Source organism: uncultured Ilumatobacter sp., from assembly GCF_963980585.1.
Lineage (GTDB): Bacteria > Actinomycetota > Acidimicrobiia > Acidimicrobiales > Ilumatobacteraceae > Ilumatobacter_A.
This window is the reverse complement of the sequence record NZ_CAXCAM010000010.1, coordinates 1-56,136: the sequence shown is the minus strand read 5'-3', so window position 1 is coordinate 56,136 and position 56,136 is coordinate 1. Positions and strand designations below refer to the sequence as shown.

Below are 56,136 nucleotides of genomic sequence, written 5' to 3'. Positions count from 1 at the left end.
CGATTCGATGGTCAGGTCCAGGTCTACGTGCCTCGGCCAAGCTCGATCGAACGGTACGAGCTGGCCCGTAACGAGGGCCGCGCCGCGATTCGTCAGTCCTACTGGACTCTCGTCGAAGATGCCTTCGCCTCGCTCGGCGGCCACCATGCCGAGTGGTACGCCCGAACACCGCCACCAGACATCCCGGTCGCTGACATCAGGCTCCACCCGCTCAACTGAACTCGCTCAGCTGGAATTGCTCAGCGCGCGCCGGGCTCCGCCGACGCGACATGCGGGAGTTCGACGACTGAGGACCAGAGCTCGTCCACCTGAGCCGCAAGGCTGTCGAAGGTGCCGGAGTTGTCGACGACATAGGTCGCCCGCGCAAGACGTTCTTCGCGACTGATCTGACTGTTGATCCGATTCTGCGCATCGTCTTCATCCATCCCGCGGTATTCCACAACGCGTTCGACGGCCAGCTCGTAGGGGATGTCGACGACGATCGTGGCGGCGAGCCCCTTGCGCGGGTTTTCGCCGAGCAGCGGGAAGTCGAGCACGACCACTCGGTCGGTGCCAGCGTTGAGATCGATCTGCCGCTGAATCTCGGCCTGCATCGCCGGGTGCACAATGCCATTCAAGTCGTCGAGGGCCGCCTTGTCGCTGAACACGATCGCGGCAACCGCGGCACGATCCAACGAGCCATCCTCATGAACGATCTGCGCCCCGAACCGCTCGGCCATTTGGTTGAGCACGGGGCTCCCGGGTGATTGCAGATCGCGAGCGATCTGATCGGCGTCGACAATCGCCGCTCCTCGCTCCGCCAACAGTTTCGACACGGTCGACTTGCCTGCTCCAATGCCCCCGGTGAGGCCCACAACGATCATGAAAACGAATACTGCCCGACTCCGAGGAGCCGGGCAGCATTCAGTTCATCAGAGCAGCGCCGAAGCGCCTGGTCTCACTCTGCTTCGGTTGCCTCTTCAGCAGCAGCTTCGGCAGGTGCCTCTTCAGCGGCGGGTGCCTCTTCGACTGCAGCTTCCGCCGGTGCCGCTTCAGGAGCAGCTTCGGCAGGTGCTTCTTCAGCGGCTGCTTCGGCAGGTGCTCCGTCGGCTGGCGCTTCGGTGCCTTCGCCTTCGCCGCCTTCGCCGTAGTACTCGGTCCATGCAGCTTCAGCCTCGGCCGATGCTTCACCCTGGACGTAGTTGCCCTCGGTGTCGACCTCGAAGTGCTCGCGGTACTCAGCAGCGAGCTCGCCACCTTCGGCGGCCTGCTTGATCGACAAGCTGATGCGACGACGTGCGAGGTCGAGATCGATGATCTTGACCCAGAGCTCTTCGCCTGGCGTGACGACCTGCTCGGGGCTGTCGACGTGGTGCGCCGACATCTCCGAGATGTGCACGAGGCCTTCGATGCCGTCGCCGACCTGAACGAACGCACCGAACTGCACAAGCTTGGTGACCCGACCGTAGACGAGCTGACCGACCTGGTGGCCTTCGGCGAATTCTTGCCACGGATCCTGCTGCGTTGCCTTCAGCGAGAGGCTGATGCGCTCGCGGCTGAAGTCGACGTCGAGCACCTGGACCTTGACCGGGTCGCCAACGGTGACGACGGAACCGGGGTGGTCGACATGCTTCCAGGAGAGCTCGGACACGTGAATGAGTCCGTCCATGCCGCCGAGGTCGACGAATGCACCGAACGACACGACCGAGGACACAGTGCCCTCGCGGACCTCGCCGACCTTGAGGTTCGTGAGGAACTGGTCGCGGGTCTCCTTCTGGTTCTCTTCGAGGTAGGCCCGACGAGAGAGGACGACGTTGTTGCGGTTCTTGTCGAGCTCGATGATCTTTGCGTGGACCTGCGTGCCGATATACGGCGCGAGGTCACGAACCCGACGGAGCTCGACGAGCGATGCGGGCAGGAAGCCACGCAGGCCGATGTCGACGATGAGCCCGCCCTTGACAACTTCGATGACCGGACCGGAGACGACTTCGTCGGCTTCCTTCTTGGCCTCGATGTCGCCCCAGGCACGCTCGTACTGAGCACGCTTCTTCGAAAGGAGGAGGCGACCCTCTTTGTCTTCCATCGTGAGCACGAGGGCTTCGACGATCTCGCCCATCGACACCACTTCGCCGGGATCGACGTCGTTGCGGATGCTGAGCTCACGGCTCGGAATGACACCCTCGCTCTTGTACCCGATGTCGAGCAGGACTTCGTCCTTGTCGATCTTGACGACGGTGCCGTTGACCATCATGCCGTCTTTGATCTCGACCATGGTGCCGTCGATCGCGTCGGCGAATGACATGCCGAGGTCGTCGGAGGTGATTTCGCGAGGTGTGTAATTGCCCTCGTCGTCGAAGGTTCCGAAGCCGGTATCGGCTGTGGCGGCCGGTGTGGCTTCAGGATTCTCTTCGATTGCCGGTTCGTCGGCAGGGGTGACGGGGGTGGTAGCTGTGTCGGACAAGGATTGCTCGTTTCGGATACGGATCTTGAGGTGAATGGATGAGTTGCAATAACGCGGGCAGGACCCCGAAATCGCAACTGTCAACGATACCAGCCCAGATTCCGTTCGCTCCCCGAACAGCCACCCATCTCCATGGGTCGCCAGACGACGTCGCGCTGCTCAGGGAGCCGTCGGATGCCTGGGGGCCGATGGGGGCGCGACCCGAGCGATGACCAGGAACTCCGGGGACTCAACCGTTGCAGGGCCGCTGCTGTAGGAACCAGGTTCGACGCTGCTGATCGAATCGATCGCGAAGCCATGAGCGGTGAGCAGCATGCGGAGCTCGCGGGGTGTGTAACAGCCGGTCCAGAGGTCGACGATTTTCCGTTCGCCCGACTCGGATCGGATCTCGGTGCGCTCGTGGCTGACGCCAGTTGCGGCATCGAAGTCAGCGTCTTCGTGGTACTTCACAGCGAAGTAGGCGTTGAACGCGCTCAGTGCCAGACGTCCATCCGGGCGGAGTGCCGCCGCCATCCCAGCGACCACAGCGGCATCCTCACCGTCGGCGGTCATCATCCCGAACGCTCCCTGGCACAGGCAGATCACTGCGTCGAACTCTTCGTGAAATCTCAGCATGCGGGCATCCCCCCGCTCGAACGTCGCGCCGTCCGGTGCGTTCGACTGCGCGATCTCGACGAACCGCTGGCTGATGTCGATGCCGTGTACGCCGATCCCACGCCGTGCCAGTTCATGGGCATGCCGTCCGGTGCCGCACCCTACGTCGAGCACGTGATCGCCCGACTGAAGCCCGAGCACTTCGATGACGTGATCGACCTCTTGCACCGTCCCCTTCGTGTGCGCGTACCGGTCGTACGCCGCCCCCATGTGCTCAGCCAGCGGCTCGAACCAGTGCCCGGTCACCTCGATATCCGGACGCGTGAGTGACGGCTCGCCCCGACCCCGACGTCACTCAGCCTTTCGCTGCGGCCCACGTGTCGCCCCAACTGACGTTGACTTCGAGTGGGACGTCGAGTTCGGCGGCATCGCGCATGATGTCGATGAGCAACGGGCCAACGGTGTCCTTTTCTTCGGGAGGGACCTCGACGAGAACTTCATCATGCACCTGCAGGATCAGCAGGCTGTTGTGCCCCTTCGACACCAACTCCTCGTCGATCCGCACGATGGCGACTTTGAAGATGTCGGCGGCGAGACCCTGGATGCCGGCGTTCATCGCCTGACGCTCCCCCGCCTGGCGCACGCGGAAGTTCGAGTTCATCAATTCAGGGATCGGACGACGACGACCGAACAAGGTCTCGGTGTACCCGCGCTCGCGTGCTTCGACGACCGTGCTGTCCATGTACGCCTTCACGTTCGGGAAGGCCACGAAATAGGCGTCGAGAATCGGCGCTGCCTCATCGACTGGAATGTTGAGGCGTTGTGCGAGGCCGTACGCCTCCATGCCGTAGGCGAGGCCGTACGACACCATCTTCGCCTTCGACCGCTGATCCACCGTCACCTCGGCTGGGTCGACGTCGAAGACTCGCGATGCCGTGGCGTTGTGGATGTCCTGGCCCGTCGTGAACGCCTCGATCAAACCCGGGTCAGCAGCAAGGTGGGCGATGCAGCGCAGCTCGATCTGGTTGTAGTCCGCGACGAGGAGCTCGGTGCCGGGCGATGGCACGAAGACCTTGCGGAACTGGCGCCCTTCCTCACTCCGGACCGGAATGTTGTGCAGATTCGGCTGGTCAGACGAGAGGCGGCCGGTACGTGCGACGGTCTGGTTGAACGTGGCGTGGATGCGGCCGTCGTCGGCCACCTCGTGCAGCAATCCCTCGCCGTAGGTGCCTCGCAGCTTGTCCACCTCGCGATGACGCATCAGCGGACCGAGGAACTCTGGCCACTCCGGCATCAACTTCTCAAGTGTTGACGCATCCGTCGATGGACCTGTCTTGTTCTTCTTGATCGGTGTCAGGCCCTTCTCGTCGTAGAGCAGTTCGCGCAGCTGCTTCGGCGAGTTGAGGTTGAGATCATCCTTGCCGGACACCTTGCGCAGCTCGACGACCAGCGACTCGACCTCTGCTTTCAGCTTGTCGTTCAACGCACGGAGTTCGTCGATGTCGACGCCGACACCGACATGCTCCATCTTCGCGAGCACGAGCACCAGCGGGTTCTCGATCGTGTCGTACAGCTCGGCCATGCCCTGCGCTTCGAGGCTGTCGTGGATCGGTCCCGCGAGGTGGTGGATGGCGAGCGCGTCTCGCCCCGCAACCTCAGCATCGCTCATCGACGTCCCATCGAGGTCGAGTTGGCCGGAGTTCGCGGCATCGGACGGGCGAGCGAACCGGGTGTACTTCTCGATGAGGTCAGGCAGGGCGTAGCGAGCCTCAGCCGGGTCGATCAAATATGCAGCGATTGCGGTGTCGAGCGTCAGACCCCGCATTTCGATGTCCAGCCCAAGCAACGAACGCATCAGCTCCTTGACATTGTGGCCGCGCACGCTCTGATGGGCGCCAAGCGCTTCACCGAGCGTTTCGTCGCCGAGCAGATCGGCCGGAATCCACGCGACCTCGGATGCTGACCCATCGGAGACGACCGCGACACCGGACAGGAATGAGCGTCCCGGTTCGCCGGTCCATGCAGCGTGGATATCAAGATGTTCCGCTGCAGCAACGAGACTCGCGGCATCGGCAGGAGACTCCAGCACGGTGATTTCCGCGACGATTTCCTGTCGCTCCTCTCCCGGCCCGAGATCGACGTCGCCACCGAGCGATGCCAGCGCGTCGGTGATGCGACCGCCGAGTGCCCGGAACTCCAAGAACTCGAACAGCCGCTTCATCTCGTCGGGGTTGGGTGATACACCAAGGCCAGTCGGCGTTGTCCGATCGTCGAAGTCGACATCGACCTGCTCGCCAGCGATTTCAGCTCGGAGCGGTGCATCGAAATGCAACAACATCAGGTCGAGGTTCTTGCGAGCTCGCTCTTCGTTCTCGATCAGATTCGACTTGAGTTTGGGCGTCTGCTCATCAACGTTGGCGAAGATGCCGTCGAGCCCGCCGTACTTGTTGATCAGTTTGGCTGCGGTCTTCTCCCCCACTCCGGGTACCCCGGGCAGGTTGTCGGAGTTGTCACCGCGTAACGCTGCGTACTGAACGTACATGTCGGGGGTGACGCCGGTCCGTTCCTCGATGCCCGCCTCGTCGTACAACGCGTAGTCGCTGACGCCCCGCTTGTTGTACATCACCTTGACGTGCGGGTCGCTGACGAGTTGGTAGCTGTCGCGGTCGCCGGTGACGATGATCACGTTCTCGCCACGATCGACCAGTGCCTTCGTCGCTGTGGCGATCAGGTCGTCGGCTTCCCAGCCCACCTCGTCGACGGTGGTGATGCCGAGTGCATCGAGCACTTCTCGGACCAGACCCATCTGTTGACGCAGGATGTCAGGTGCGGCCTCACGTTGCGCCTTGTATGCAGGCTCAGCCTTGTGCCGGAACGTCGGTTCAGGGCGGTCGAAGGCGACGAGAATCCCGTCAGGCTGCTGTTCCTTCAGGACGTACGCCAACATCGAGGTGAAACCGAAAACGGCGTTGGTGACCTGCCCGCTCGCCGTGGCCATGTCGGTGGGGAGCGCAAAGAACGCTCGGTACGTGAGTGAGTTCCCGTCGACGAGGAGTGTGGTTCCCATGGCGATTCTCCGTGTCGTTTCGTTGGCGTCGGATGCGGCGCTCGATGCGCCGTCAGTCGTCACTCGGACGGAGTGATCCGTCGAGAATGCGATCAGCGACATCGCGCATTCTGATTCGCTCGCTCATCGCGGTCTTCTGGATGAACTGGAACGCGTCGTTCTCGGTCATGCCGACCTCGTCGATCAGCACACCCTTGGCCCGCTCGATGAACTTGCGCGACTCGAGCTGTTCTCCGAGTGCATCAATCTCACCCGTGAGCGAGCGCAACTCGCGAAACCGCCCCATCGCCACTTCGATAGCCGGAACGAGGTCACTGCGTTGAAACGGCTTGACCAGGAACGCCAAAGCTCCGGCGTCGCGCGCTTGCTCAACGACTTCCTTCTGGCTGAATGCCGTCAACATCAACACGCCACAAATTTTCTCGCCATTGATGACCGCTGCAGCTTCAAGGCCGGTCATGCCCGGCATCTTGATATCGAGAATCGCCAGGTCAGGTTGCAGGTCACGAACCATGTCAATTGCTTGGTCGCCGCGACCGGTCTCGCCCACGACGTCGTACCCCTCTTCTTCGAGGGTTTCTCGGAGATCCATTCTGATGATGGCCTCGTCTTCGGCGATCACGACGCGCAACGGCATGAGATCAGTATGGACCACGCCGCGGCCAGAACCGAACTCAACCAATCATCTGGTCGAGGAGCTGGTCCTGGCGCTGTTCGAGGTCGACGATCTCCTCGACGACCTTTAGACGGTGCTTCGTCATGTTCGCAAAGTTGCCCTGCGCAGATCGGGCCTCGAACGACGATGACGCTGTCTCGGCGACCATAGCGCGGATCGCTTGGTCGTCAGCGTCCTCGCCGAGGTAGAGCAACTGTTCATCGATCAGCGCGAGCTCACTGCGCAACGTCTTGAGTCTTGATCCCACCTTGGAGAGTCGACGCTCGATCAGCCAGCTACCCATGCGAGGCCTGATCGTATGCCGCCGGTCGACCTCCCGCAGGGACACCGTCGCTGGCTCCGAACCGAGCAATCAGTCGTCACCGCGTCGCGGAAAACCGATCGCGGCCGCCATCGCCACGCTGGTCGGCCGGCACGCCGCACGCAGCTGAGCGCATGCATCCTCGCCGATTGCCGCGTAGGGCAGCACCGCTAGTTCGTCGGTGCGCTCCTCAATCCATTGACGACCGTCGCGACCCGCATCGGTGAAAGCGCCTTCAGCGTCAAGCCAGCCACGCGACCGAAGCGAGTCGTGCGCTGCTGCCCAATCGTCGTCGGTCCGCTGTCGCGAGCTCTTCAGCACATCGCCTGAGATCTCGCCTGCCGCAGCATGTGTGACCAGCGCTTCGCACCCGCTGAGTCCCTGTGCGGTGAGTGCGGCAATGTGGCCGTCACCCCGGAACTCGCGCAACAAGGTTTGCGCGTGCCAGAGCACGAGATGCGGTTCCTCCGGCCAGCCGAGCTGTGCGTGCCCCGCGAAGAGCGCCCGCCCCTCGGGACGTTCGCAAGCGGCTAACGCCGCAGTGCGTGCGATCGCCGCGGCAGGTTCGAGCGAGTCGATCATGTCGCCGGCCAAGCGGCGCATCATGCGATCGGCTGCGATCAATCGTGCTGCTGACAGCTGTTCCGGTGCGGCGGTCTCCCACGCTCCATCCATGCTTCGCTCGACGAATCCAGGATCGAAGTTGTAGAAGGTTGCCTTGACCACCTCGGCTCCGACGGCGCCCGACGCAGCGGCTCGCGACGCGAAATATCCCGAACCCCAGTCGTCGAAACCCAGCCGGGCGTATTCCTCGGCCGCTTCCGGAACGAAGTAAATCGCGCCATGAATCGGTTCCAGCGTACGCCACGTCCTGCGGCCAATCTGTGGGTCCATCGCCCACTCTCGCGAATCATCCGCAGGATCACGCGCTCGAAGTCGTTGAGCCGTGCAGACAAGTTGGGCGATGAACGGTTCAGTCCTTGCGGGTGTTCTCCTCGATTCGGAACAAGATGAGGTACACCTCCGAAAGCACACGGGCGAACAACACGTACACAAAGAACACCAACGGAGCAACCACGAGTCCCGCGACGACTGACCCGCCGCCCTGGCTTGCGAATGCCGCGAAGACGGCAAGCGACATGAGCGCGGCGATCACGATCCCAACAATGAAGATCAGCTTGATGATGCTCGGCGTGATGAACTCACTGAAGCTCAGGTCGAACAGGCGACCAAGAAATCCCTTTGACGATGACTGCGGCGAAGACGCCGGGGGTGGTGTTGGGGCTGTGGGCGGAAGTGGTGGTGGCTGGTTCATCCCCCAACCTTGTCACCTTGCGGGATGAGGGCCGTGGATCTGAAGGCGAGCCGGACGTTGCGTCTCGTCGCCCGACGACAGGTTGGTGGGCTGCCCGCTCTAAGTTTGGCTGATGCCCCTCGACGCGCTTCCCGCCGAATACATCGGTACCCTCTCCGCTCGCACGAATGACGTGGATCGGCCAATTGTCGCTGGCGGCCCGTTCGGCACGAAGGTCGTGGCGACAGTCTCCGGCGCCACGTTTGTCGGACCAAGGATCAACGCCGCCGCTCCCGCTGGCGTCGCCGCCGGCGATTGGCTCACCGTTCTTCCTGGCGGCGACTTCGCGCTCGATGTTCGCGCGTCCTTCCGCACAGACGACGGTGCAGACGTCTATGTCACCTACACCGGGTTCGGCACCCGCAATCCGGACGGCACGGCAAGCATCCGCACCGCCCCGCGTTTCGAGACCGGCGATGAGCGCTACGCCTGGCTCAACAATCTGTTCTGCGTTGCTGTCGGTTCGACGACGCCCGAGGGCGTCGAGTACGAGATCTACGCGGTCTGATCTGTCGCTGTTGTGAGACCGAATCCGTCAGCTGCTGATCTTGAGTGCAGACGCAGCGAGCTGACGTAACTTCGCCTTCTGCACCTTCGTTCCATTCGGACCGGGAGTCGTGGGGAATTCGTCGACGACAAGTACCCGAACCGGCACCTTGTATCGGGCGAGTTGATCCCGACAGCGTTCGATGGCAGCGGCTTCGTCGAAGTGTTCGGCACTGGTCGAGGCAGGGTCGTTATTCAGCACGACGAACGCGACGGGGCGTGCCCCACTCGGCATATCGACGGCAACCACTTGTGCAGCGACGACCTGGCTGTCATCCACGAGAACCGCCTCGATTTCCGTCGGGCTCACGAGAAACCCACCCAAGCGGAGCACGTCAGCCATGCGCGCGATGAATTCAAAGCCCCGGTCGCCGTTCGGCTCGGCGAGGTCGCCGGTTCGGAACCACCCGCTGTCTTGATGCTCGACCGTGAGGTCAACATCGACCCGCTCGCCGCCTTCGGCCAGATAGCCAGCGAACAGGCTCGGCCCGCGGAGTTGCAGTTCTCCGCCCACAATGCGGTACGAGGCGTCTGGCGATGCCATCGATCCGCCCGCTCGTGTGCGATCGGTGGCATCGCCGTTCGGGTCGCGCAACGTGAACAGGGCTTGTACTTCGCTCATGCCGTACAGGCCAGTGAGCGTCGCGCCGACCGCCGCAGCTCGTTCGACGATGCCGTCGAGACTGGTGTTAAAGCGGGCGTACCCACCGAGGCGGATCGACGACAGGTCAGCGCCATGTTCGAGGAGACGGTGGAACATGTCGTCGCTGCCGTTCACGCAGGTGACGGGTTCGGACTGAATCAACCCAGCGGTTCGGCCGAGTTCGAAATCAGTCACGATCACACGACTTCCTGCGGCCACTGCGGCCGTCAACGAACCGAGGCCGAACGTGCCGCACAACGGCATGACCGCCATCACCGTGTCGTCGGACCGATAACCCAACAGCGCTGCAGCATCAACCGCATGATCGGCAATTGAGTGCTGCCGATGGACCACCATCTTCGGGCGGCTTGTCGTGCCCGACGTCGTGAAGACGACAAACGCATCCTCGCGCCGACGTCTCCGTTGCATCGGCGCCGACCTGACCCAGAGGGAGTCGACGAAACCGTCCAGACCGAAGCCGTCGATCGTCTGAGCGCCAGAACGCTGCACGAGGTCAGTGACCTCGTCGTCGCTGTAACGAGTGTTGACCGACACGCCGAGGAAGCCACCCGCCGCACAGGCAAGCAGCAGCCGGATGTAGTCCGCGCTATTCGGCAATCGGAGCGCAACCCTGCTCCCAGGAGCCATACCTTGTTCGCCTAGCCACGTTGCCAGCCGGAGACCGTCGGCAGCAAGGTCCGGCGCCGAGACGCTGGTGCCGTCGTCGAAGTCCAGTCGAGAAGCTGAGCCTTCGAAGAGGGCGAGGACATCGCGTTCAGGGTCTGTCACATCGACCAGTGTCGCGCTGGTAAGAGGTGAGAGAGGAGGCGGGCAAAACGACGACGCCGATCTCTCGGTTCACTGGTGCCCCAGGCCGGACTCGAACCGACACTTGACGGTGTTTGAGAACGGGCCGAGGGTGTGCGTTGACCAGGGGAAACACTAAAACACCTGCTAGATAAGGGTGCGATTCAATCGTGTCGGGAGCTACGGGGGTCCGGTAGGGCGCTGAAAAGGGCGCAGCATCAAAACAGCCCCGCACCAGAACGGGACACGGACCAACCGAAGCCGAACGACGCCTCCTCAAACGGGACGGCAAACTCACGACCCGCTCAGAAATCATCATGTGGGACCGAGACACCAACGACGTTCTCGTCATCGCCCTCAAATCCGTACCCAAAAAAAGCGACCGCCCGCACAGGCGTCGATCAAGTCATAGAGAAGATCCTCAACCGAAGGAACGCCTACGGGCAATAAACGCCCACGCAGCGCCGAACGGGAAACCATGACGGCCTATTCCAAGAACGCAAGGAACAAGTTCACGGTGTCCTCATAATCCTGCGCCACTTCCGGGCACGCAGCCCAACGAGCGGTCTGCGTCGCCTCAATGCGTTCGACGTCTTCATCTGGGTCAAAGTCCTCGATCTGCTTCGCTACGAAGACCTCCCACTGGGCTTTGTCAGAGTCGAACTCGCAGCCGTGGCGCACAATGTCCTCGACGGCTTCTAGTTGATCGTCGTTGAGGTCTTCGCCAACGGAAAGTTCAGCTCGATACGCAGCGATGCCAGCATCGAGATCAGGTCCCGTGTCTGATCCGCAGGCTGCAAGAGTGGCAATGGCGAAAGTCCCTGACACGAGGCCAGCGAGCCGGGTCTTAGTCATGAGCATGATCCTGACGGCAGGTAGTACGTCACGATGCCGGTCAGTACCTCGGTTTGCGGACCAAGAAGGCACGCCCCATGGAATCCGCTGCCAGGTCCAGGAGGTGGCAAATCGGGCGGCAGCTCCTCACAGGCAACGCCAACATTGTCACGATCCAATCCTGCCACGTCTCCATAATACGGGAAGTAGAAGTCATGCCAGGCCCGGGCCTCGGGCTGGGTAGCGAAGTCCGAGCAGTTTCTTACGTCCCCCCGGGTTTAGGGGTGCCGTAGCTCCAGCAGACGGGACGACGCCGAAGACAACTGCCGCAACGAAGACCAGAAAGAAAGATCCCCAACGCCCACCGCTACTGCTCCGCACGCCGAGGACCGTGCCTCATCGTTGTCGGCAACCGGGCCACTTGTCAACCATCAGTCAGTACCTTTCCAGGCCAAGTAACAGAAGCCAAGCGTGATGACGACGAGCGTGAACCCCACCTGCTCCGCCATCATGGATAATCCATCACTCCTGAGTCCGTCCAGACTCAAAAACCGGCAGCCGACCCAAACATACCCCCGCCCCGACCAGTGCCAACGGGCCACCGGCGAGAACGGACAGAGTTCTCTCACGCCTCGTCGGCGGCGACGTTGGTGTCATCGTGTCGAGCCTGCGCCGTCAAGCTGGCGCTGGCTTCAACGTTCCCTGCAGGTTTGCTGAAAGTGCTCGAGGGAGTCCGGGGGCAGCGTTGTCAGTTGATAGATGTTTCGGACCCGAAGTGTTCGCAGTCTGCACCGTCTAACGGCCCTTGCCGTCATATCACTTTTTCGGATCGAAAAGGGCGCAGGGAGGGCGCAGAAGGTTTTCGTGTTCCGAGGGCTTTGCCCAGAAACCATGATCTAGCTGGTGTTTTTGGTGCCCCAGGTGGGACTCGAACCCACACTTGACGGTGTTTGAGACCGTTGCCTCTGCCAATTGGGCTACTAGGGCGTACTGTTGATCAGAGGATATCCGCACCGTCCGGCGAACCGTACGGCCGACCGACAGGTCGCGTCCCACTGAGCGAGTGGGAATTACTCCGCGGTAGCCGCACAAATCGTCGTCGCGCGTCTAACCTCGCCACAATGCTCGCCTTCACGTTCCCCGGTCAGGGGTCTCAACGCCCGGGGATGGGCCGCCCGTGGCAAGACCATGAGAGTTGGGAACTCGTCGACGAGGCTTCCGAAGTCGCCGGCCGCGACGTTGGCGCCTTGCTCTGCGACGCTGACGCCGACGAGCTCCGCGACACGCGCAATGCTCAGCTGACAACGTTCGTTTCGAGCTTGATGGTGCTCGATGCCACGGAGCGCCTCGGCTTGGAACCGAGCTTCTGTGCTGGCCACTCGCTCGGCGAGTACACCGCGCTGACTGCCACTGGCGCCCTCGGGTTCGACGATGGCGTTCGCCTTGTGACTGCTCGTGCCGCCGCAATGCACGACGCGGGGTTGGAACAGCCGGGCACGATGGCCGCCGTCCTCGGGCTTGATGATGACCATGTCGACGTGGCCTGCCGCCGCGCCGACTCTGACGTCTGGGTTGCCAACTACAACGCTCCAGGTCAGGTCGTCATCGCCGGGTCGCCTGCCGGCGTCGAGTCGGCGGGCGAGCATGCGAAAGAACTCGGTGCCAAACGCGTCATGGGGCTGCAGGTCTCGGGTGCGTTCCACACGCCGTTCATGACCGCAGCGCGTGATCGGTTGCGTGAAGCCCTCGCTGCAGCCCGTCCACGGGACACCGACGTGCCGGTGGTTGCCAACGTCGATGCCCTTGCCCACAACGAGGGATCCGTGTGGGCAAGCCTGCTGTCGGCGCAACTGTCGAGCCCCGTCCGCTGGAAGCAGAGTCTGCTCACTCTTTCCGGAGCTGGGGTCACCGACTTCGCTGAACTTGGCCCGGGCGGGGTCCTCACGGGGATGGCGAAACGCACCGTAAAAGATTCGCGGACCATCTCGGTTTCTACACCCGAGGATCTCGACAAACTGATCGAGTGGGTCGATGCTGGCTCCCCCACCGGTGCAGCGCAGCTCGACGGCGAGCACCTTTTTGCAACAGAACGCCTCGTGGTCAGCCCCGCGACCGGCGTCTTTCAGCCACTCGGAACCCTCGGTGAGGGATCACCGATCAACGTCGGCACCGTGATCGGGCACGTTGGCGAGCACGAAGTCCGATCCGCCTTCGCCGGCCTCCTCCAGAGCTACATCGCGGTCGACACCGAACGAGTGACCACTCGCCAGCCCATTGCCTGGCTCCGTACCAACTGAAGTCGCAGACACACTGAAAATTGGCCGGACACCCCCGGTCATCCCTGGAGGGATGAGATGCCACGAGTCAACCAAGGAGTACGAGGAGCGGTGATCACCGGCTGGGGTTCGGCGCTCCCACCAAAGGTCCTCACCAACCACGACCTTGAGGACATGTTTGAGACTGATCACGATTGGATCGTGGAACGGACCGGCATCCACGAACGACGTGTTGGCGGGATGACGTCGGACCTGTCGATCGAGTCCGGCCGTGCCGCCCTGGAGATGTCCGGCGTCGACCTTGATGCCATCGACGCGTTGATCCTCGCCACGACCACCCCAGATCGCTCCGTGCCCGCCACTGCCTCAACGGTGCAGGCTGCGCTGGGCCTCAACTGTGGCGCATTTGACGTGAACGCAGCGTGCTCCGGTTGGGTCTACGGACTCGTGACCGCCCACGGCCTCATTGCGATGGGCGCCGAAAAGGTCTTGCTGATTGGCACCGACACGTTGGCCCGCATTACCGATTGGACCGACCGCAACACCGCCATTCTCTTCGCAGACGGATCGGCCGCCACGGTGCTTGAGGCCGTCGACGGCCCCGGACAGATGCTCGGATGGGACCTCGACTCTGACGGCACGGCTGAACGACATCTGTACGCCGAAACGGGTGGAACCCTGCAGATGGAAGGCCGGGAAGTCTTCCGCAAAGCGGTACGCATCATGGTCGACTCAGCCACGAAGTCGATGGCCCACGCTGGCGTCTCGGCCGACGAGATCGCGCTCGTCGTTCCTCACCAAGCCAACATCCGCATTATCTCGGCATCCATTGATCGTCTGGGTATCCCGATGGAACGCACCTCAATCGTGCTCGACAAGACCGGTAACACGTCGTCTGCCTCGATCCCGCTTGCCCTCAATCGAGCACTCGAAGATGGTCGGGTCCGTGACGGCGATCTCGTCCTGTTCGTCGGATTTGGTGCCGGGATGTCGGCAGCGAGCGCCGTTGTTCGCTGGAACACGACCGATCCTGAACTGGTGCCCGAGAGTGGGGAGGCTTCCGCGTGACCGACTCGGCCACCACAACTTCCGGATCGGGCGAGCCGACCGGTCGGATCATCCTCATCACCGGCGGCTCGAGGGGCATCGGTCTCGCTTGCGCTCGGCGGTTCGCCGCCGATGGCGACCGCGTTGCGGTCACCTACAACTCTTCGCCGCCACCGGACGGGTTATTCGGCGTCAAGTGTGACGTCACGTCGACCGACGACGTCGACGCCGCTTTCTCAGCGGTCGAGGAGCACTTTGGCGGGACCGTCGAGGTGCTCGTCTCGAATGCTGGCGTCACCAAGGATGGCCTCCTCCTGCGGATGACCGAGGACGACTTCGCTTCGGTGCTTGATGCCAACCTCACCGCGTCGTACCGAGTCGCCAAGCGAGCCGCCAAGGGAATGCTCAAGGCGCGCTCCGGGCGCATCGTGCTCATGTCGTCAGTGGTCGGAATGCTCGGATCGGCTGGGCAATCGAACTACTCGGCGTCCAAGGCGGGACTTGTCGGGTTTGCCCGTTCGCTTGCGCGCGAGCTCGGGTCACGGTCGATCACCGTCAACGTTGTCGCTCCCGGCCCGGTCGCAACCGACATGACTGCCGCACTCACCGACGATCAACTCGCCAACATCACCAATGCGGTTCCACTCGGCCGCATGGCTGAACCCGAAGAAATTGCCGGCGCCGTCGCGTTCCTCACCGGTCCCGATGGCGCCTACATCACGGGCGCCGTCATCCCGGTCGACGGTGGCCTCGGCATGGGCCACTAGCGGCGAAGCCGCTGGTGGCCGACCTGTTCCCGTACAATCTCAATCAACACCCCAACAAACTGGAGACACTCCTGTGAATGAAGAACTGTTCGCCCGCTTCCGCAAGTGCGCCGTCGAGGTGCTCTCGGTCGAAGAATCCGCCGTCACCCTGGACGCCAAGTTCGGCGACGACCTCGACGCCGACAGTCTCGACCTCGTTGAGCTCGTGATGGCACTCGAAGAAGAATTCGACATCGCTGTGCCCGAGGAAGAACTCGAAGGCGTCGAGACCGTGCAGAACGCCTACGACCTCGTGGCTGGCAAGCTCTGATGTCGGGCGGCCGCAGGGTCGCCGTCACTGGCCTGGGTGTCGTCGCTCCGGCCGGCATCGGGGCCAGCAATTACTGGGACGGTCTGATCGGCCCGCCCGCTCCGGTTGGCCGGACCATCGTGTTCGACGATTGGGACGGCTCTCCCTACTTCGATGGGCCCAAGCAAGCTCGGCGAGCTGATCGCGTCGAGCAGTTCGCGCTCGCCGCAGCAGGCGAAGCTTTCGATCAGGTTGGCGGCGTTGACGCCGTCGCCGTCGACCCTGGGCGTTTCGGCACCATCTTCGCCACCGGCATCGGAGGGCTGCACACGCTCGAAGAGCAGATCGGCATTCACAACGAGAAGGGCCCGCGGCGAGTGTCGCCGTTCCTGGTGCCGATGATGATGGCCAACGCTCCGGGCGCGTCCATTTCGATGCGGTACGGGTTGCAGGGTCAAAGCGAAACCATTGTCACGGCCTGTGCTGCTGGCAGCCATGCGATCAACTACGCGGCGCGCCTCATCAAGTGGGGCATTCTCGATGCTGCTGTCACTGGTGGCTGCGAGTCGGCCGGAACCCCGACCGGGATCGCCGGCTTCGCGAACATGACGGCCCTGTCGTCCGCTGGTGTCAGCCGGCCGTTTGACGTCGACCGCGATGGCTTTGTCATGGGCGAGGGTGGCGCAGTGCTCATTCTCGAAGAATGGTCGGCGGCGGAAGCTCGTGGTGCAAACATTCTCGGCGAGATCCTCGGTGGCGCGAGCAATGCCGACGCGCATCACATCACCGCTCCGGCGCCCGGCGGCGTCGGTGCCATCAAATGTATTGAGCTGGCGCTTGCCGAATCAGGACTTGCCGCCGCCGACGTCAAGCAGGTCAATGCACACGGCACGTCCACTCCGCTGAACGACGCAGCCGAGGCTGCCGCAATCACCCAGGTCTTCGGCGCCCAGGCCGTTCCGGTCACATCGACCAAGGGCATCACCGGCCATGCGCTCGGCGCGGCGGGAGCGCTCGAGGCAGTCGCCGCGCTGCTATCGATTCAGAACGAGGCGATTCCCCCAACGGCGAACACCGTCAACGTCGACCCCGAGATGGACATCGATCTCGTGTTCGGCGCACCCCGCGCATGGGAACCAGGTCCGGTGGTCAGCACCAACTTCGGTTTTGGTGGCCACAATGGAGTCGTCGTCGTCGCTCCGGCCTAGACCCTTGACTGACGTGCGGCCTGCACAGGCGCTCAGCGGTCGGCAAAGACAAACATCAGGTCACAGCTGGTGGCCAGTTCGCCGTTGACCTTGGCTGTACCGGTGCCCTTGCCCGCACGGGCTGACATTCGACCAAGCTCGACCTCGATCACCAACTCGTCACCCGGCACGACCTGACGGCGGAATCGCGCCTTGTCGAGACCCCCGAAGAGCGGCAGCTTGGTAGTGAAGTCGGGGTGGGCCAGTACGGCGCACGCGCCGACCTGTGCAATCGACTCGCACATCAGCACGCCGGGCAGCGTCGGCCTGCCCGGAAAGTGCCCCGGGAAGAAGTACTCGTCTCCGGTTAATCGCCAGATCCCGGTCGCCGACACGCCCGGCTCCAAGGCAGTCAGCTCATCGACGAGCAGGAACGGCGGACGGTGCGGAAGCAGGTCGATCGGTGCAGGCAACGAACTCATCTGCGCATCTTGGCCCAGACGCGGAGCGCCGCCGGTGATCGAGCGGTAGCTCGACCACCGGCGGCGCCGTGTGGGATGTGTTGTTCTTCTCGAACCTCAGCTCAGGAGTGTGCTCGGATCAATGCTCGGCGGGACGAGCACGGCGTCGATCACGTGGATGACACCGTTGCTGGCCTCGACGTCGACGGCAATGACGTTGGCGCCGTTGACGGTCACACCGTTTTCGCCGGCGACGAGTTCGATCTCTTCGCCCTGCAGGGTGGCCACAGCGCCGGTAGCGACGTCGGACGACGGCACTTCGGCACCGAGGACGTGGTACGTCAGGACCGCCACGAGGGCGTCCTTATTCTCCGGCAGGAGCAGTGCGTCGACGAGGCCGGCGGGCAGTGCTGCGAAGGCCTCATCGGTCGGAGCGAAGACGGTGAACGGACCTTCGCCCGACAGCGTCTCGGCGAGCCCAGCGGCGGTAACTGCAGCGACGAGCGTGTTGAACGAGCCGGCCTCGACGGCGACGTCGACAATCGTGCCGACTTCCATCTCTTCTTCCATCGCCTCTGATTCCATCGCGTCAGCGACAAGCAGGGCAGTGGCGTCGATGCTCGGCGGGACGAGCACGCTGTCGATCACGTGGATGACACCGTTGCTGGCCTCGACGTCGACGGCAATGACGTTGGCGCCGTTGACGGTCACACCGTTTTCGCCGGCGACGAGTTCGATCTCTTCGCCCTGCAGGGTGGCCACAGCGCCGGTAGCGACGTCGGACGACGGCACTTCGGCACCGAGGACGTGGTACGTCAGGACCGCCACGAGGGCGTCCTTATTCTCCGGCAGGAGCAGTGCGTCGACGAGGCCGGCGGGCAGTGCTGCGAAGGCCTCATCGGTCGGAGCGAAGACGGTGAACGGACCTTCGCCCGACAGCGTCTCGGCGAGCCCAGCGGCGGAGACCGCAGCGACGAGGGTGTCAAACGTGCCAGCAGCGATAGCGACGTCGACGATCGTGCCGACTTCGGCTGCTTCGGCGGCTTCAGCTTCGGTGGTGGCGACGTCAGCGTCGTTGCCGTCGCTGCCGCAAGCCGTGAGTGCCAGAACACCGGCGACGAGGCCGGCTGCAAGGCGAGTAGTGGTGGTGCGCTTCATTGGGGGGACTCCTTGAGAGAGATGAATGCTGTTGTTCACGCCGCGTGTGCGACATTGATCTCTCTACGACGCCCGGCGAGTCCCGGATGAAGATTCTTCAAGAAACTTTGGATTCAGTCGTCGCCCGGGCGGCGGTCGACCTCGTTCGCCGGGTCCCCCGTCCAGCCCGGCGGGTAGGTCAGCGCCAACTCTGCCGGTGTCGGCGCGCGTTCCACTCGGGCCGCGTCGGGCAGTTCAGCCATGATCGCCTTCATGATGCGTTTGGTGTCGGCATCGACCGACTTGCCCTTCAATGCAACCGGCGCGCCGACGCTGACACGCACGATGGGCGGATCGGTGAGGTTCAGCATCTTCGGGCCGCGACTCGACCGCGGCCACACTTTCTCTGTGCCCCACAATCCGACCGGGATTACCGTGGCACCCGACATCTGGGCGAGCTGGGCAGCGCCCCAACGCCCGGTGAGCTTCGTCGTGAAGAATGCGGGGCCACGCGGAATGGTTCCCTCGGGCATCATCGCCACCATCTCGCCGCCTTCGAGCGCGTCGGCAGCTGCCTGAAGCGGCTCGTCCGAGCCCGTTCCCCGATCGACTCTGATGCCGCCCATTGCGGTCGCGATCTGTCCGACAACGGGAGCGTCGAAGACTTCCTTCTTGCCCAGGAATCGTGCGGTACGGCCACTCTTGCCGATGACGATCGACATCGCAGAGACGTCGAAGTAACTCCGGTGGTTGGCACACAGGATGACGGGCCCGTCTGCGGGGATGTTCTCGACGCCACTGATTTCGAACCGGGCGTAGGGGTACGCGGCCGGACGAGCCATTTGGAGCGCGAGCCGCTGCACCTCCAGGCCCACCACAGGGATCTTGACGACGCCGGGCGACACGTCAAGGTTCATCGTGGGCCATCGGCGAGCTGCAGCCATCAGCACCATGCGCGGATCAGGGTTGACGACCACCGGGTTGCCGACGGCGTCGAGCATCGGTGTGTCGTACACGCTGTCGGAGTAGGCGTAGCTGTGAGCGAGATCGATGCCATGTTCTTCGGCCCACGCCGTGATGGCTTCAAGCTTGCCTGCGGACCAGACGAAGGGTCCTTCCAGGGTCCCGTCGTAGTTTCCGTCTTCTCGCACGCGGTAACGCGTCGCGACCACATCGTCGAGTCCGAGTCGGTCGGCGAATGGTTTGACCAGGTCATAGGGCGTCGTGGTGGCGAGCACGATGGGCCGGCCAGCTGTGCGATGCATTTCGAAGGCCGCATCGGCAAACGGCTGCACCATGGCGACCAGACGGTCAGCTACCTGATCAGCGGCAGCGCTGACTGCCGCCTGGGAGTGGCCTTTGGCAAGCGTGACCGCCTGGCGTGCGAGCGCCATCGACGGCAACGTCTCGCCAATCGTGTTGAAGAGTCCGAACAGCAACTTTTCGCCGGGAAACGGCTTCGACGACAGTCCTGCCAAACGCATGGCGTCGGCGAAGACCTCCCCGGATGCTCCAGCGAGCAACGTGCGGTCGAGATCAAAGAACGCAGCGCCGTTGTGGGTCTCGACCGCACCGTCCGCTGGCTCGTGAAATGCAGTGCTGTTCGAGGATGCTGACACGCCGTCACTCTATGCTGGCGTGCAGATCAGGACCCGAAAAATGGGAAAGACCCGGATGGGGATCCGGGTCTCTCAACCTGGGAATGTCCGCTGTTGGGGGAACAGTTGTGGACTTCCCGACGAGTGGAACAATGGGGGGTGTTCTCACGTCGACTGTGTTACTTGTGAAAGTATGCACATGCGGAACGTGATCTGCCAAGAAGATAACTGAGATATCTGATATCTTTTTTTGCGATGGATGTCCGGCAGTTATCTACCTTGGTCGCTGTTGCTGACCATGGCACGTTCTCGGCGGCTGCGCGAGCGCTCTTCACCGTGCAATCCAACGTCTCCGCGCACATCGCTCGCCTCGAGAAGGAACTCGGGGTCACGCTGGTCGATCGACAACACGGCAAACTCACCGACGAGGGGGCTCGCGTTGTCGAACGCGCACGGCGCGTCCTCAACGAAGTTGATGACATTGTGGCCGACGTCGCGAGTCGCGACGCCGACATCTCCGGCCAGACGCGCCTCGGCGTCATCGGTACGACTGCGCGCTGGCTGGTGCCCCAGATGCTCGGTCGGCTCGGCACCGAGCACCCTGGCGTCCGCACCGTCATTCAAGAAGGCGCGACCTCGACGCTCATTCCCAACGTGCTGTCCGGTCACCTCAACGCAGCGCTCGTCCACCTCCCGATCGACGACCCAGAATTGGTCATCGAGCCGCTCTTCGCTGAGGACCTGTTCCTGCTCGCCAGTTCAAGCCACCCCCTCGCCGCGCACGAGACCATTCCGCTTCGCGACCTTGATCAGGTCCCGCTGCTGCTCCCCCCGATGGGTTCAGCGCTCCGCAAGGTGCTCGAACGCGCTGCGGCGGCGGCGGACATCACCTTGCGCGCCCAGGCGGAAATCGACGGCGTGCGTCTCCTGGCTTCGCTTGCCTTCGACGGCTTCGGCGCTGCCGTCGTCCCCGCCACGGCGGTGCCCAATTGGCTCACCGGAGCGTTTCGAATGATCAGCGTGCCCGAACTCCCGCGGCGTGTCGTCGCTTTTGTCAGGCGCCGCCGGCCGGGGCCCAACGCGCCGACGCAGGCCACCCTCGAGGTGCTTCAGGCACTCATTGCAGAACGCGGGCACCTGCAAGCCGGCGTCCATCCCGGCACCAGCGCAATCAATCCCCTCCGGACCGATTGAACACCTCCGACACCTCACTGCCGAAACTCTTCGGGTACAGCAGGTGAGCCGCTGCAGCTCTAAGCTGTACTGTCGAGGACAATGACGACGGCACCTCTGCAGGACTCGACGTTCGCGCTCTCACGACTCCTGCCATCGAAGGCACACGCCGACGTCCGCGAGTTCGGCGAACGCACCGTGGTGTGGGTTGAGTTCGAGGACTCTGACGAACTCATCCGTCTCACCTCGGGAACCTCGTCGCTCCTTGCGGTATCAATCGACACTGCGCTCGATCAACGCATTCCCCTGGTGATCATGATGTCGTGCGCCGGCGCCGACATTGTCGAGGGCATCGCAGCGCTGCACGGCTGGGGTCTCGTGGCTGCTGCACTCACGCGCTGCTCAGGCGTCATCCCGACGGCGATCATCGTCGACGGACCAGCCGTGTCCGGACCCGCACTCCTGTTGGGAATTGCCGACATTGCCGTCATGACCGCTGACAGCTACGCGTTCGTGCAGGGTCCCACCATGGTCGAGCAGTTCACCGGTGTCGGAATCGACATCGACGAACTCGGCGGTGCGGCCAACCATGCGCGTTACACCGGCGTGCCATCCGCCGTCGTCCCAGACCGGGCCGCGGCACTTGAGACGGTGGAAACGATTTTGTCGTACCTGCCGAACCATGTCGACGAAGAACCCCCTCGCTGGCCGAACGACGACCCACCGGATCGACGCTGCCCCGAGGCTGGCGAGCAGATTCCGGAATCGTCGACGGGTAGCTACGACGTCCGTCAGGTCGCCGCTGCAATCGCTGACGAAGACTCGCTGTTCGAGCTGCGCGATCGGTGGGCGGCCAACGTCGTCACCGCCTTCGCCACCATCGACGGTCGACCTGTCGGCATCGTGGCCAACCAGCCCATCTCGCTGGCTGGCACGCTCGACATTCCGGCGTCGCAGAAGTCGGCACGATTCGTCGCGTTCTGTGATGCCTTCAACGTGCCGATCATCACGCTGGTCGACACCCCCGGTTTTTACCCCGGCAAGGACCTCGAGTGGCGGGGCATGATCCGTCATGGCGCCCAGCTCGTGTACGCGTACGCCAGAGCCACGGTTCCTCGCATCTGCGTCATCTTGCGCAAGAGCTACGGCGGCGCCTACATCGTGATGGATTCCAAGACGATGGGTAACGACCTCTGCCTGGCATGGCCGTGGGCAGAGATCGCCGTGATGGGTGCCGGACAGGCTGCAGCGATTCTCGCCCGCCGCTCGACACCCGAAGAGAAGGCGGAGTTCGAACGGGACTACGCCGATCGCCTCCTCAACCCCTACGTCGCCGCCGAGCGTGGCTTCATTGACGCCGTCATTGATCCCGCCGACACGCGCGCCGAGATCTCGGCAGCACTCGCCGTGTTGGAAGACAAACGCGAAATGATCGTCGAACGCAAGCACGGCAACACGCCGCTCTAGCGCGCCGAGCTGGAACGGCCGCGTGCCAAGATCAGACGATGCCCGCATATCTGATCGCAGATACCGATGTTCACGACCCTGCCGGCTACGAGCAGTACAAGGCGTTGGCCCGCCCCATCGCCGAGAAGTTCGGTGGTGAGTACCTCGCACGCGGAGGTGAGCTGCGCGTCGATGACGACGATCTCTGGTCGCCGACTCGGATCGTGATCATCTCGTTTCCCGACTTGGCATCAGCACACGCCTTTGTCGACAGCGACGAGTACGCGCCCGTCAAAGAGATGCGCCGAAAGTATTCGAAGTCGACCATTGTCATCGTCGACGACACGATGCCCGTCCCATTGCGCCAGTCGGACGAGTCAGGCACGTAGCCCGCAGCGTCGGTGGTTTCTCTCAACGGTAATCATCCGACAATTTTGCGCATCACCAGACGCCCAGATGCATTTGATCTGGTCCGGCGAATGGGGCTGATCTGCGACCTCTGCAGGTGCGAGCTCCGCCAACAAGTGCGCAACGTTCTCACACGGGTTGGAGCACTCGCCCCGACCGCGAGTATCTTGATGCGTTCGGGCGGGGCGAACCTCTGACCGACAGTTCATCATCGTTCGAGCCCGGAGGAAGCCACAGTGCCCGAAACCATCACCATTACCGACGACCGCACCGGCAAGACCGTCACGGTCCCCATCGAGGGTGGTGTCTTCCCGTCATCGGCTTTGCGTGAGTTGGACCCGACCTTGTACTGCTACGACCCGGCGTACTTGTCCACGGCATCGACCAAGTCCTCGATCACCTACCTGGACGGCGCCAACGGAATCCTCCGGTACGGCGGCTATCCGATCGAGCAGCTGGCCGAAAAGTCCACGTACCTCGAAGTGGCGTACCTGCTCCTCAACGGTGATTTGCCGAACGAGACGCAGCTCACCGAATGGACGCACGACGTCACCCACCACACGTTCATCCACGAGAACATGCGCAAGAAGTTCGCTGAGGGCTTCCACTATGACGCCCATCCCATGGGCATGTTCGTGTCAGCAATCGCTGCGCTCGGCACCTTCTACACCGGCTCCAAGGACGTCGACGATCCCGCACAGCGCAACATCCAGATTCGCCGGCTCATTGCGAAGAGCCCGACCATCGCGGCGATGTGTTACAAGTTCTCCGTTGGCCTGCCCTACAACCAGCCGAGCAACGAGCTGTCCTACGCCGCCAACTTCTTGAACATGATGTGGAAGATCGGCGACTACGAGGTCGACCCGATTCTCGAGCGGGCGATGGATGTGTTGTTCATCCTCCACGCCGACCACGAGCAGAACTGTGGCACCACCGCAATGCGCGTCATCGGCTCCAGCCATGCTGATCCGTACTCGTCAGCTGCAGGCGCAGCCTCGGCGCTCTACGGACCGCTGCACGGTGGCGCCAACGAGGCCGTCGTTCGGATGCTCACCGAAATCGGCTCCATCGACAACGTTCCTGCATTCCTCGAGTCGGTCAAGAACGGCGAAGGCCGGCTCATGGGCTTCGGTCACCGGGTCTACAAGAACTTCGACCCCAGGGCGACGATCATCAAGGAGACCGCCTACAAGGTCTTCGAGGTCACTGGCAAGAACCCGCTGCTCGACGTTGCGCTCAAGCTCGAAGAGGCGGCTCTCGCTGACCCGTACTTCGTCGACCGCAAGCTCTACCCGAATGTCGACTTCTACTCCGGTCTGATCTACCAGGCCATGGGCTTCCCCACGTCGATGTTCACCGTGCTGTTCGCGATCCCCCGCATGGTCGGCTGGCTCGCTCACTGGCAGGAGCTGCTCAACGACCCGGCCCAGAAGATCAGCCGTCCCCGCCAGTGGTACGACGGCCCCGGCGAGCGCAACTACATCGACCTCGCCAACCGCTGACCTCAGCGCCGACGAACAGTACGCAAGCAACACGTTGCGCCGACGAATGCCCTCACAATCGGGGGTGTTCGTCGGCGCAACGCTTTTTCAGGGTCTGGTAATCAGAGGGTCGCGAGGACCGTGTTGAACGTCTGGCTGGGGCGCATGATGGCGCTGGCCTTGACTGCGTCGGGGTAGTAGTAGCCGCCGATGTCTGCCGGGCTGCCCTGGACTGCGCAGAGCTCGTCAACGATCTGCTGCTCGTTGGCGGCAAGCTCCGCCGCGATGGGAGCGAACTTCGCAGCAAGCGCTGGGTCGTCGGTCTGCCCTGCCAGCGCTTGGGCCCAGTAGAGCGCGATGTAGAAGTGGCTGCCGCGGTTGTCCAGGCTGCCGAGACGACGTGCCGGTGACTTGCCGTTCTGCAGCAACTGTCCTGTGGCCGCATCGAGTGTCTCGCCCAAGATCTTCGCGGTCTGGTTCCCGGTGACCTCTGCGAGATGCTCGAACGACACCGCGATCGCCAAGAACTCACCGAGGGAGTCCCAGCGGAGGTAGTTCTCCTTGACCAACTGTTGAACGTGCTTGGGGGCCGAGCCGCCTGCGCCGGTCTCGAAGAGTCCTCCACCGTTGAGAAGCGGGACGACCGACAGCATTTTGGCGCTCGTGCCGAGCTCGAGAATCGGAAACAGGTCGGTGTTGTAGTCACGCAACACGTTGCCCGTGACCGAGATCGTGTCTTCGCCGGCGCGCATGCGGTCGATTGAGTACTTCGTGGCATCGACCGGCGACATGATCTCGATGGTCAAACCACTGGTGTCCCCCACCAGATCACGGTCCTGCAGATACTCGTTGACCTTGGTGATCAACTGGGCGTCATGGGCACGGTTCGCGTCGAGCCAGAACACAGCCGGAACACCGGTGGCGCGAGCACGACTCACCGCGAGGCGGACCCAGTCGCGGATCGGCTCGTCCTTGACCTGGCAGGCACGAAAGATGTCACCCTCAGCCACTGCGTGTTCCATCACGGTGCTGCCGGACAACACATCAACAACGCGGATCGTGCCGGCCGAGGGCGCTTCGAAGGTCTTGTCGTGACTGCCGTACTCTTCTGCCTTCTGCGCCATGAGCCCCACATTGGGAACGGTGCCCATCGTGGTCGGGTCGTAGGCGCCATTTGCGATGCAATCATCGATAACTACCTGGTAGATCCCTGCATAGCTACTGTCGGGGATCGTTGCCTTGACGTCTTGCTGGTCGCCTGCGGCGTTCCACATCTGACCCGATGTCCGAATCATGGCAGGCATCGAGGCATCGACGATGACGTCGCTCGGCACGTGCAGGTTGGTGATGCCGTTGTCTGAGTCGACCATGGCGAGGTCAGGACCGTTCTCGATCGCCGCAGCGATGTCGGCCTCGATCTGGGCCTGCTTGTCGGCGGGCAGGTTCGACAGCGAAGAGATGACATTGCCAAGACCGTTGTTCGGGTTGGCGCCCGCTGCCGCGAGCGCGTCGCCGTGCTCGGCAAACACATCGGAGAAGTACGCACGGACTGCGTGGCCGAAGATGATGGGGTCCGAGACCTTCATCATCGTCGCCTTCAGGTGGAGCGAGAACAACACGTCCTTTGCCTTCGCATCTGCGATTTGGTCAGCGAGAAACGCACGCAGCGCGTCGACACTCATCACGGTGGAGTCAATGACTTCGTCGGCCAGCACCGGAATCGATTCCTTCAGGATCGACACCGAGCCGTCCGCAGCCACGTGCTCAATACGCAGCGTTCCGGCTTCGGACACCGTGACAGACTGTTCGTTGTGGGCAAAGTCGCCGCTCGACATCGTGGACACGTGGCTCTTGGAGTCACTTGACCAGGCGCCCATGGAGTGCGGGTTGGCCTGCGCGTAGTCCTTGACCGCCTTTGGTGCGCGACGGTCGGAGTTGCCCTGGCGGAGGACCGGATTGACCGCCGAGCCCATTGCCGTGCCGTAGGCGGCCTTGGTCGCCTGCTCGTCGTCGGTCTGGGCATCATCGGGATACTCCGGCAGGTCGTATCCCTGCGCCTGGAGTTCAGCGATAGCGGCTTTCAGCTGGGGCACAGAGGCCGAGATGTTCGGCAGCTTGATGATGTTTGCTTCAGGCGTCAGTGCCATCTCACCGAGTTCGGCCAACGCATCGGGAACGCGTTGCGCATCGGTCATCCGTTCCGGAAAGGCAGCCAGGATTCGCGCGGCGAGGGAGATGTCACGTGTCTCGACGCCAACATTTGCGGCACCAGCAAACGCCTCGATCACCGGCAGCAGCGAGTACGTCGCAAGCGCCGGGGCTTCGTCCGTGAACGTGTAGATGATCTTCGAATTGCTCAATGTGGGATCCTTCTTCGGGCAGCGACTGCAGGCAGCAGACGACTGGACACTTGTCTTTCACTTGTCTACCACGATTTTCACGCGCTTTCCCAGCCCGTCGTGAACGATTCGTCATCTCTACCGCCTCATCCACACCCCAACCGGGCACAAGCACCACGCTCGCTGAAGCGACGCGCCCGACGGGCATCTACGCTGCCCTCCAATGGACTTCGACTGGACCTCGGAACAACTCGAACTGCGTGCACGCGCCCGCGAAGTGGCAGCCGGCGGTGTTGCCAAGTACGGGCGGCACAACGATTCGTGGATGAACGGCTATTCCAAGGAGTTCGCCAAGGAAATGGCCGAGAACGGCTGGATCGGCATGACCTGGCCCACCGCATTCGGCGGCGGCGGTCAGCCCGCAATCAACCGACTGATTGTCGGCGAAGAGATGATTGCCGCCGGCGCGCCGATCGCGTCAATGTGGTTCGCCGATCGGCAGATGGGCCCGTCGCTGATCACGTACGGAACAGCTGACCAGCAGGCTGAGTTCCTTCCGCCGATGCTGTCCGGTGAAGTCACCTGGTGTATCGGCATGTCCGAGCCCGATTCAGGGTCAGACCTTGCCTCGCTCACCACAACAGCCGTGCGCGATGGCGACCACTTCGTCGTCAACGGTCAGAAGATCTGGACCAGCTTCGCCGCTGACGCTGACTACTGCTACCTCATCTGCCGGACCACCTCCGACGGGCCGCCGCACCGCGGCATCTCCGAGGTCATTGTCCCGATGGACACACCCGGCATCGAGATCCGTCGCATCAAGGACATGACCACCAACGAGCACTTCTGCGAGGTGTTCTTCACCGACGCACGCGTGCCCGTCGAGAATCTCGTCGGCGTCGAGGGCGCTGCTTTCAAACAGACGATGACCCAGCTCGAGCATGAGCGCGGCGGCATCGATCGACTCGTGTCGAACAAGGCGCTCTTCGACATGGCGGTCGAGCGAGCCGACACGACCGATGCCAAGGTTCGCCAAGAGATCGCACAGCTCGAGATCGGGTACCGCCTCGGACGCATCTTGGTGACACGCGAGACGCTGCGCCAAGCGCCCAAGGGATTCTCCGCTGCAACCAAGTGCTTCTGCACCGAACACGAGCAGCGCGTCGCCGACTTCGTTGCACGCACATTCGGCGCCGACGCGCTGTTGTGGGACGACGTGACGCAGGGCCTCGCCTACGGTCCCGGCTACACGATCATGGGCGGCACCTCGAACATCATGCGCAACATCTTGGGCGAGCGCGTGCTCGGCTTGCCTCGCGAACCGCGCAACTGACCTGGCCCCGCCGCTGCACACGCTGACGTCGGCGACACCGAACGAAACGGCGCCTGCGATCAGGGCCGAATGGCGGTCCGCAACACGACCTCGCCCGAGGAACCCTGTCCGGGATCGTTCCCACCGGCCGCTTCTTCGAGGGTGATCGTGAAAAGTTCGATCCGATCGAGTTCGACCCCCGCCCACAGCGTGACGTTGCTGCCCTCGTGGAACGTGCCCACCGGAAGCAGATCGCCATCGGCAGTGCGCACCCAGCCCTCATAGAACTTTCCATCATCGCGCCGCGGGAGTCCAGGTGCGTCAAGATCAATTCGCAGCCCGGAGTCGAATGACGTGACGTCGATGTTGCCTCCCACATCCGGCACCAGCCCGGTCGAGGTGAGCTCAGCAGAGAACGCGTCGGTACCAATCTCGGCACCGCTGAGTGCACTGAGGACGATGATGCCGCCGAACAGGAACGTGATCGCGGCCGCTGCGCCGACGAGCGCTGGGCGGAACCACGTACGACGAGGAGCAGCCCCGAGCGACACCGGGCTCGACACCGGGTCGGGGTCGTCTCCGAGGGTGGCTTCGCTGCGAACCGCAGCGACGACTCGATCACTGAGTCCGGATGGCGGCTCGACCCACGTCGATGCGTCAGCGAGCAACGCCACAATGTCGGCATCGAGCACGCCGTCCAGATTGTCTGAGTTGTCGGAGTTGTTGCTGTCGTTCATCGCCCTGCCCGGTTCCGGAGCGTCATGTCCTGATCATCGCTACGTCGCGAATCGCCAAACGGTTCGGGGTGTCGATCTGCTGCATGCCGCATCACTGGTCGACGTCCTGTCGGAGGTGGCCGAGTCGCGTTGCCAGACGTCGGTGCGCACGATGCGAACGGGACTTCACCGTGCCGACCGCAACGCCGAGCTGCTCGGCGATTTCACTGTGCGTGTGACCCTGAAGGTGCTGCAGCCGGATGACCTCGCGTTCGTTTGGATCAAGGCTGTCGATCGCTGTTCGCACGCTCCATACGGTCTCGATCTGTTCGGCACTTGGCGGCAATGTGACGAGCGCACTGTCTGACGGGTCGGCATGATCAATCGCCTCGGTCGGGCGCCGCTGCTCTTTGCGGAGCGCATCGATGGCAGCGCGGCGAGCGATCGTGGCCAACCACGGTGCAAAATCCCGACCTGCATCGAAGTGATCGGCATGACGCCACGCCTGGAGAAACACGTGCTGCGTGACGTCTTCGGCACGTTGCCCGTCACCCAGTATCCGGTGGGCGACGGTGAATACCAGCCCGCCGAATCGCTCGTACATCGTGCGCACTGCGTCTTCGTCGCCGTCACGGAAGGCAAGCGCAAGTTCGGTGTCACGTTGTACCTCGTGCGGCGGACGGAACTGCTCCATGACCGACGCCAGCGTATTCGTTCCAAGCGTCCAAACTACGGACACGCGCGACGGGAAAGCCCCGGTCGCGTGCTCGACCGAAAACGACAACGGCCCGCAACACCATTGGTGTTCCGGGCCGAACTGGTCGTTGTGGTGGGCATGACGGGACTCGAACCCGGGACCTCTACCGTGTCATGGTAGCGCTCTAACCAACTGAGCTACACGCCCGTAGCGGACGACAGAATACCACTTACACACCCGCTCCCCACCCGGGCTGCCAGCTTTCGATTCGGGACTGTGGAACGGCGCTACGTTCGAGATCGTGACCGAATTCGACCTTGCCCTCACCATTCTTCGCCTTGCCGCTGGCCTCACCTTGGCAGCACACGGCGTCAACAAGATCAAAGGTGGGCTTGACGGTGTGGCCGGATGGTTCGACAGCATGGGGATGCGTCCAGGAAAGATCCACGCCCGATTCGCTGCATTCGGAGAGGTACTCGCCGGCCTGTTTCTCGCTGCCGGCCTCCTCACGACATTTGCCTGCTTGGGCTTCGTGGGGCTGATGACCGTTGCCGCGGTCACCGTGCACGTGGAGAAGGGTTTCTTCATCCTCGATGAGGGTTGGGAGTACGTGTTCATCCTCAGTGTGATTGCCATCACGATTGCCCTACTCGGGCCAGGCGGCTGGTCCCTCGACGCTGCGGTCGGCATCGACGACGACCTCGACGGCTTTGTCGGCTTGGCAATCGCTGGTGGCGGCGGGCTTGTGGCGGCGGCCGGGTTGCTCGCTGCGTTCTACCGGCCGCCGAAGGCCAACACGGAGACCGACGCCTGACGCTCAGTCGCGCAGGCGAACCGAAATGTCGTTCGCCATCAGCCGACCAGAGCGGGTGAGCACCACACGCTCGGGTTCCGTCGGATGCTCGACGACCATGTCACCCACCAATTCCAGCGTTGCCTCGTCGAAGGCTGATCGCTCGACACCGTCGCGCGTGCGCAACGTCAACTGCTGGCCCTCGGATCGACGTTGATTGACATCGAGCGTCTCCGACGAAGCCTCGACCGAGACACCGGCATTCACCGCGTCGATGTAACGGTCGGGGGTGCGGATGTTCCACCACCGGCGACCGTCGGCGTGTGAGTGCGCAGCACACCCAAAGCCGCGATAGTTCTGCTGACGCCAGTACAGAAAGTTGTGCCGCGACTCATGTCCGGGCACAGCCCAGTTCGACACCTCATAGTTGGCAAGGCCAGCCGCTGTCAGCTGTTCGTCGACGAATTCGTATTTGTCCGCTTGATCGTCGTCATCGGGGTGGCGATCCGGCTGAGCCGCAAGCGGGGTTCCGGCCTCGACCGTCAGCCCATACGCCGACACGTGAGGCGGGTCGAGCGCCAGCGCACCAGCGACCGTGTCTTGCCAGTCGACCATCGACTCGCCGGCCGCTCCGTAGATCAGGTCGAGATTGAATGTGGGCACGCCAACATCCCGAATCGCCTCGACCGACCGAGCGACGTTGTCTCGATCGTGAGTCCGCCCGAGAGCGGTCAACACGTGTGCGGACATCGATTGCACGCCGACACTCACTCGGTTCACTCCCCCATCGACAAACGAGCGCAGCATGGCCACGTCGACATCATCGGGGTTGCACTCGACGGTCACTTCTGCGTCGGGTGAGCGCGGGATCGACCCGATGACATCCGCGAGGTCATCGGGCGGCACCAGCGTCGGAGTCCCACCGCCGACAAAGATCGTGTCAGCGACCGGCATGCCCCCTTCAACGGCACGGCCGATCTCACGGCGCAGCGCCGCGAGATACGCATCAATGAGGTGGTGCCGATCGGTCCAGGTCGCAAACGCGCAGTAGTCGCATTTCGATGAGCAGAACGGAATGTGGAGATAGACGCCAAACATCAGCGTTCTTGGTGCCCCATGAGATCAGGGTACGCCGAGGCCGGGCGAGCGGCGCCGGCTCGACGCGCGATCAGACCGGCCTGAAGAGCAAGTCGAGCGCCGCGAGGCGGTCTCCCACCTGGTCGACCGGCACATCAAGCATCGCCGCAATAGCGCGTGTGTCGTCGCCGCGAACCGTGATGACCCGGCCGTTGAAGTCTTGACGCTGCACCTGGATGAGACGGAGGTACCGCGCCAGCATCTCGAAGGGCGATCCGCTCAACTGCACAAGCTTCGACACATCAATAGCCAGCCTCTTATTGGTCGGCGAATCGATGGCCGCCGCCTCAAAACCGGTCGCTTCCCGCGGGAGCAACTGCTCGATCGGCACGTTGTAGAACTGGGCCAGCCGATCGAGGCGCGGGACCGACAACGCCCGCTCGCCACGTTCGTAAGCGCCCAAGACAGAGGCCTTGAATTCTTGCGTCGACTGAGCTTCGACTTCCTGCAGCGACAGCCGCTTTTGCTTACGGATCACTCGCAGCCGCTCGCCCACCTGTTGACTGTACGCCGAGGGAGCATCGTCGTCGAGAATCACCATGAAAAATCAGCCTCGCAGCAGTCGTGCCCGCCACTAAACCGCGGAGCGTGTTGATCTGGTCACCTGATTCTAGATCGAATCGGAGCCGAACCCACGCTTCAGCGGGAGTTCGACACACAGAGAGTGGCCGCCACGAGGACTGCCGTTTCGGTGCGCAGAACGTTGTGACCCAGTTGGACCTGGGCGGTGGCAATGGCGAGTTCGCTCGGCGACCACCCGCCCTCCGGGCCGACCGAGATGAACGTGTCACCAACTGCGATATCGCGTCCGCCGGGCTCAGCGACGACCGACGATGCCAGCACATCGAGCGCGGGCACCGGTGGTCGCACCTCGGGCAGCCAGACCCGGCGGCTCTGCCGGGCTGCCTCGTGTGCGATGCGATTGAGCCGCTCGACCTGCTTCGCTGCGCGCTCGGCCTTCCATCGCACCACCGAACGTTCGGCGTGGAGGAATTGCACGGTGTCAATGCCAATTTCGACAGCCTTCTGGACCAACCAGTCAACTCGATCGCCCTTCGGAATTGCTGTCGCGATGGTCAGCGGTGGATGCGGTCGCGGTGTCACCACAACGGGACCGACGGGTTCGAGCGCGAGCGAGCCCCCTGCATGAATCACCCCCGCCAGCCTCCAGCGACCAACTCCATCGCTGACACTGACGCGCTCGCCCTCGCTCAGCCGCAACACCCGCGTCAGATGGTGTTCCGTATCGCTGTCGAGGACGATCGGGCCATCGATGTCAAGAACGTCACCGGCGACGAAGATCTGCGTCGACGCCGACCGACGCTCCTCGTCAACGGTCATGATGTCAACCGATCAAGAAAACGCCGACTTGATTCGCGAGAACAAGCCCTCTTTGCCGTTGCCGACAACTTCGCCCCGCCCCTCGGCGTACGAGGTCAGCAAAGCAACTTCGTCATCGGTCAGCTTCGTGGGCACATCGACGCGGATGCGCGCGATCAGGTCGCCACGCCCGCGGCCGTGAAGGTGCGGAACGCCGCGTTGGCGCAGCACAAACTCCCGGCCCGACTGTGTGCCTGCAGGAACAACCAGGGCTTCATCGCCGTCAAGCGTTTCGAGAGTGAGCGACGTGCCGAGCGAGGCCTGCGCAATCGAGATACCGACGTCGGTGACAAGATCGTTCCCATCGCGCTCGTACCGCTCGTGCGGTGCCACTCGCAGATGCACATAGAGATCCCCGTTGCCGCCGCGGCGCGGGCCCGCTGCCCCACGCCCGGTCAGCCGCAGCGTGGACCCGGTGTCGACGCCCGCGGGGACATCGACCTGATACGTCTTGTCGACGGTGACACGACCTTGGCCACGACATGCTGAGCAGGGAGTGGCGATGACTTCGCCCATGCCGCCACACCGGCCACACGGGCTTGCGGTGACCATCTGACCAAGCAGGCTCTGACGCACGCGCTGCACTTGTCCCGAACCGCCGCAGTCGCTGCAGCTGACCGGCTTGGTTCCCTCGCCCGCACCGCTGCCATCGCAGTCGTCGCACCGAACCGGCAGTTTCAAGTCGACGCTGACTTGGTCGCCGAACACCGCTTGCTCCAGCGTCAGGTCAGCGACAATCTCAAGGTCTTGGCCGCGTGGCGGTCCACTCGGACCACGCTGGCGAGCACCCCCGCCGCCGCTGAAGAACGCGTCGAAGATGTCGCCAAGACCGCCGCCGAACATGTCCTCGCCCGACTGGCCCCCGCCGGAGCCGCCGCCGACACCGGCTTCGCCGAACTGGTCGTAGCGCTGACGCTGCTGGTCGTCGGAGAGCACCTGATAGGCACGAGCGACTTCTTTGAACTGCGCTTCTGCTTCCGCATCGTCCGGATTCGCGTCGGGATGAAGCTCGCGGGCGCGTTTTCGGTATGCCTTCTTGATTTCGTCCGCGCTCGCGCCGCGCGAAACACCCAAGAGTTCGTAGAAGTCAGCCATGACGCCCTACATGATGCCGTGAAAAGTGCGGTGCGAGACGGTCGGACTGGTGGCCGACCGAGACATCAGCCCTCTTCGATGCGGTGACCGAGCTGTTCGCTGACGACTTCGACCGTGGCAAGCGCCTGGGGATAGTTCATCCTGGTCGGCCCGAGCACACCGACTGAACCCAGGTGCTCACCGTCGACCACAACCGGTGCGACCACGACCGAGCAGGCCGACAGCGGCTCAACTCCGTGCTCGAGCCCAATGGCAACCGACATACCGCGGCCAACAATGTCACTGACGAGCGAGACCACGACGAACTGCTGCTCCAGGGTGTGCAGTACCGACCTGACGACCTCAACCGCATCGAACGCGTCGGCCACGGCAGACACACCACCGGTAAACACCTGATCGCCCGCACCCAGTTGCAAGAGCCCTTGCAGGCCGGCCTGGGTCAGCCGATCGACCGATGCATCGCTGGTTGGGCTGACCTGCGTCACCGCGCCGAGCACCGAGCCCGACAGTCCTGCTGACAAGTGAGCCGACGCCGTAGCGAGGCAAACATCGTCGTCGAGTTCGTCAATCTCAATACTGACGTTCTCGACCGTGCCATTGGCGAACACGGCGACGACGGTCGCCATCGTCGATGACAGCGAGACAATCTGGACACGGCGAATCGGGATGGCTTCCGCCTTCGGGCCAACGACGACCGCGGCGTTGTTCGTCAGTTCGGCGAGCAGATTCGACGTCTGGTGCAGCATCTCTTCGAGCCGACCGTGGGCTGCGGAGAAGAAGTCACCGACCTGGCGGGTCGTGGCTTTGTCGAGGCGGCCAGGCGTTGTGAGATGGTCGACGTAGTACCGGTACCCCTTGTCGGTCGGGACGCGGCCCGCCGAGGTGTGCGGCTGCACCAAAAAACCTTCGGACTCAAGATGGCTCATCTCACTGCGCACGGTCGCCGAGGAGACCTGAATGTTTCGCGCTGCAGCGATATGCGTCGATCCGACCGGCTGCGCGGTGGCGATGTACTCCTGGATCACCGCGCTGAGAATGGCGGTCTTGCGATCGTCCAACATTGTGGAGGTCATCCTACTTCGCCCGCCGATGAGCCAGATCGGCGCTCACGCGTCGCGCAGCATTCGGAGTCGGCGGAGGGCTTCCTCGCGTTCAACTCCATGGTCCACCATCGGCTCGGCGGAAGTTTTCACCCAACGGTCGACATATTCACCGCGACGGTCGTACCGCTCTTGCTGCGTCGTCGGATTGAACACACGAAAGTATGGCGATGCATCGGTGCCCGTGCCGGCAGCCCATTGCCAGCCGTGATTGTTGGAGGCAATGTCGCCGTCGAGCAGGTGCTGCATGAACCACCGCGCACCCCACTGCCAGGGCAGGTGCAGATCCTTGACGAGAAAGCTCGCCACGATCATGCGGACTCTGTTGTGCATCCAGCCCGTCGCGAGGAGTTGACGCAGACCAGCGTCGACGATGCCAAAACCGGTCTCGCCTGCCGTCCACTGATCGAAGCGGCGGCGTGCGGCGGTGTCGGTGTCGACGGGCATTGCATCGAATCGGGTATTGAGGTTCTTCCAGGCGGTGTGGGGCTGGGTGAACAGCACGTCGGCGTAGAAGTCGCGCCATGCCAGTTCGCTCGAAAACACCATGGCGCCGTCGTCCTTCGGGCCCGACAGATCCAGATCCGCCAAGAGCGTGCGGGGGTGGATGGTGCCCCACTTCAGGTCAGGGGACAAGTGACTGGTGCCGGCAAGCGCCGGCTGATCGCGCAAATCGTTATAGGCACTGACGCCCGATCGCATCGTGCCGTCCGCAGCAGAGGCCGCGTCGAGAAACGACGCCCAACGATCAAGTGCAGCAGCCTCACCAACAGACGGCAGGCGGCATCCTGGCTCCGGCGGGTCGAAGAGCGGGTGGCAGTATTCATCCAGTGCCGATGTCGGTGCCCAGGCCATGTCGCCGCCAGGGTCCGGGGCCGGAGGCTCCACACCGGCCTGTCGCCAGATCTTCGAGAACGGAGTGAACACCTTGTACGGGGTGCCGTCCCCCTTGAGTACGCGACCAGGATCGACGGCATACGGCGAACCGACGCCGGTGAGCGAACGTCCCTGTTCGGCCAACGCTGCCGCGACCAATGTGTCGCGTTGCCGGCCGTAGGGCGCATAGTCCCGACTCACGTACACGGTGCTCGCATCGAACGCAGCAGCAATTGCCGGAACCTCGACGGCTGGGTCGCCGTGTCGGATCAGCAACCGAGATCCAAACCGGTCGCGAATCTGTTGGTCGAGATGATTCAGGATCCCATGGAGCAAGGCTCGCCGAGGCGCTCCGGCGCGAGCGAAGCCTGGATCAATGACGAAGAGCGGCACCACGGTCTGGTTGTCGGATCCGGCGGCGAGCAACGCTGGAAGGTCGCCAATCCGAAGATCCCGACGGAACCACATGAGCGAGCGCTTAGTCACTGCTCGTTTCTACCGCGTCCATGCGCACGGCGTCGCTTTCAACTGCCGATCACTCGACGCCACCAAGCATTCCGGAAGACACCGTGCGGGTCGAGACGTGTGGCCAAGTCAACGAAATCGTCAAACATCTCGTATGCCGTCGCCGGATCGAAGAGTTCGGCGTGAAAAAACTTGCCCCAATGCGGCCGCGGCGCAAAGGGTTCGAGTGCCTGCTGCACAGTCCGGACCGCGTTGTCGTTGTCCCCGGCAAACCACGTGAAGTGAAAGCCGACCGATGCGCGGTGATAATGCGGGCTCATCCACATCTCATCGGCCGCAATCGCCCGCACCTCAGCAACCATCAAGCGGTCGGAGAAGTCGGCAGACGCCCGACGAAGAGCATCAAAGGCCGCGTTCCCATCGACGGCGTCGACAAAAAACTCAGACTGGACTTCGTTGCCTGCGCTCGGAGTGAAGCCCATCCGGAAGTGCGGCAGACGCTCGCTCCACAGCCCGGGCTCACCCAATTGTCTGGTGCACGACGACGCGTCGAGACCTGGGACGGGGTGGTGTTGCATCGTTGCGGCCGGAGCATCAAGAAAGGTCGACCGCGGCGACATTGATCGGTCGCTTCCGTCGGTACGACGCTTGATCCACACCTGCCCAACCTGTCCTCCCAGCGAGCCGGCGAACGTCGTGAAGATGCTCACGCTGTAGGCGGCGTTCAGAATCATGCCGAGTTGATCAACGGCGAGGTCGAGCGGCAAGTCGTCATACACATGCTGCGCAATGTCGTAGTCGAAGTCAACATCGAGCGTGACTGTGGTGATCATGCCGAGGGCACCCAGTGACACCACCATGCCCTCAAAGTCAGGCGTCTGCCGATCGACACCGATGATCTCGCCGGACGACGCAATGAACTCGAGCCCGGCAACCGACGTCGCGAGATTCCCGTGCGCCGCGCCCGAGCCATGAGTCCCTGTCGAGATCGCGCCGGCGACCGAGATGTGCGGCAAGGAGGCAAGGTTGCGCAGCGCCGCACCGTGTGGGCGCAGCGACCGAGCAACATCTGCATAGAGCGCTGTGCCGGACACGGTGATCGACCGCGCGTCGGCATCGAACTCCGGCGGTCGGTCGATGTCGCTCAGGTCGATCAGATCAACCGCATCAGCGATGTCCGTGAACGAGTGTCGGGAACCGATGCCACGCACGCTCGGGGACTCGCGCACGATCGACGCTGCCTCATCAACGGTTCGCGGCCGATGAATCGTTCCGGCATAGGAGTGGTTGCCCGCCCAGTTCGTTTCGCTTGTCGTCGACGGACCCTGAGTCATTGTCCGTCATTCTCCCGCACACGGCCGCGTTCGTCGATCATCGCGCCAGAGCAGTCTCAGCACGCCGCCGCGCCGTCGCCAGCCAGTACACGCTGGCGGCTGCGACGACCAACAGGCTGATCACGCTGCCATAGCCAAGTGCCCATTCCACGCTGACCTGATCGGCGATGACACCGGTGATGGGCCCGCCGATCGGCGTCGAACCGAGAAACACGACTGCTTGGAGTGCCATCAGGCGGCCGCGCATATCGCTGGGACTCTCTTGTTGCATGATCGCGTTCGCCGCGGTGATGAAGCCTGAAGCTCCAAGTCCCATCGGCATCGCCCACAGAAACGCCACCCAGATGTTGGGCGCCCAGGCAATTCCAATCGCGGTGACCGACAACACGACCGCGTTACCGAAGTACCAGCGCAAGCTCACGTGGCGGAGACGCGCCGTGAGGAGCGCGCCGGTCAGCGAACCGACCGACATCACGCCGAGCACATAGCCAAAGGATTGGTCTCCACCCCACTTCAGATCAGCGAGTTTCGGGAAGACCACCTGCTGGTTGAACGCAAAGGTCGACACGACGAGCAACACAACAAACAGCACCAGGAGGTTGCGCCGCCCGACGATGAAGCGCAGTGCGTCTCGCACCGGCTGGCCGCCCTTTGGCCGAGGCGGAGAGGAATGCATCTCGTTGGTCCTGAGCGCGGTCAGCGAGAAAATGATTGCCGAGAACGTGGCACCGTTCAGGAGAAAACACACACCTGTACCCAAGGCTCCAACGAGCACCGCCCCGATCGCCGGCCCGACGATGCGCGATGACGTCATCACCGCGGTATTCAGCGATGTGGCGTTGGTGATCTCTTCGGGCGGCACCAGTTCGGTGACGAGGCTCCGCCGGGCAGGATTGTCGAACGCATTTGCCACACCGAGCGCCAACGACATCGCGTACACCAGCGGCAGGTTGATCAGTCCGGTCACGTCGAGCAGACCAATGGCAAACGCCTGCGCCGCCATCGCCGACTGCGTGACGATCGCCATTTTGCGCTTGTCGAGCGCATCAGCAATCGACCCTGCCCACGCACCGAGAAACAACATCGGGAGGAACTGCAGGCCGATGCTGATGCTGACCGACGTCGATTCGCCGGTGAGCCGGAACACCAGAAGTGACATCACCGTGAGCTGCATCCAAGTGCCCACGTTCGAAACAAGAAGCCCCCCGAAAAAGAGCCGCACGTTCCGGTATTTCAGTGACCGAAAGGTGGTGGCTCCGAATCGAGACCGTTCGATCGGGGAACCGCTGGCAGGTCGCCGAGACGATCGAGATGCCACCGGATCACGAGGATCAGTTGGCAAGGAGCTCACAAGGTGCATCGTTAGCACGCACACCCGATGCTTGACGATGCGGTGCCTGACCCGCCGCCGTCCTGTCGCCGACTAATCGTCGAGCTTGAGCGCGTCGATGAAGACGTCGCCGGGCACTTCGACCCGACCGATCGACTTCATCTTCTTCTTGCCCTCTTTTTGCTTCTCGAGCAGCTTGCGCTTCCGCGTGATGTCACCGCCGTAACACTTGGCCGTGACGTCCTTACGCTTGGCCTTCACCGTTTCGCGGCTGATGATCTTGCCGCCGATTGCTGACTGGATCGGCACATCAAACATCTGTCGCGGGATGAGCTCTTTGAGCTTCTCGCACATACGGCTGCCGTAGGCGTAAGCCTTGTCACGGTGCACGATCGTGCTGAAGGCATCAGCCGGGATCGCGTTCAGGAGCAGGTCGACCTTGACTAAATTGCTCTTGCGGTAACCGGCGAGCTCGTAGTCGAGGCTGGCATAGCCCTTCGTCCGCGACTTCATCTGGTCGAAGAAGTCGACAACCACTTCGGCGAGCGGCACCTCGTAGACGAGTTCCACCCGCTCAGGCGAGAGGTACTCCATCTTCTTCATCTCGCCCCGCCGGGTCTGGCAGAGATCCATCAACGGTCCCGTGTAGTCGGTAGGCGTGATGATCGAGAGCTTGAAGAACGGTTCCTCGACGAAGTCGATGCTCTGCGCTTCGGGCAGATCGGCTGGGTTGTCCACCTTTATCTGCGTACCGTTGGTCTTGGTCACGAGGTACTCGACGCTCGGGGCGGTGGCGATGAGTGCGAGGTCGAACTCGCGCTCGAGACGTTCCTTGACGATCTCCATGTGGAGCAGGCCAAGGAATCCACATCGGAAACCGAAGCCGAGCGCGCCCGATGACTCGGGCGTGTAGGTGATCGAGGCGTCATTGAGCTTGAGCTTGCCGAGCGCTTCGCGCAGCGTCTCGAAGTCGTCACCATCGATCGGGAACAAGCCGGAAAACACCATCGGCAGCGGCTCGCGGTAGCCAGGAAGCGCTTCGGTCGAGCCGTGCACCGCGGTGGTGACAGTTTCGCCCGACTTGGCATCGCCCACTTCCTTGATGCCCGCAATGAGATACCCGACCTCGCCCGGACCGAGCTCTTGACATGGCGTCATCACGGGCTCGCGCGCACCGATCTCGATCGCCTCGTGCTGGGCGCCCGCGTTGATGAACTCGACCTTCGTGTTGGCCTGCAGCTTGCCGTTCATGATGCGGATCGACGAAACGACGCCGCGGTATTGGTCGAACTGGGAATCGAAGATCAGACCTTGGAGCGGAGCATCCGGGTCGCCCAGCGGTGCGGGAATGCGCTCGATGATGGCGTCGAGCAGGTCGGGTACACCGACGCCGGTCTTGGCTGACATTGGGATGATCTCGTCGCGCGGGATCCCGAGCACGGTCTCGATCTCACCTGCGTAACGGTCGACGTCGGCGGCAGGCAGATCGATTTTGTTGAGCACTGCCACGATCTCAAGGTCGTTCTCGAGGGCCAGGTAACAATTCGCAAGCGTCTGGGCTTCGATGCCCTGCGCAGCATCGACAACGAGCACCACGCCTTCACACGCGGCCAGGCTGCGGCTGACTTCGTATCCGAAGTCAACGTGTCCCGGCGTGTCGATGAGATGGAACGTGTGTCCCTTCCATGGGACGCGGACGTTTTGCGCCTTGATCGTGATGCCACGCTCACGCTCAAGGTCCATTGAGTCGAGGTACTGGGCCTTCATGTCGCGTGTCTGCACCGCCCCAGTGATCTCGAGGATGCGGTCCGACAGCGTCGATTTACCGTGATCGATGTGCGCGATGATCGAGAAGTTCCGGATCTTGTCCAGAGTCAGCGCTGAGTTGGTGCCGTTCATGACGTACCCAACGCTATCTGGCAGCGGTTGCGGTGAGCTTGTCCCGTCCCTGCTGCGACTCAATCTCATCGTGAATCAGCAACTTCGAGGACCATTGGCGCACACGTTGGGGGTTCCGATGCCGGTCGGTAGAGTTTCACGGCTGTTCGGCGCTGCCCTCTGTGGCCCGACAAGATCGAAGAAAAAGGCATCACCCACATGGCAAACATCAAGAGCCAGAAGAAGCGCATCCTCACCAACGCCAAGAGCGCTGAGCGCAATAAGGCCGTTCGTGCCGAGGTGAAGACGCGTGTGAAGGCCGCCCAGGCCGCGGTCGGCACCGACGGCGAGACCGAAGCCCTTCGTCTTGCAATCAAGCGCATCGACAAGGCGGCCCAGAAGGGCGTCATGCACAAGAACGCAGCAGCTCGTAAGAAGAGCCGCTTGATGAAGCAGCTGCAGCCCGCCGACTGAGCTTCCTCATTCCGATGTGAGCGCCGCCGTTGTGCGGCGCTTTTGTCGTTTTCGGCTCAGCGCAGCTTGCTCAAGCGAGCGACGAGGACTTCCATCACAAGTTCTGGTTCGAGATCCTTGGCGCCGCGTAGATCAAGATCGGCCTGCGCGATCCAATCGAGCGCCCGCTTGGTGTTGGCCCCACCGAGCTTATTGTAGTTCTGCAGCGCCTTCTTTGCCGGGAAACCCTTCAGACCCGTCGCCGCTGCGGCGTGATCCTCGTTGCGAGCTTCGACTCCATCAAGCTTCGCGATGCCGGCGTAATGGTTGTGCAGAATCGACATCACCTGCAGAGGGTGTCGTCCGCCTGCGTGGACCATTCGTCCGAGCAAGCCGAGCGCCTTCGTGGTGTCACCGGCCATGATCGCATCGGTGAGGTCCCACGGCGGAACTCCCCCGGCCTCACCAATGAACGGCTCGATCTGAGCAAACGACAACTTCTCGCCAGCCCCGTAGGTGCTCTTGAGCGTCGCGAGGATCCCGTCGAGCCGACCGGCGTCTTCGCCGAGCCACGTGGCGAGCTGAGCGGTCACTCCCCCGTCCATCTTCAGACCGGCTGCGCTGACCTGGTCGGCGAGCCAACTTCGCTTGTCACGACCCGGCGACGTGTTGTGCACCTTGCCTGAGGCCTTAACCGCGTCGCTGAGTTTCTTCGACAGCCGTCCTGTCCCGCCTGCGACGAGCACGAGATCTGAAGAATCAAGTGGGTTGTCAACGTAGGCCAAGAGCGGCACAAGGTCATCGGCGTTGAATCGACTGACCTGGCGTGCGATGACGACTCGCTTGTCGGTGAGGAACGGCATCGTCTGGGCCGCATCGACAACGAGTCGGAGTTCGTACTCCTCGCCGTCGAACTCATCGACCATCATCGAGCGCTCCCCATCACCGACCAACTCGTGCACGAGGTCGCTCACCGCAGTGCGCAGAATCGATTCGTCGTCACCGGTCAGGAGATGTGTTGCCATGGGGAGCCCGATTCTTACCGCGTCCAGCGCCAACTGCGACAACGATGACGCAGATCGTTGCGACGACGCCCCAACCGACCCAGGGCCATGGCAGCGCAGGCTCGATGCGTTCACCCGACATTGCAATGGTGTCGACCCATCGCGTTCCGAAGCGCGCGGGAAATATCAGCAGCTGTGCCAGAGCCGGAATCCATCCTGCGAACAGGCCAGCAGGCAACCCGTAGAGCATCACTGCGCCAGCCACCAGGACTGCCAGCAGGTTGACCGGCACGCTCACGAGCGGGGGTGCCCCTCGATGCCGAGGACGCTGCCGTACGATGAGTCCCGCGTGACGTCGTACACCTCTACCCCGCCCGGTACATCGGACCCCACAGATTCAGGCCGCGCCGGCGACCGGCCACTCATCGATGGGCCCCGCTGGTACCGCGCCCGCATTCGGTCGTGGGGCCCCCTCGCTGGCCTGGTGATTCCGACAATCGTCGGTGCCCTTTCCTACGCATCGTTGGAGTACTCCGACGCCTCCTGGAGCGGCGCGGTGGGCCTGGTCGGGGGCATCATCGCTGCGCCCGGCTTACTCGTCGTTGGGGCCCCATTCGGCGACTCAAGCCTGTACTCCCTTGCGATTACGGCGTCGGGCGTCCTCTGGTTGATCGTCGGCCTGATCGCGTCGCGGCAAGCCACGAGGAACCCTCTCGCCACGTGGGCTGACTACTGGCGCCACTATTTGTGGTTGGCCGGTGGCATCTGGGTCGGCGCAGGCATTGCGCTCGGCCTTGCCACGGTCTCGATCGGCGAAGCACTCTTCTGATCGGGATCACCGGATCGCACCGTGTCACGCGGTGACCAGGTCACGGAGGCCAGCAAGTTTGGCTGGGCCGAGGTCCAGAACCCGCTCAAGGTCGTCGGCGCCGAGGAACGGTCCGTTCCGATCTCGCTCCGCCACGATCGCTGCGGCCGTCGCTGGGCCCACGCCCGGGGAGGGTCTCAAGAAGACGCGCAGCGGCACGATTGACGTCGAGAGGCCCAGCCGGAGTCTCCGCGACCGGGCCCGACCCAACGGATGAGAGCGGCGGCGCCACCTCGCCCTCGACTGGCACATACCCACGCGCAAAGTCGACGAGACCGGCCAGGTTCAGCACGTCGAGATCAGCATCGGGAGTTGACCCCCAGCTGCCCGAACTGTTTCATCGACTCGCTCGCCATTCGGCAGTCGATAGACGCCCGGCTGAACAACGGCTCCGGCGACATGAACAAGAACTTCGTCCGGAGTGACGACCTCTGTCGGCTCGCTCGCAAAGACCGCTGGGGCGGCCAGTGTCGAGGCGGGCGCCTCTGCCGACGACCCTTGCGGCACCACCGCTTCGGCTGGCGGCGAAGGGGACCGGACGAGCCAGAACGCTCCGACACAGACGACCATCATCGACACGGCGGACACCGTCAGTCGCGCTACACCAAAGCAGCCGAGCCAGGGACGCACCCGATCGACAACCGGCTGCACCGGCGCGGGACGTGCCACCGCACCTTCAGGGACTTCCTCCACGATCGACCTCCTCGACCCGGAGTGCAACACGCGGGAATCCGGTCACGCTGAGCTTGCAATAGGAGGAGGTCGGTACGACCGGCCCTAACGGCTCCGGGCGCCCAGGCGCCCAGGATTTGTCATTCCTCCATCGCCTTGAGTCGACAGATGAACGACACCGGGCCAACTCAGTACAGACGCATCGTGAGCTGACGTCGATAGCCGGCGGTACGCGGATCGTCCGCCCCCATCAGCTCCAAAATGTCGACGAACTGCTGACGAGCGTCATCATCGTCCTTCACCTGATCGAGGAGCGCGATGAGCTTGCTGTCGTTGTCGTCATCCGGCGTCTCGCCGACGCGCGCCGACGCAGCAATCTTGCGGGTCCGATCGTTTTCGGGGATGCGTTCGATGAGCGCCAACGCCTCCTCGACACGACCGTCGGCCACGAGCAATTCGCCCAGCGCACCAATCGCATCTTCGTTGGCCGGCTCCATCTCCAACGCGATGCGCAGGCTGCCCTCATCGCCTCCGGCAATCAACTCGCTGATCGCCTGTTCCTGCTCGGACGGGGCCAGCGAGTCGATAAAGGCCTGGACCTCGTGCTCAGGCTGCGCTCCCATGAATCCATTGACCACGGCGCCATCCTGCAATGCGTACACCGCAGGAATCGACTGCACCTTGAACGCTTGACCGATTGCCGGGTTCTCGTCAATGTTCACCTTGACGAGCACGACCTTGCCGTCCGTCGCATCGATGACCGACTCGATAATTGGGCCCAGCGTCTTACACGGGCCGCACCATGGAGCCCACAGGTCGACCACGACGGTGACGTCCTTCGACTTCTCGATCACTTCGGACTCGAACGTTGCGTCGGTGACGTCGATTGCTGCCATCAGGCCAGGCTACCGAGCTGACATCAGGGCGGCCAGCGCGCCGGGCACGCAAGTCGTCGTCCCACGCGGGTCCCCATCTCGCGGGCATGGTCGCTACCCTCGGCTGCAATGAGTGATCATGCCGGCATCGACGTCACCAACGTCACCGCCTGGCTCGACGCGCATATCGAAGGCGCCCGGGGCCCGTACACGTTCGGCCTGATCGCCGGCGGCCACTCCAACCTCACCTTCGGCGTGCAGGACGCAGCGGACAACCATTTCGTCCTGAGGCGCCCACCGCTCGGCCACGTCCTGGCGAGCGCTCACGACATGAGTCGCGAGCACCGAATTATCTCGGGTCTCCAAAATTCCTCAGTACCCGTCGCCCCAGCTCTTGGGTTCTGCGATGATCTCGATGTCAACGGCGCACCGTTCTACGTGATGAGCTACGTCGACGGGAACGTCGTGCACGACCTCGACGAGGCAAGATCCACGCTCAGCGTCGAGGCCCGCGACAACGCAAGCCGGTCGCTGGTCGACACCATGGCCACCATTCACAGCGTCGACCTCGATGCAACCGGACTGACTGACCTCGGCCGCCATGAGGGATACATCGCACGACAGCTGAAGCGGTGGTACAGCCAGTGGAATCAGGGCAAAACCCGCGAGCTGGAGGCGGTCGATCGAGTGCACGCTGCGCTCGCGGCACGGATCCCCGACCAGGGCCCCGCCACGATCGTCCACGGCGACTATCGGCTCGACAACTGCATGGTCGACGACAACGGCAACGTGGTGGCCGTGCTCGACTGGGAGATTTGCACCCTCGGCGATCCGCTCGCCGACCTCGGACTGCTCCAGGTGTATTGGACGGGTCCCGACGACGAAGCGAGTGCTTGGGACGGCATTGCGACCACCGCCGACGGCTTCTGGAACCGTGCTGACCTGGTGGCCCGCTACGCCGAGGTGTCCGGGCGTGACATCTCCCAACTCGACTTCTACGTCGCATTCGCCTACTGGAAGCTCGCCTGCATCCTCGAGGGCGTCTACGGGCGCTACCTCGGTGGAGCGCTCGGCGATCAGGACCCTGCCGATCTCGAGCCCTTCAAACTTCAGGTCGACGCTGCAGCTGCCAAGGCCGAGCAGTACGTGGAGCAGTTCACATGAGCGAACAACCCGGCGCGCCCGGTACCAACACCGACATCGAATGGCTCACCACCGAGCCGATGTTGCACGAGCCAATCCTCATCGTGATGATGACGGGCTGGATCGATGCTGCAGGCGCCGCCGCGGCGGCAGTTCAGGTGGTCGCCGATGAGTGCGAAACCGCTCCGATGGCACGCTTCGACGATGACACATTCATCGACTATCGGGCCCGTCGCCCGACGATGGAGTTGCGCGACGGCGTCAATACCAACCTGCGATGGAGCCACATCGAGCTCCTCGCCGGTCGCTCCCCTGCGGGGCGCGACGTGCTCGTGTTGATGGGCCCTGAGCCCGACATGAACTGGCGACGCTTCTCGAAGGCCATTGGAGACATCGCGGTCGAACTCGGCGTCACCCACATGATTGGGTTCGGGGCGTACCCGTTTGCGGCGCCGCACACTCGCACGCCTCGGCTCTCCTGTTCCTCGCCCTCGATCGACGTGCTTGCCAATGTCAACTTCGCCCGCAGCTCGGTCGATGTGCCTGCGGGCATGGCCGCCGCACTCGAACACACGATGCATGACCGCAAGATCCCGGCTCTCGGCATCTGGGCACAAGTCCCGCACTACGTGTCGTCAATGACGTACCCCGCTTCGTCGGTCGCCCTGCTCGACGGATTGGCCGAGGCAACCGGTGTGCGCATTGCCGGCGCTGCGCTGCGCAACGAAGTCGGTATTCAGCGTGAACGGATCGACCAAATGGTCGCCGACAACGTCGACCACCAGCTGATGGTCACGCAGCTCGAGTCGTTGCATGACGCGGCGGTCGAAGACGATGCCGATGCCGCAGACGCCGCGGCCGAGATGCGCTTGAAGTCGGGCGACGAAATCGCCGCAGAAATCCAAGAGTTCCTCCGCGGCCAGCCCGACGCCTAGTCCCGCCACAGAGAGCCCCGACCCCGATGTGACGCGGGTCGGCGCACTACGTTCGCGTCATGAAGATCGACGGCAACATCGGTAACAACCTCCACGACGTGCCCGCTCAGGCAAAGGACGTCGAGGCTGCTGGCTACGCGGGAGCCTGGGTCGCCGAAATGGCACACGACCCGTTCCTCCCGTTGCTGCTCGCGGCCGAGCACACCGAAAACCTGGAGATCGGCACGTCGATCGCGGTGGCGTTCTCGCGGTCGCCGATGACCGTGGCGAACACCGCATGGGATCTGCAGGCGTACTCGAAGGGTCGGTTCGTCCTCGGTCTCGGTAGCCAGATCAAGCCGCACATCGAGAAGCGTTTCTCGATGGAGTGGAGCAAGCCTGCGGCCCGGATGCGTGAGTTTGCCTTGGCCATGCGAGCGATCTGGAACACGTGGCTCACCGGCGAGAAGCTCGAGTTCCGCGGCGAGTTCTACCGGCACACGTTGATGACCCCCATGTTCTCGCCCGACAAGCGTGAACTCGACGGTTTTGGTCCTCCGAAGATGTTTCTTGCTGGGGTCGGACCCCTGATGACCGAGGTCGCCGGCGAGGCATTCGACGGCTTCATTTGCCACGGCTTCACCACCGAGAAGTACCTGCGCGAGGTGACCATTCCTGCGCTGGCCCGTGGTCGAGAGAAGGCCGGCAAGACGATGGAAGGGTTCGAGATTGTCGGCCCATCGTTCGTCATCACTGGCAACAACGACGAAGAAATCGAGAAGGCTGCGATCGCCACTCGCAAGCAGATCGCGTTCTACGGTTCAACACCGGCGTATCGCCCCGTGCTCGACATGCATGGTTGGGGCGGGCTCCAAGACGAGCTGAACACACTGTCCAAGCAGGGCGAATGGGACAAGATGGGCACGCTCATCGACGACGAGATCCTCAATACGTTCGCTGTCGTCGGCGAGCCTGAGACGATCGCCGGTGAACTTGGTGCCCGATACGGCGACGTCATTCAGCGTCTCAGTTTCTATGCCCCGTACGCCAGCGACCCCGACCGTTGGTCCAAGGTGATGGCCGACCTCCGCGAGGTCTGATTCGTCACCCGACGGACAACCTCCTCGTCAACTTCCTCATCGCCCTGGCGCTGGGCATCCTCGCGAGCCAATCCGCGATCTTCGGCCTGCTCTACGTCGTCTATGCCCTTGGGGCGTTCTTGCCGAGTCTCGCAATCGCAGTGCGACGGCTCCACGACACCGGCAAGTCGGGTTGGATGTTGCTCATCAGCCTCATCGCCATTGTTGGTTTCATTGTGCTGCTCGTCTTCCTCGTGGGAGCGAGCATGGGCACGAACGCGTACGGCGCAGCCGCCGAGGACTGATCGATGATGTCTCGGGATTGAGCCGACTCGATCCCGAGATCAGTCAAAGTTCGATGGTGCCGGACACGCGCACGTCGGCCACGCCTCCGACCCAAATCTCTCCGTCGGCCTGTTCGACCGAGATGCTGCCCGTGGTTTGCGCTGCGACATACGGCGCTTCCACAATGCCCATGGCGAGCAGCCACTGAGCAACGGACGCATTGAGACTGCCGGTCACCGGATCCTCGCGAATCGAGCCGTTCGGGTCGTTGAAGAACGCACGGAGCTCAATCGTTGCGACATGACCGACCGGGTGGAGCCCGACCACGCCAACATCGAAGTGGCTCGCCGTGGCGGTTGGTGCAGGCAGACCGAGCACGTGCTGAGCAGACGAGAGCAGCAGGCCCATCCAGCCGGGACCGTTGTCGATCCAACTGCTGTCGACGACGTCGGCCGCGTCGATCCCGAGCACGTCGAGCACCCGGTCGAGATCGTTGGCATCGACGGGCTCGTGCCGGGTCATGGGCGGAGCGGCGAACGCAAGAGCACCAGATGCCGACTGGCGAATCTTGATGAGCCCGGCACCGCATTCCTGCACGATCACGCCATCACGCTTCGGGATACCGCCGGCTGCGAGCCATGCGGCACATGCCCCAAGCGTCGGGTGACCGGCGAAGGGCAACTCAGACTTTGGTTCGAAGATCCGGACTCGATAGTCCGCTGCAGCCACTGTCGGCGCGAGCAGGAACGCCACCTCAGACAAGTTGGTCCACCGAGTGACAGTCTGCATTGTCGTTGCCGACAGGTCCTGAGCCTGGTGCAGCACCGCCAGGGGGTTTCCGGTGAAGGGGCCCGCAGCAAACACGTCAACCTGGTCAAAACGGTAGGTCCTCACTGTTTGCCCTCATCTTCCGGTCCGTCTTGTCCGTCATGGCTGCACCGGCCGCAGACACCCTCGAGGGCGAAGTGTCCCGGCTCCAGCGTGAAGCCGATCGCATTGCGGGCTTCGGAAATAAACCGCTCAACCGTGTCGGCAGGCACGGATGTGATTCCGCCACAATCTCGGCACACCGCGATCAGTCCGTGGTCGCCACCGAGCCGGACGAGCGACGGTCCGTGCCCTGCATGCACATGCGTGACGATGCCGCGGTCGGACAACACGCTGATCGTGCGATAGACGGTTGCCTCGTGGATGCCCGCTGCCTCAGCTTGTGCCAGGGTCGTCAGCGCCCCTGCATCGATGGGCCCGCCGTGCCGCAGGAGCGCTGTGAGCACCGCGACCCGCGGCCCCGTCGCCCGACAGTTGTGCGTCCGGAGGATTGCCTCGGCGTCCTCGACCGTCCAGCCGTCGACCGTCCAGCCATCGAGGGGAGTCACTGACTCGTCATTCGCGTCCATCGGCCGAGATTAGTGATCGACCATCAGCGATGAACGTTGACCCGGTTGCTGGCGTCAGTGTGCATGGCCGACGCCCGCAGCGCGTCGGCGGAACGAACCGCCCGCGACAAAGGCAAGCACGAAGAACACCGCTGCTGTGAGCACGATTGTCGGACCTGACGCGACATCGAGGTGGTAGCTGGCGTTCATCCCGACAAACCCGCTGACCGCTCCGATCAAGCCGGCGAGCATGAGCATCCGGGAGAAGCTGTCGGTCAGCATGCGCGCCACCACCGCGGGGATGACCAGGTTGGCGGCGATGAGCGTGACGCCCATGACATTCATCGTCGACAACACCGTGGCAGACAGCAACACCATCAGAAGTGCATCGACCACGTTGGTCCGCACGCCCGTGGCCCGCGCCACTTCGGCATCGAAGGTGGTGAACAACAGCTGGCGATATCCGATGAAGATGAACGCGAGCGCACCGATCGAAACGCCGACGATCAGCCAGACGTCGGCCCAAGTGACGCCGAGCACGTTCCCGAAGAGCAGCGCATCGGCGTTCCGACCGGGCGACCCGTAGATCTGAACGACCGCAAGGCCGAAGGCGAACGCCGCAGTGGTCACGACACCGATCGCCGCATCCGATCCAATCGGTCGGCGCCGCACGATGCCGCCGATGGCCAACGCGGTCAACACGCCCCATGCCCCAGCGCCGAGGAACAGGTTGATCCCGAGCAACCCGGCCACCGCGTATCCGCCGAAGATGGAGTGCGAGAGCCCGTGGCCGATATAGCTCATGTTCCGCAATACGACATAGCAGCCGACGACCCCGCAGAGTGCGCCTGCAAGCGTCGCCACGAGCACACCGTTGCGGAAGAATTCGAACTCGAACGGCTTGAACACGTCGAGTGCCACGAGGCCTGGCTGTGCCACCGAGTTCACGCAGTCGCCTCGCCGGCGTCGCGAACGACGCCGAGCGGCGCGTCGACGACCACGCGCATTCCACCGTGCTCAAGGATGTGCATCGGCGAGCCGTAGGTCCGTTCGAGGACATCGGGAACCAGCACTTCGTCAGGCGAACCAGCCCCGATAATGCGGGTGTTCAGGCACACGATCTTCGGCAGATGCGCGGCGATCCCGTTGAGATCGTGGGTCGTCAACACGATCGTCAAGCCCTGCTGGTTGAGCTCATCAAGCAGGTGCAGGACATCGTGACGGGTGCGGACGTCCAACCCGGACGTCGGCTCGTCGAGGAAGATGACCTCGGCCTTGGTGAACAACGCCCGTGCGAGAAAGACACGCTGCTGCTGTCCTCCCGAGAGGTCACGAATGTGGCGGTGCCCGAGGCCTTCCAGGCCAAGCCGTTCGAGCACCTCGCGGATTTCGACACGTTCGGCACGCCTGATCCATGGAGTCCGCCAGCCGCGAGCTCGAGCCATTCCGACGCACTCGGCAACAGTGACCGGAAAGCTCCAGTCAATCTGTTCGACCTGGGGCACCAAGCCCACGGTCAGACCGGATCTCCGCACGACGGTGCCAGTCGATGGAGCAACCGTGCCAAGCAACGCCTTGAGGAGCGTCGACTTACCCGACCCCGAGGGCCCGACGATGCCGACCAAATCGCCGTCGGCTATCGACAAGTCGACGTCGCTGAGCACCTCGCCAACGCCATAGTCGACGCTCAACTGTGCCGCTTCAATCATGGCTGCGCCCGGCTTGACTGCCCCCATCGTGGGGGTCCGACTCGCGGGTAGCCCAATCATTGGGGGTACGTCGCTTCGTCGGTCGCGACGTTCCTGAGCTCGAACGCCGCGAGCGTCGCAGAGTCGCCACCGAGCGCATCGGTCATCGTGACAAAGTTGGACTTCATCAAACCGAGCCAGGAATGCTCGGCTGCGCCGGGCTCACCCGGCAGATCGTCGTCCCGAAGGTCGTCGACATACACCGCCCCGGTCTCGTTTGCGATCTGCTCGAGGACGGGCGAAGGGAAGACCTCCGAGCCAAACACCGCCGGCACCCCCTCCGCGTCGATCTGCTCGATCAGGTCGATGACGTCACCTGCAGTGGGCTCGCCGAAGTCGGCCGGCTGCACCGCACCGATGACGTTCCACCCATAGGTGTCGGCAAAGTAGGCGTACGCGTCGTGATACGTGACCAGCTTGCGTTGATCGACTGGAATCGTGTCGAACGTTGCGGCGATGACCTCATCGAACTCGTCGACCAGTGAGCTGAACGCTGTAAAATTGGTGTCGTAGAACGACTCGCCGTCGGGATCGACGCCGACCATGGTGTCGCGGATCAGACCGGCGTACACCTTGACCAGCGTCGGATCGGTCCAGAGGTGCGGATTGGGCTTGCCATCCGATTCAGGAAATGAGAAGTCGTACTTGTACTGGTCGGGTCGAATCGTCTCGTCGCCCAACTCGACGAGTGGTACGCCATTGGCAAGGTTGGCTTCGGCGAGTTCCTTCGTCGGTTCTTCTAACTGCAGTCCATTGATGAAGACCACGTCAGCAGTGCTCAACAATTCGGCTGCCGAAGGAGGCGGCTCGAAGGTGTGCGAGTTGGTTCCTTCGGGAACCAGGCCAACAATCTTCGCTCGATCGCCGATGATGTTGGCCGCGATCGAAGTGATGGGTGCGACCGTCGTGACCACGAGGAGCCGATCGTCCGAGGGCTCACCAGACGACGAGTCGGAACCGCCGCCACCCCCGCAGGAGACAGCAACGAGACTCGCGAGCACAGCGAGCGAAGCAAAACGAAAGGGGAAATGACTGCTCATCAAGTGCAACGCTAGATGCGAGCTGATCGCAACACGATGTCGTCCTCAAAAGAATCAGAGTGAAATATGACCGACCGACGCAATCAGGGCACCATCAGGTGGGCAATTGAGAGCGGATGTACATTGACCGAACAGCTATGACCATCACACAGCACGACACCACCGATCCGGCCGGCCCCTCCGGCCGACACGACGATCACGGAATCCGTCTTTTGACGGGCCTGCTCACCGACAACGACGCAGCAGACGCGCTCGCATTTGCGGCGGCCGGCGGCTCCGTACTCGTCGCACCAGAGCCAGACGACGCCGTCGCTGCTGAGCTCTGTGGCGTCCGGGTCGAAGCCGCGCTCCCTCGTGCCGAGTGGTTCGTCACGCTTGCCGACCGCCCCGAAACCGTTCGCCTCGACGGAGAGGTGCCCATTTTCAGCACCCTCCGCACGCTCAACGTCATTGGAAGCGACACAGCGATTGCCGCCACGACAAGTGTTCGGTTCCACCATGAGCCGACCATCACCGTCCGACGCGTCGGGAGCGGCTGCATCGTTGCGTCCGGGGTGGCTGACCTCGATGCGCTCCAGCAACATCGCACGCTGGGCATCTACGTTGCTCGACTCCTCCGCCCAGCATTCCCGACGAGCACGCCGACTCTCGGCCTCGCCGTCGTCGGGTACGGCCCATTCGGCGGCATGGGTTACCTGCATGGCCTCGCAGCTACCGAGACCGACGGGTTGGCCTTCACAGCTGCGGCCGATAACTCGCCGGATCGCATCGAAGCAGCACGTCTCGACTTCTCTGATCTTGTCGGCCATGATTCCGCCACCTCGCTCGCCACGGACGACGATGTCGACGTGGTCGTGATCGCTACGCCCCCGAGCTTCCACGCCGAGTTGGCCATCGAACTCCTCCGTGCCGGCAAGCACGTCGTCATGGAGAAGCCGATGGCGATCACACGCGCTGACGCAGAGCAGGTCATCGCCACCGCAGCCGAGCACGACCGGACCGTGACGGTGCACCAGAGCCGCCGCTGGGACACCGATTTTCTTGCCGTCCAGCGCCTAATGCGCAACGGCGATCTCGGTGAGGTGTTCAACATCGAGACCTTCGTCGGCGGCTTCGAACATCCGTGCCGAGCCTGGCATTCGGAAGACTCCATCTCCGGCGGCGCCGTCTACGACTGGGGTTCACACCATGTCGACTGGATCAACCAGCTCTACGGCAGCGCACCGAGTCGAGTCCTGTGCACCACCCACACCCGGGTGTGGCACGACACGACGAACGTCGACCAACTGTCGCTGTGGATGCAGTGGGCTGACGGCCGTGAGGCCACTTTCCGCCAGAGTGACGTCTGCGCCATTCGGCGCCCCAAGTTCCACATCGAGGGAACAGCAGCGACCGTCGAGGGCCACTACCGGCCGCTCCGCACTGACGCTGTGGTCCCCGGACGAGGCCATCTTGAACACAACTCCCACCATGCCGAAGCACCTGTCGACTTGACCGTCGGCCGCTACGACGGCGAGCACGGCATCGTCACCTCGCAGGTCCGACCGGCGCCCGATCAGGGTTGGGGCTTTCACCGCAACCTTGCCGACCACCTCCTGCTCGGCGAGTCCCTTGCGGTCGAACCGGAGCAGTCGCGCGATGTTGTCGCAGTGCTCGAAGCAGCCCATCGTTCGGGCAATGAGGGCGGATCCCTCATCGAACTCTAAAGATGCGACACATCACGGGTCGCCGCGCATTGTTGCGGTCGGCATGATCGGGATCGGCGTCATCGGCGCGGGATCGATGGTTGCGCGCCTGGCTGTGCTGCCTGCAATTGTTGCCAGCACTCACGCGACACTCGCTGCTGCTTCGTCGTTGAGCACCCCACCATCGTCCGTTTGGTCTGATGTGTCTGTTGCCGACTATCAGGCTGTCCTCGATCACCCAGACGTCGACGCCGTGTACATCCCGCTGCCAAACGCCATGCACGAGGAGTGGACAATCAAGGCCGCCGCAGCGGGCAAGCACGTACTCTGTGAGAAGCCGATCGCGGCGAGCGTGCAGGCCGCAGAGCGGATGCGAGTGGCATGCGACGATGCAGGCGTTCTGCTCGCCGAAGCGTGGATGACACCGTTCGACCCCCGCTGGGCAGAAGTGATGCGTCTTGCCGCCACTGGACTGGTCGGCGCCATCACCGAAGTTCGCTCAACCTTCACGTTCACGATTGGACCCGAGGCGAGCGACAACTACCGATGGGACCCGGCACAGGGTGGCGGTGCCCTGCTCGACGTCGGCATCTACTGCCTCGGGCCCGCCGTCCAGCTGTGGGGGTCGAAGCCGTCGCACATCGACGCCTCGATCACGCCCGCCGCGCTTCGTGGAAGCGGCAGTGTCGATGCGGCGACCACCGCGACACTTCGTTGGGGCGAGAGCCGATCCGCTCGTATTCGTTGCTCGTTCATCGATGCCGAGGAGCAGCGACTCGAGCTCGTCGGTTCCGATGGCACATTGCTGCTCGAAGGCGACGCCCACACCGGCGGGACCAGGGCGACGCAGATCGTCTTGCGCTCGAACGACGGAACAACATCGACCATCAACGTGGCGGCGGCTGACCCGTACCTGACCATGGTCGATGCGTTCGCCGCCGCTGTGGCTCACCAGGAACCGTGGGAGCATTCCGCCGAAGACAGCCTCAACATGTTGGGCCTGATCGAGAAGATCTTGGAGGTTTCATGAACACCCTGTCCACCGAACGCCCCGCGCCACGCCACGAGTGGCATGAGCTGGCGGCGAGCAGCATCCATGCGGTCCACTGGGACCCCGTCGAGCCGACGGCGCCACCATGTCTCCTCGTCCACGGCCTAGCTTCAAATGCCCATCTCTGGGACGGCGTCGGTTGGCGCCTTGCTCAAATGGGGCATCCGACTGTGGCCATCGATCAGCGCGGCCATGGCCAATCTTCAAAGCCTGACGACGACTACGCTATGGTGACGGTCGCCAACGAAGTCCACGAACTCATTGCGCTCTGGGATTGGACCGCGCCGCTTGTCGCCGGTCAGTCATGGGGCGCAAATGTTGTGCTCGAGTTTGCCCACCGCCACCCCGGCATTGCCCAATCGATTACATGCGTCGACGGCGGATTCATCCAACTGCAGGATCGTTTCCCGGTCTGGGACGATGCAGCTGCCGCAATGGCGCCACCGAAATTGATCGGCACACCGTTCGACCGGATGCAAAAGTGGATGGCGTCGTCGAACCCCGACTGGCCGGAAGAAGGTCGGCTCGGTCAGCTCGCCAATTTCGAAGTTCGCGATGACGGCACCATCGCTCCATGGCTCACGTTCGAACGACATCTCCAAGTGCTTCGCGGATTGTGGGAGCACCAGCCGTCCGCGCTGTACCCGGAGGTCAACACACCGCTGTTGATGATTCCCGCCGACACCGGCGACGTCGCTTGGACCTCGTCGAAACGCCAGGCAGTCGATGCTGCGATCGCAGCGCTCCCCCACGGCCGCGCCGAGTGGTTCAGCCCCGCGCATCATGACGTGCACGCGCAGCACCCGGCCAAGGTGGCCGATCTGCTTCATCGAGCTTCCACGGAGGCAGACTTCTTCCCATGAGCGCTCGATCAACTCCATCCGCATCGTCCGCAGCATCGTCAGCAGCATCGTCAGCAGCATCGACCGCCGCATCGTCCGTGGGGCTTCCCCGTCTGC

At 63.2% G+C, this 56,136-nt stretch carries 57 protein-coding genes, 2 tRNA genes and 1 pseudogene (1 of these 60 only partly in view); 22 read left to right on the top strand and 38 right to left on the bottom strand.

Going from position 1 to position 56,136, the window contains the following annotated elements:
* Positions 1-219 carry the 3' portion of a gamma-glutamylcyclotransferase family protein gene (locus ACH2DW_RS05245; protein WP_394928662.1) on the top strand. Its footprint begins 342 nt before the window's first position, so the window shows 219 of its 561 coding nt (coding positions 343-561); the start codon falls outside the window, past its left edge; its stop codon occupies positions 217-219.
* A gap of 20 nt (positions 220-239) precedes the next feature.
* Here the strand turns inward: ACH2DW_RS05245 and coaE are convergent, their stop codons facing one another.
* From coaE to ACH2DW_RS05205, 8 genes are all read right to left on the bottom strand, one after another.
* A complete protein-coding gene (gene coaE / locus ACH2DW_RS05240; protein ID WP_394928661.1) occupies positions 240-863 on the bottom strand; it encodes a dephospho-CoA kinase in 624 nt (207 codons plus the stop codon).
* A gap of 74 nt (positions 864-937) precedes the next feature.
* Positions 938-2,281: a 30S ribosomal protein S1 gene (rpsA, locus tag ACH2DW_RS05235; protein WP_394928681.1), complete on the bottom strand. Its 1,344-nt coding sequence runs from the start codon at positions 2,279-2,281 to the stop codon at positions 938-940.
* Positions 2,282-2,599: 318 nt separating this feature from the next.
* Positions 2,600-3,304 (bottom strand): SAM-dependent methyltransferase, encoded by a 705-nt coding sequence (locus ACH2DW_RS05230; protein WP_394928680.1) that lies wholly within the window; start codon positions 3,302-3,304, stop codon positions 2,600-2,602.
* Positions 3,305-3,389: 85 nt separating this feature from the next.
* Complete coding sequence (gene polA, locus ACH2DW_RS05225) at positions 3,390-6,101, bottom strand: DNA polymerase I (protein WP_394928660.1); 2,712 nt, start codon at positions 6,099-6,101, stop codon at positions 3,390-3,392.
* A 52-nt stretch (positions 6,102-6,153) separates the two neighbouring features.
* Entirely contained in the window at positions 6,154-6,738 is a 585-nt protein-coding gene (locus tag ACH2DW_RS05220; RefSeq protein ID WP_394928659.1) for an ANTAR domain-containing response regulator, read from the bottom strand.
* A gap of 37 nt (positions 6,739-6,775) precedes the next feature.
* Entirely contained in the window at positions 6,776-7,060 is a 285-nt protein-coding gene (locus tag ACH2DW_RS05215) for a hypothetical protein (protein WP_394928658.1), read from the bottom strand.
* A gap of 69 nt (positions 7,061-7,129) precedes the next feature.
* A complete protein-coding gene (locus ACH2DW_RS05210) occupies positions 7,130-7,972 on the bottom strand; it encodes a hypothetical protein (RefSeq protein WP_394928657.1) in 843 nt (280 codons plus the stop codon).
* A 79-nt stretch (positions 7,973-8,051) separates the two neighbouring features.
* Positions 8,052-8,393, bottom strand: a complete 342-nt coding sequence (locus ACH2DW_RS05205) for a DUF4282 domain-containing protein (protein WP_394928656.1) — start codon at positions 8,391-8,393, stop codon at positions 8,052-8,054.
* Between the two features lie 112 nt (positions 8,394-8,505).
* Here ACH2DW_RS05205 and ACH2DW_RS05200 point away from each other — a divergent pair, with 112 nt between their 5' ends.
* A complete protein-coding gene (locus ACH2DW_RS05200) occupies positions 8,506-8,940 on the top strand; it encodes a DUF3237 domain-containing protein (protein ID WP_394928655.1) in 435 nt (144 codons plus the stop codon).
* 27 nt (positions 8,941-8,967) lie between these two features.
* On the opposite strand, the gene ACH2DW_RS05195 is transcribed toward ACH2DW_RS05200, so the two are convergent.
* The 4 genes and pseudogenes from ACH2DW_RS05195 to ACH2DW_RS05180 all read right to left on the bottom strand — a co-directional run bounded on the left by ACH2DW_RS05195 (position 8,968) and on the right by ACH2DW_RS05180 (position 12,249).
* Positions 8,968-10,410 (bottom strand): AMP-binding protein, encoded by a 1,443-nt coding sequence (locus ACH2DW_RS05195; protein WP_394928654.1) that lies wholly within the window; start codon positions 10,408-10,410, stop codon positions 8,968-8,970.
* A gap of 504 nt (positions 10,411-10,914) precedes the next feature.
* Positions 10,915-11,283, bottom strand: a complete 369-nt coding sequence (locus tag ACH2DW_RS05190) for a hypothetical protein (protein ID WP_394928653.1) — start codon at positions 11,281-11,283, stop codon at positions 10,915-10,917.
* Positions 11,280-11,513, bottom strand: a pseudogene (locus ACH2DW_RS05185) (hypothetical protein); the annotation flags it as partial. The gene ACH2DW_RS05190 and the pseudogene ACH2DW_RS05185, both read right to left, overlap by 4 nt.
* A gap of 659 nt (positions 11,514-12,172) precedes the next feature.
* Positions 12,173-12,249 (bottom strand) — tRNA-Leu (locus tag ACH2DW_RS05180).
* A 134-nt stretch (positions 12,250-12,383) separates the two neighbouring features.
* On the opposite strand from ACH2DW_RS05180, the gene fabD reads away from it, so the two are divergent.
* The 5 genes from fabD (at position 12,384) to ACH2DW_RS05155 (ending at position 16,849) form a co-directional block, all read left to right on the top strand.
* Positions 12,384-13,559, top strand: coding sequence for an ACP S-malonyltransferase (gene fabD / locus ACH2DW_RS05175; protein WP_394928652.1), 1,176 nt, complete (start codon positions 12,384-12,386; stop codon positions 13,557-13,559).
* Between the two features lie 57 nt (positions 13,560-13,616).
* Complete coding sequence (locus ACH2DW_RS05170) at positions 13,617-14,606, top strand: beta-ketoacyl-ACP synthase III (protein ID WP_394928651.1); 990 nt, start codon at positions 13,617-13,619, stop codon at positions 14,604-14,606.
* On the top strand, positions 14,603-15,352 hold the full coding sequence (gene fabG / locus ACH2DW_RS05165) for a 3-oxoacyl-ACP reductase FabG (protein ID WP_394928650.1): 750 nt from the start codon (positions 14,603-14,605) through the stop codon (positions 15,350-15,352). The genes ACH2DW_RS05170 and fabG overlap by 4 nt, the downstream gene beginning before the upstream one ends.
* 73 nt (positions 15,353-15,425) lie before the next feature.
* A complete protein-coding gene (gene acpP, locus ACH2DW_RS05160; RefSeq protein WP_394928649.1) occupies positions 15,426-15,662 on the top strand; it encodes an acyl carrier protein in 237 nt (78 codons plus the stop codon).
* Positions 15,662-16,849: a beta-ketoacyl-[acyl-carrier-protein] synthase family protein gene (locus ACH2DW_RS05155; RefSeq protein WP_394928648.1), complete on the top strand. Its 1,188-nt coding sequence runs from the start codon at positions 15,662-15,664 to the stop codon at positions 16,847-16,849. Before acpP ends, ACH2DW_RS05155 begins: the two co-directional genes overlap by 1 nt.
* Positions 16,850-16,881: 32 nt before the next feature.
* Here ACH2DW_RS05155 and fabZ read toward each other — a convergent pair whose 3' ends face one another.
* The 3 genes from fabZ to ACH2DW_RS05140 form a co-directional block, all read right to left on the bottom strand.
* The gene (gene fabZ, locus ACH2DW_RS05150; protein ID WP_394928647.1) at positions 16,882-17,310 is read right to left on the bottom strand and encodes a 3-hydroxyacyl-ACP dehydratase FabZ; all 429 of its coding nucleotides are present in this window, start codon (positions 17,308-17,310) and stop codon (positions 16,882-16,884) included.
* Between the two features lie 96 nt (positions 17,311-17,406).
* Positions 17,407-18,447 (bottom strand): fasciclin domain-containing protein, encoded by a 1,041-nt coding sequence (locus tag ACH2DW_RS05145; RefSeq protein ID WP_394928646.1) that lies wholly within the window; start codon positions 18,445-18,447, stop codon positions 17,407-17,409.
* Positions 18,448-18,560: 113 nt separating this feature from the next.
* Entirely contained in the window at positions 18,561-20,045 is a 1,485-nt protein-coding gene (locus ACH2DW_RS05140; protein ID WP_394928645.1) for an HAD-IB family hydrolase, read from the bottom strand.
* 234 nt (positions 20,046-20,279) lie between these two features.
* On the opposite strand from ACH2DW_RS05140, the gene ACH2DW_RS05135 reads away from it, so the two are divergent.
* The 4 genes from ACH2DW_RS05135 (at position 20,280) to ACH2DW_RS05120 (ending at position 24,553) form a co-directional block, all read left to right on the top strand.
* Positions 20,280-21,218: a LysR family transcriptional regulator gene (locus tag ACH2DW_RS05135; RefSeq protein WP_394928644.1), complete on the top strand. Its 939-nt coding sequence runs from the start codon at positions 20,280-20,282 to the stop codon at positions 21,216-21,218.
* Positions 21,219-21,299: 81 nt separating this feature from the next.
* Positions 21,300-22,664, top strand: coding sequence for an acyl-CoA carboxylase subunit beta (locus ACH2DW_RS05130; RefSeq protein WP_394928643.1), 1,365 nt, complete (start codon positions 21,300-21,302; stop codon positions 22,662-22,664).
* Positions 22,665-22,702: 38 nt separating this feature from the next.
* A complete protein-coding gene (locus ACH2DW_RS05125; RefSeq protein ID WP_394928642.1) occupies positions 22,703-23,032 on the top strand; it encodes a DUF1330 domain-containing protein in 330 nt (109 codons plus the stop codon).
* Between the two features lie 255 nt (positions 23,033-23,287).
* Positions 23,288-24,553, top strand: coding sequence for a citrate synthase (locus ACH2DW_RS05120; protein ID WP_394928641.1), 1,266 nt, complete (start codon positions 23,288-23,290; stop codon positions 24,551-24,553).
* 101 nt (positions 24,554-24,654) lie between these two features.
* Here ACH2DW_RS05120 and ACH2DW_RS05115 read toward each other — a convergent pair whose 3' ends face one another.
* Entirely contained in the window at positions 24,655-26,892 is a 2,238-nt protein-coding gene (locus tag ACH2DW_RS05115; protein WP_394928640.1) for an NADP-dependent isocitrate dehydrogenase, read from the bottom strand.
* 202 nt (positions 26,893-27,094) lie between these two features.
* Between ACH2DW_RS05115 and ACH2DW_RS05110 the strand changes: the two genes are divergently transcribed.
* Positions 27,095-28,204, top strand: a complete 1,110-nt coding sequence (locus ACH2DW_RS05110; protein ID WP_394928639.1) for an acyl-CoA dehydrogenase family protein — start codon at positions 27,095-27,097, stop codon at positions 28,202-28,204.
* Between the two features lie 59 nt (positions 28,205-28,263).
* On the opposite strand, the gene ACH2DW_RS05105 is transcribed toward ACH2DW_RS05110, so the two are convergent.
* The 3 genes from ACH2DW_RS05105 to ACH2DW_RS05095 form a co-directional block, all read right to left on the bottom strand.
* Complete coding sequence (locus ACH2DW_RS05105) at positions 28,264-28,920, bottom strand: anti-sigma factor (protein ID WP_394928638.1); 657 nt, start codon at positions 28,918-28,920, stop codon at positions 28,264-28,266.
* A 91-nt stretch (positions 28,921-29,011) separates the two neighbouring features.
* The gene (locus tag ACH2DW_RS05100) at positions 29,012-29,593 is read right to left on the bottom strand and encodes an RNA polymerase sigma factor (RefSeq protein ID WP_394928637.1); all 582 of its coding nucleotides are present in this window, start codon (positions 29,591-29,593) and stop codon (positions 29,012-29,014) included.
* 133 nt (positions 29,594-29,726) lie between these two features.
* Positions 29,727-29,803 (bottom strand) — tRNA-Val (locus tag ACH2DW_RS05095).
* Between the two features lie 94 nt (positions 29,804-29,897).
* On the opposite strand from ACH2DW_RS05095, the gene ACH2DW_RS05090 reads away from it, so the two are divergent.
* A complete protein-coding gene (locus ACH2DW_RS05090) occupies positions 29,898-30,410 on the top strand; it encodes a DoxX family protein (protein ID WP_394928636.1) in 513 nt (170 codons plus the stop codon).
* Between the two features lie 3 nt (positions 30,411-30,413).
* Here ACH2DW_RS05090 and hemW read toward each other — a convergent pair whose 3' ends face one another.
* The 9 genes from hemW to lepA all read right to left on the bottom strand — a co-directional run bounded on the left by hemW (position 30,414) and on the right by lepA (position 41,005).
* The gene (gene hemW, locus ACH2DW_RS05085) at positions 30,414-31,487 is read right to left on the bottom strand and encodes a radical SAM family heme chaperone HemW (protein WP_394928635.1); all 1,074 of its coding nucleotides are present in this window, start codon (positions 31,485-31,487) and stop codon (positions 30,414-30,416) included.
* Positions 31,488-31,557: 70 nt separating this feature from the next.
* On the bottom strand, positions 31,558-32,067 hold the full coding sequence (locus ACH2DW_RS05080; RefSeq protein WP_394928634.1) for a transcriptional regulator: 510 nt from the start codon (positions 32,065-32,067) through the stop codon (positions 31,558-31,560).
* Between the two features lie 98 nt (positions 32,068-32,165).
* The gene (locus ACH2DW_RS05075; RefSeq protein ID WP_394928633.1) at positions 32,166-32,867 is read right to left on the bottom strand and encodes an RsmE family RNA methyltransferase; all 702 of its coding nucleotides are present in this window, start codon (positions 32,865-32,867) and stop codon (positions 32,166-32,168) included.
* Between the two features lie 12 nt (positions 32,868-32,879).
* Positions 32,880-34,001, bottom strand: a complete 1,122-nt coding sequence (gene dnaJ / locus ACH2DW_RS05070) for a molecular chaperone DnaJ (protein WP_394928632.1) — start codon at positions 33,999-34,001, stop codon at positions 32,880-32,882.
* 65 nt (positions 34,002-34,066) lie between these two features.
* The gene (gene hrcA / locus ACH2DW_RS05065; protein ID WP_394928631.1) at positions 34,067-35,062 is read right to left on the bottom strand and encodes a heat-inducible transcriptional repressor HrcA; all 996 of its coding nucleotides are present in this window, start codon (positions 35,060-35,062) and stop codon (positions 34,067-34,069) included.
* 45 nt (positions 35,063-35,107) lie between these two features.
* Complete coding sequence (locus ACH2DW_RS05060) at positions 35,108-36,445, bottom strand: cryptochrome/photolyase family protein (RefSeq protein ID WP_394928679.1); 1,338 nt, start codon at positions 36,443-36,445, stop codon at positions 35,108-35,110.
* Positions 36,446-36,501: 56 nt separating this feature from the next.
* A complete protein-coding gene (locus ACH2DW_RS05055; RefSeq protein WP_394928630.1) occupies positions 36,502-37,776 on the bottom strand; it encodes a D-arabinono-1,4-lactone oxidase in 1,275 nt (424 codons plus the stop codon).
* A gap of 37 nt (positions 37,777-37,813) precedes the next feature.
* Positions 37,814-39,136 carry an MFS transporter gene (locus tag ACH2DW_RS05050; protein ID WP_394928629.1) on the bottom strand — a complete coding sequence of 441 codons (1,323 nt, stop codon included), beginning with the start codon at positions 39,134-39,136 and terminating at the stop codon, positions 37,814-37,816.
* 63 nt (positions 39,137-39,199) lie between these two features.
* The gene (lepA, locus tag ACH2DW_RS05045; protein WP_394928628.1) at positions 39,200-41,005 is read right to left on the bottom strand and encodes a translation elongation factor 4; all 1,806 of its coding nucleotides are present in this window, start codon (positions 41,003-41,005) and stop codon (positions 39,200-39,202) included.
* A gap of 198 nt (positions 41,006-41,203) precedes the next feature.
* On the opposite strand from lepA, the gene rpsT reads away from it, so the two are divergent.
* Complete coding sequence (gene rpsT / locus ACH2DW_RS05040; protein WP_394928627.1) at positions 41,204-41,458, top strand: 30S ribosomal protein S20; 255 nt, start codon at positions 41,204-41,206, stop codon at positions 41,456-41,458.
* Between the two features lie 56 nt (positions 41,459-41,514).
* On the opposite strand, the gene holA is transcribed toward rpsT, so the two are convergent.
* Complete coding sequence (holA, locus tag ACH2DW_RS05035; protein WP_394928626.1) at positions 41,515-42,462, bottom strand: DNA polymerase III subunit delta; 948 nt, start codon at positions 42,460-42,462, stop codon at positions 41,515-41,517.
* Entirely contained in the window at positions 42,437-42,739 is a 303-nt protein-coding gene (locus tag ACH2DW_RS05030) for a hypothetical protein (protein ID WP_394928625.1), read from the bottom strand. Before ACH2DW_RS05030 ends, holA begins: the two co-directional genes overlap by 26 nt.
* A gap of 51 nt (positions 42,740-42,790) precedes the next feature.
* Between ACH2DW_RS05030 and ACH2DW_RS05025 the strand changes: the two genes are divergently transcribed.
* Positions 42,791-43,270 carry a hypothetical protein gene (locus ACH2DW_RS05025; RefSeq protein WP_394928624.1) on the top strand — a complete coding sequence of 160 codons (480 nt, stop codon included), beginning with the start codon at positions 42,791-42,793 and terminating at the stop codon, positions 43,268-43,270.
* A gap of 24 nt (positions 43,271-43,294) precedes the next feature.
* On the opposite strand, the gene ACH2DW_RS05020 is transcribed toward ACH2DW_RS05025, so the two are convergent.
* The 3 genes from ACH2DW_RS05020 to ACH2DW_RS05010 form a co-directional block, all read right to left on the bottom strand.
* Entirely contained in the window at positions 43,295-43,432 is a 138-nt protein-coding gene (locus tag ACH2DW_RS05020) for a ComEA family DNA-binding protein (protein WP_394928623.1), read from the bottom strand.
* A 162-nt stretch (positions 43,433-43,594) separates the two neighbouring features.
* Entirely contained in the window at positions 43,595-44,002 is a 408-nt protein-coding gene (locus tag ACH2DW_RS05015; protein WP_394928622.1) for a hypothetical protein, read from the bottom strand.
* 167 nt (positions 44,003-44,169) lie between these two features.
* The gene (locus ACH2DW_RS05010; protein WP_394928621.1) at positions 44,170-44,877 is read right to left on the bottom strand and encodes a tetratricopeptide repeat protein; all 708 of its coding nucleotides are present in this window, start codon (positions 44,875-44,877) and stop codon (positions 44,170-44,172) included.
* A gap of 108 nt (positions 44,878-44,985) precedes the next feature.
* Between ACH2DW_RS05010 and ACH2DW_RS05005 the strand changes: the two genes are divergently transcribed.
* Genes ACH2DW_RS05005 through ACH2DW_RS04990 form a run of 4 tightly spaced genes read left to right on the top strand, consistent with a single transcriptional unit; the run spans position 44,986 to position 48,297 of the window.
* Positions 44,986-46,020 (top strand): phosphotransferase family protein, encoded by a 1,035-nt coding sequence (locus ACH2DW_RS05005; RefSeq protein ID WP_394928620.1) that lies wholly within the window; start codon positions 44,986-44,988, stop codon positions 46,018-46,020.
* Positions 46,017-46,934: a PAC2 family protein gene (locus ACH2DW_RS05000; protein WP_394928619.1), complete on the top strand. Its 918-nt coding sequence runs from the start codon at positions 46,017-46,019 to the stop codon at positions 46,932-46,934. Before ACH2DW_RS05005 ends, ACH2DW_RS05000 begins: the two co-directional genes overlap by 4 nt.
* A 59-nt stretch (positions 46,935-46,993) precedes the next feature.
* Positions 46,994-48,013, top strand: coding sequence for an LLM class F420-dependent oxidoreductase (locus ACH2DW_RS04995; RefSeq protein WP_394928618.1), 1,020 nt, complete (start codon positions 46,994-46,996; stop codon positions 48,011-48,013).
* Positions 47,977-48,297: a DUF805 domain-containing protein gene (locus tag ACH2DW_RS04990; protein WP_394928617.1), complete on the top strand. Its 321-nt coding sequence runs from the start codon at positions 47,977-47,979 to the stop codon at positions 48,295-48,297. The genes ACH2DW_RS04995 and ACH2DW_RS04990 overlap by 37 nt, the downstream gene beginning before the upstream one ends.
* Before the next feature lie 43 nt (positions 48,298-48,340).
* On the opposite strand, the gene ACH2DW_RS04985 is transcribed toward ACH2DW_RS04990, so the two are convergent.
* The 5 genes from ACH2DW_RS04985 to ACH2DW_RS04965 are packed head-to-tail and all read right to left on the bottom strand — an operon-like array spanning position 48,341 to position 52,441.
* Positions 48,341-49,171, bottom strand: coding sequence for a PhzF family phenazine biosynthesis protein (locus tag ACH2DW_RS04985; RefSeq protein ID WP_394928616.1), 831 nt, complete (start codon positions 49,169-49,171; stop codon positions 48,341-48,343).
* The gene (locus tag ACH2DW_RS04980; protein WP_394928615.1) at positions 49,168-49,674 is read right to left on the bottom strand and encodes a Fur family transcriptional regulator; all 507 of its coding nucleotides are present in this window, start codon (positions 49,672-49,674) and stop codon (positions 49,168-49,170) included. The genes ACH2DW_RS04985 and ACH2DW_RS04980 overlap by 4 nt, the downstream gene beginning before the upstream one ends.
* A gap of 54 nt (positions 49,675-49,728) precedes the next feature.
* The gene (locus ACH2DW_RS04975; RefSeq protein ID WP_394928614.1) at positions 49,729-50,574 is read right to left on the bottom strand and encodes a metal ABC transporter permease; all 846 of its coding nucleotides are present in this window, start codon (positions 50,572-50,574) and stop codon (positions 49,729-49,731) included.
* Positions 50,575-50,597: 23 nt separating this feature from the next.
* The gene (locus ACH2DW_RS04970) at positions 50,598-51,422 is read right to left on the bottom strand and encodes a metal ABC transporter ATP-binding protein (RefSeq protein ID WP_394928613.1); all 825 of its coding nucleotides are present in this window, start codon (positions 51,420-51,422) and stop codon (positions 50,598-50,600) included.
* Entirely contained in the window at positions 51,419-52,441 is a 1,023-nt protein-coding gene (locus tag ACH2DW_RS04965) for a metal ABC transporter substrate-binding protein (RefSeq protein WP_394928612.1), read from the bottom strand. The genes ACH2DW_RS04970 and ACH2DW_RS04965 overlap by 4 nt, the downstream gene beginning before the upstream one ends.
* 137 nt (positions 52,442-52,578) lie before the next feature.
* Here ACH2DW_RS04965 and ACH2DW_RS04960 point away from each other — a divergent pair, with 137 nt between their 5' ends.
* Genes ACH2DW_RS04960 through ACH2DW_RS04950 form a run of 3 tightly spaced genes read left to right on the top strand, consistent with a single transcriptional unit; the run spans position 52,579 to position 56,040 of the window.
* Positions 52,579-54,147, top strand: a complete 1,569-nt coding sequence (locus ACH2DW_RS04960; protein ID WP_394928611.1) for a Gfo/Idh/MocA family protein — start codon at positions 52,579-52,581, stop codon at positions 54,145-54,147.
* Positions 54,119-55,156, top strand: a complete 1,038-nt coding sequence (locus ACH2DW_RS04955; protein ID WP_394928610.1) for a Gfo/Idh/MocA family protein — start codon at positions 54,119-54,121, stop codon at positions 55,154-55,156. The genes ACH2DW_RS04960 and ACH2DW_RS04955 overlap by 29 nt, the downstream gene beginning before the upstream one ends.
* A complete protein-coding gene (locus ACH2DW_RS04950) occupies positions 55,153-56,040 on the top strand; it encodes an alpha/beta fold hydrolase (RefSeq protein ID WP_394928609.1) in 888 nt (295 codons plus the stop codon). The genes ACH2DW_RS04955 and ACH2DW_RS04950 overlap by 4 nt, the downstream gene beginning before the upstream one ends.
* The last annotated feature ends 96 nt before the right edge of the window (positions 56,041-56,136 follow it).

What these genes read in the sequence shown, in the direction of transcription:
- ACH2DW_RS05055 (WP_394928630.1), bottom strand. Translation starts at nt 37,776, where the DNA reads ATGACTCAGGGTCCGTCGACGACAAGCGAAACGAACTGGGCGGGCAAC.
- hrcA (WP_394928631.1), bottom strand. Translation starts at nt 35,062, where the DNA reads ATGTTGGACGATCGCAAGACCGCCATTCTCAGCGCGGTGATCCAGGAG.
- ACH2DW_RS05110 (WP_394928639.1), top strand. Translation starts at nt 27,095, where the DNA reads ATGGACTTCGACTGGACCTCGGAACAACTCGAACTGCGTGCACGCGCC.
- dnaJ (WP_394928632.1), bottom strand. Translation starts at nt 34,001, where the DNA reads ATGGCTGACTTCTACGAACTCTTGGGTGTTTCGCGCGGCGCGAGCGCG.
- ACH2DW_RS04980 (WP_394928615.1), bottom strand. Translation starts at nt 49,674, where the DNA reads ATGGACGCGAATGACGAGTCAGTGACTCCCCTCGATGGCTGGACGGTC.
- polA (WP_394928660.1), bottom strand. Translation starts at nt 6,101, where the DNA reads ATGGGAACCACACTCCTCGTCGACGGGAACTCACTCACGTACCGAGCG.
- ACH2DW_RS05145 (WP_394928646.1), bottom strand. Translation starts at nt 18,447, where the DNA reads ATGAAGCGCACCACCACTACTCGCCTTGCAGCCGGCCTCGTCGCCGGT.
- ACH2DW_RS05170 (WP_394928651.1), top strand. Translation starts at nt 13,617, where the DNA reads ATGCCACGAGTCAACCAAGGAGTACGAGGAGCGGTGATCACCGGCTGG.
- ACH2DW_RS05200 (WP_394928655.1), top strand. Translation starts at nt 8,506, where the DNA reads ATGCCCCTCGACGCGCTTCCCGCCGAATACATCGGTACCCTCTCCGCT.
- ACH2DW_RS05210 (WP_394928657.1), bottom strand. Translation starts at nt 7,972, where the DNA reads ATGGACCCACAGATTGGCCGCAGGACGTGGCGTACGCTGGAACCGATT.
- ACH2DW_RS05000 (WP_394928619.1), top strand. Translation starts at nt 46,017, where the DNA reads ATGAGCGAACAACCCGGCGCGCCCGGTACCAACACCGACATCGAATGG.
- ACH2DW_RS04955 (WP_394928610.1), top strand. Translation starts at nt 54,119, where the DNA reads ATGAGGGCGGATCCCTCATCGAACTCTAAAGATGCGACACATCACGGG.
- ACH2DW_RS05060 (WP_394928679.1), bottom strand. Translation starts at nt 36,445, where the DNA reads ATGTGGTTCCGTCGGGATCTTCGGATTGGCGACCTTCCAGCGTTGCTC.
- fabZ (WP_394928647.1), bottom strand. Translation starts at nt 17,310, where the DNA reads ATGAGTTCGTTGCCTGCACCGATCGACCTGCTTCCGCACCGTCCGCCG.
- ACH2DW_RS04965 (WP_394928612.1), bottom strand. Translation starts at nt 52,441, where the DNA reads ATGAGCAGTCATTTCCCCTTTCGTTTTGCTTCGCTCGCTGTGCTCGCG.
- ACH2DW_RS05100 (WP_394928637.1), bottom strand. Translation starts at nt 29,593, where the DNA reads ATGGAGCAGTTCCGTCCGCCGCACGAGGTACAACGTGACACCGAACTT.
- ACH2DW_RS05050 (WP_394928629.1), bottom strand. Translation starts at nt 39,136, where the DNA reads ATGCACCTTGTGAGCTCCTTGCCAACTGATCCTCGTGATCCGGTGGCA.
- coaE (WP_394928661.1), bottom strand. Translation starts at nt 863, where the DNA reads ATGATCGTTGTGGGCCTCACCGGGGGCATTGGAGCAGGCAAGTCGACC.
- ACH2DW_RS05130 (WP_394928643.1), top strand. Translation starts at nt 21,300, where the DNA reads ATGACGACGGCACCTCTGCAGGACTCGACGTTCGCGCTCTCACGACTC.
- ACH2DW_RS05190 (WP_394928653.1), bottom strand. Translation starts at nt 11,283, where the DNA reads ATGACTAAGACCCGGCTCGCTGGCCTCGTGTCAGGGACTTTCGCCATT.
- ACH2DW_RS04995 (WP_394928618.1), top strand. Translation starts at nt 46,994, where the DNA reads ATGAAGATCGACGGCAACATCGGTAACAACCTCCACGACGTGCCCGCT.
- ACH2DW_RS05155 (WP_394928648.1), top strand. Translation starts at nt 15,662, where the DNA reads ATGTCGGGCGGCCGCAGGGTCGCCGTCACTGGCCTGGGTGTCGTCGCT.
- rpsA (WP_394928681.1), bottom strand. Translation starts at nt 2,281, where the DNA reads ATGTCATTCGCCGACGCGATCGACGGCACCATGGTCGAGATCAAAGAC.
- rpsT (WP_394928627.1), top strand. Translation starts at nt 41,204, where the DNA reads ATGGCAAACATCAAGAGCCAGAAGAAGCGCATCCTCACCAACGCCAAG.
- ACH2DW_RS05010 (WP_394928621.1), bottom strand. Translation starts at nt 44,877, where the DNA reads ATGGCAGCAATCGACGTCACCGACGCAACGTTCGAGTCCGAAGTGATC.
- holA (WP_394928626.1), bottom strand. Translation starts at nt 42,462, where the DNA reads ATGGCAACACATCTCCTGACCGGTGACGACGAATCGATTCTGCGCACT.
- ACH2DW_RS04960 (WP_394928611.1), top strand. Translation starts at nt 52,579, where the DNA reads ATGACCATCACACAGCACGACACCACCGATCCGGCCGGCCCCTCCGGC.
- ACH2DW_RS05080 (WP_394928634.1), bottom strand. Translation starts at nt 32,067, where the DNA reads ATGGTGATTCTCGACGACGATGCTCCCTCGGCGTACAGTCAACAGGTG.
- ACH2DW_RS05005 (WP_394928620.1), top strand. Translation starts at nt 44,986, where the DNA reads ATGAGTGATCATGCCGGCATCGACGTCACCAACGTCACCGCCTGGCTC.
- ACH2DW_RS05215 (WP_394928658.1), bottom strand. Translation starts at nt 7,060, where the DNA reads ATGGGTAGCTGGCTGATCGAGCGTCGACTCTCCAAGGTGGGATCAAGA.
- ACH2DW_RS05135 (WP_394928644.1), top strand. Translation starts at nt 20,280, where the DNA reads ATGGATGTCCGGCAGTTATCTACCTTGGTCGCTGTTGCTGACCATGGC.
- ACH2DW_RS05205 (WP_394928656.1), bottom strand. Translation starts at nt 8,393, where the DNA reads ATGAACCAGCCACCACCACTTCCGCCCACAGCCCCAACACCACCCCCG.
- ACH2DW_RS05125 (WP_394928642.1), top strand. Translation starts at nt 22,703, where the DNA reads ATGCCCGCATATCTGATCGCAGATACCGATGTTCACGACCCTGCCGGC.
- fabD (WP_394928652.1), top strand. Translation starts at nt 12,384, where the DNA reads ATGCTCGCCTTCACGTTCCCCGGTCAGGGGTCTCAACGCCCGGGGATG.
- ACH2DW_RS04970 (WP_394928613.1), bottom strand. Translation starts at nt 51,422, where the DNA reads ATGATTGGGCTACCCGCGAGTCGGACCCCCACGATGGGGGCAGTCAAG.
- ACH2DW_RS05075 (WP_394928633.1), bottom strand. Translation starts at nt 32,867, where the DNA reads ATGACCGTTGACGAGGAGCGTCGGTCGGCGTCGACGCAGATCTTCGTC.
- ACH2DW_RS05230 (WP_394928680.1), bottom strand. Translation starts at nt 3,304, where the DNA reads ATGGGGGCGGCGTACGACCGGTACGCGCACACGAAGGGGACGGTGCAA.
- ACH2DW_RS05105 (WP_394928638.1), bottom strand. Translation starts at nt 28,920, where the DNA reads ATGAACGACAGCAACAACTCCGACAACTCAGACAATCTGGACGGCGTG.
- lepA (WP_394928628.1), bottom strand. Translation starts at nt 41,005, where the DNA reads ATGAACGGCACCAACTCAGCGCTGACTCTGGACAAGATCCGGAACTTC.
- hemW (WP_394928635.1), bottom strand. Translation starts at nt 31,487, where the DNA reads ATGTTTGGCGTCTATCTCCACATTCCGTTCTGCTCATCGAAATGCGAC.
- ACH2DW_RS04950 (WP_394928609.1), top strand. Translation starts at nt 55,153, where the DNA reads ATGAACACCCTGTCCACCGAACGCCCCGCGCCACGCCACGAGTGGCAT.
- ACH2DW_RS05220 (WP_394928659.1), bottom strand. Translation starts at nt 6,738, where the DNA reads ATGCCGTTGCGCGTCGTGATCGCCGAAGACGAGGCCATCATCAGAATG.